The 40,648-nt window shown below is 40.2% G+C and carries 29 protein-coding genes; 22 read left to right on the top strand and 7 right to left on the bottom strand.

From position 1 onward, the window contains the following. Positions 1 to 605: 605 nt before the first annotated feature. From ACWXWT_RS07965 to ACWXWT_RS07880, 18 genes are all read left to right on the top strand, one after another. Positions 606 to 1,205: a DUF4255 domain-containing protein gene (locus ACWXWT_RS07965; RefSeq protein WP_456041077.1), complete on the top strand. Its 600-nt coding sequence runs from the start codon at positions 606 to 608 to the stop codon at positions 1,203 to 1,205. After that, positions 1,205 to 2,092: a hypothetical protein gene (locus tag ACWXWT_RS07960; RefSeq protein WP_456041076.1), complete on the top strand. Its 888-nt coding sequence runs from the start codon at positions 1,205 to 1,207 to the stop codon at positions 2,090 to 2,092. Before ACWXWT_RS07965 ends, ACWXWT_RS07960 begins: the two co-directional genes overlap by 1 nt. A 17-nt stretch (positions 2,093 to 2,109) precedes the next feature. Next, positions 2,110 to 3,663: a phage tail sheath family protein gene (locus ACWXWT_RS07955; protein WP_456041075.1), complete on the top strand. Its 1,554-nt coding sequence runs from the start codon at positions 2,110 to 2,112 to the stop codon at positions 3,661 to 3,663. Positions 3,664 to 3,715: 52 nt separating this feature from the next. Continuing rightward, positions 3,716 to 4,189, top strand: a complete 474-nt coding sequence (locus ACWXWT_RS07950; RefSeq protein ID WP_456041074.1) for a phage tail protein — start codon at positions 3,716 to 3,718, stop codon at positions 4,187 to 4,189. 107 nt (positions 4,190 to 4,296) lie between these two features. After that, complete coding sequence (locus ACWXWT_RS07945) at positions 4,297 to 4,770, top strand: phage tail protein (RefSeq protein WP_456041073.1); 474 nt, start codon at positions 4,297 to 4,299, stop codon at positions 4,768 to 4,770. Positions 4,771 to 4,773: 3 nt separating this feature from the next. Further along, on the top strand, positions 4,774 to 4,944 hold the full coding sequence (locus tag ACWXWT_RS07940; RefSeq protein WP_456041072.1) for a DUF5908 family protein: 171 nt from the start codon (positions 4,774 to 4,776) through the stop codon (positions 4,942 to 4,944). A gap of 12 nt (positions 4,945 to 4,956) precedes the next feature. Continuing rightward, positions 4,957 to 5,598: a CIS tube protein gene (locus ACWXWT_RS07935; RefSeq protein ID WP_456041071.1), complete on the top strand. Its 642-nt coding sequence runs from the start codon at positions 4,957 to 4,959 to the stop codon at positions 5,596 to 5,598. A gap of 34 nt (positions 5,599 to 5,632) precedes the next feature. Further along, positions 5,633 to 7,423, top strand: a complete 1,791-nt coding sequence (gene vgrG / locus ACWXWT_RS07930; RefSeq protein ID WP_456041070.1) for a type VI secretion system tip protein VgrG — start codon at positions 5,633 to 5,635, stop codon at positions 7,421 to 7,423. 10 nt (positions 7,424 to 7,433) lie between these two features. Continuing rightward, the gene (locus ACWXWT_RS07925; protein ID WP_456041069.1) at positions 7,434 to 7,733 is read left to right on the top strand and encodes a PAAR domain-containing protein; all 300 of its coding nucleotides are present in this window, start codon (positions 7,434 to 7,436) and stop codon (positions 7,731 to 7,733) included. A 157-nt stretch (positions 7,734 to 7,890) separates the two neighbouring features. After that, positions 7,891 to 8,307, top strand: a complete 417-nt coding sequence (locus ACWXWT_RS07920; RefSeq protein ID WP_456041068.1) for a GPW/gp25 family protein — start codon at positions 7,891 to 7,893, stop codon at positions 8,305 to 8,307. A 45-nt stretch (positions 8,308 to 8,352) separates the two neighbouring features. Further along, on the top strand, positions 8,353 to 12,555 hold the full coding sequence (locus ACWXWT_RS07915; protein WP_456041067.1) for a hypothetical protein: 4,203 nt from the start codon (positions 8,353 to 8,355) through the stop codon (positions 12,553 to 12,555). After that, on the top strand, positions 12,548 to 13,477 hold the full coding sequence (locus ACWXWT_RS07910) for a hypothetical protein (RefSeq protein WP_456041066.1): 930 nt from the start codon (positions 12,548 to 12,550) through the stop codon (positions 13,475 to 13,477). Before ACWXWT_RS07915 ends, ACWXWT_RS07910 begins: the two co-directional genes overlap by 8 nt. Then, positions 13,467 to 16,103, top strand: coding sequence for a hypothetical protein (locus tag ACWXWT_RS07905; RefSeq protein ID WP_456041065.1), 2,637 nt, complete (start codon positions 13,467 to 13,469; stop codon positions 16,101 to 16,103). Before ACWXWT_RS07910 ends, ACWXWT_RS07905 begins: the two co-directional genes overlap by 11 nt. Further along, positions 16,100 to 21,340 carry a contractile injection system tape measure protein gene (locus ACWXWT_RS07900; RefSeq protein WP_456041064.1) on the top strand — a complete coding sequence of 1,747 codons (5,241 nt, stop codon included), beginning with the start codon at positions 16,100 to 16,102 and terminating at the stop codon, positions 21,338 to 21,340. The genes ACWXWT_RS07905 and ACWXWT_RS07900 overlap by 4 nt, the downstream gene beginning before the upstream one ends. 78 nt (positions 21,341 to 21,418) lie before the next feature. Next, positions 21,419 to 22,939, top strand: a complete 1,521-nt coding sequence (locus ACWXWT_RS07895) for an ATP-binding protein (RefSeq protein WP_456041063.1) — start codon at positions 21,419 to 21,421, stop codon at positions 22,937 to 22,939. Continuing rightward, positions 22,936 to 25,623 (top strand): hypothetical protein, encoded by a 2,688-nt coding sequence (locus ACWXWT_RS07890; RefSeq protein ID WP_456041062.1) that lies wholly within the window; start codon positions 22,936 to 22,938, stop codon positions 25,621 to 25,623. Before ACWXWT_RS07895 ends, ACWXWT_RS07890 begins: the two co-directional genes overlap by 4 nt. A 74-nt stretch (positions 25,624 to 25,697) precedes the next feature. Next, complete coding sequence (locus ACWXWT_RS07885; RefSeq protein WP_456041061.1) at positions 25,698 to 26,183, top strand: hypothetical protein; 486 nt, start codon at positions 25,698 to 25,700, stop codon at positions 26,181 to 26,183. Between the two features lie 30 nt (positions 26,184 to 26,213). Continuing rightward, positions 26,214 to 26,855, top strand: coding sequence for an eCIS core domain-containing protein (locus ACWXWT_RS07880; protein ID WP_456041060.1), 642 nt, complete (start codon positions 26,214 to 26,216; stop codon positions 26,853 to 26,855). A 363-nt stretch (positions 26,856 to 27,218) separates the two neighbouring features. Here the strand turns inward: ACWXWT_RS07880 and hmpA are convergent, their stop codons facing one another. Continuing rightward, a complete protein-coding gene (gene hmpA, locus ACWXWT_RS07875) occupies positions 27,219 to 28,400 on the bottom strand; it encodes an NO-inducible flavohemoprotein (protein WP_456041059.1) in 1,182 nt (393 codons plus the stop codon). A gap of 187 nt (positions 28,401 to 28,587) precedes the next feature. Between hmpA and norR the strand changes: the two genes are divergently transcribed. Next, positions 28,588 to 30,159: a nitric oxide reductase transcriptional regulator NorR gene (gene norR, locus ACWXWT_RS07870; protein WP_456041058.1), complete on the top strand. Its 1,572-nt coding sequence runs from the start codon at positions 28,588 to 28,590 to the stop codon at positions 30,157 to 30,159. Between the two features lie 97 nt (positions 30,160 to 30,256). Next, complete coding sequence (locus ACWXWT_RS07865; RefSeq protein WP_456041057.1) at positions 30,257 to 30,991, top strand: DUF1499 domain-containing protein; 735 nt, start codon at positions 30,257 to 30,259, stop codon at positions 30,989 to 30,991. A 288-nt stretch (positions 30,992 to 31,279) separates the two neighbouring features. Here ACWXWT_RS07865 and ACWXWT_RS07860 read toward each other — a convergent pair whose 3' ends face one another. Then, on the bottom strand, positions 31,280 to 32,788 hold the full coding sequence (locus tag ACWXWT_RS07860) for an FAD-dependent oxidoreductase (protein ID WP_456041056.1): 1,509 nt from the start codon (positions 32,786 to 32,788) through the stop codon (positions 31,280 to 31,282). Positions 32,789 to 32,814: 26 nt separating this feature from the next. Continuing rightward, positions 32,815 to 33,165 (bottom strand): cytochrome c3 family protein, encoded by a 351-nt coding sequence (locus ACWXWT_RS07855; protein WP_456041055.1) that lies wholly within the window; start codon positions 33,163 to 33,165, stop codon positions 32,815 to 32,817. 274 nt (positions 33,166 to 33,439) lie between these two features. Between ACWXWT_RS07855 and ACWXWT_RS07850 the strand changes: the two genes are divergently transcribed. Beyond that, positions 33,440 to 34,165: a FadR/GntR family transcriptional regulator gene (locus tag ACWXWT_RS07850; RefSeq protein ID WP_456041054.1), complete on the top strand. Its 726-nt coding sequence runs from the start codon at positions 33,440 to 33,442 to the stop codon at positions 34,163 to 34,165. A gap of 287 nt (positions 34,166 to 34,452) precedes the next feature. After that, positions 34,453 to 36,192 carry a tannase/feruloyl esterase family alpha/beta hydrolase gene (locus ACWXWT_RS07845; protein ID WP_456041053.1) on the top strand — a complete coding sequence of 580 codons (1,740 nt, stop codon included), beginning with the start codon at positions 34,453 to 34,455 and terminating at the stop codon, positions 36,190 to 36,192. Positions 36,193 to 36,535: 343 nt separating this feature from the next. Here the strand turns inward: ACWXWT_RS07845 and ACWXWT_RS07840 are convergent, their stop codons facing one another. The 4 genes from ACWXWT_RS07840 to ACWXWT_RS07825 all read right to left on the bottom strand — a co-directional run bounded on the left by ACWXWT_RS07840 (position 36,536) and on the right by ACWXWT_RS07825 (position 40,084). Further along, positions 36,536 to 37,543: a porin gene (locus tag ACWXWT_RS07840; RefSeq protein ID WP_456041052.1), complete on the bottom strand. Its 1,008-nt coding sequence runs from the start codon at positions 37,541 to 37,543 to the stop codon at positions 36,536 to 36,538. Between the two features lie 74 nt (positions 37,544 to 37,617). Next, positions 37,618 to 37,914 carry a cytochrome c3 family protein gene (locus ACWXWT_RS07835; protein WP_456041078.1) on the bottom strand — a complete coding sequence of 99 codons (297 nt, stop codon included), beginning with the start codon at positions 37,912 to 37,914 and terminating at the stop codon, positions 37,618 to 37,620. Positions 37,915 to 37,949: 35 nt separating this feature from the next. Beyond that, positions 37,950 to 39,437, bottom strand: coding sequence for an FAD-dependent oxidoreductase (locus tag ACWXWT_RS07830; RefSeq protein ID WP_456041051.1), 1,488 nt, complete (start codon positions 39,435 to 39,437; stop codon positions 37,950 to 37,952). 2 nt (positions 39,438 to 39,439) lie between these two features. Continuing rightward, positions 39,440 to 40,084, bottom strand: coding sequence for a TetR/AcrR family transcriptional regulator (locus ACWXWT_RS07825; protein ID WP_456041050.1), 645 nt, complete (start codon positions 40,082 to 40,084; stop codon positions 39,440 to 39,442). Positions 40,085 to 40,648 lie beyond the last annotated feature (564 nt).

The raw sequence follows: 40,648 nt of genomic DNA, 5'->3' as shown, positions 1-40,648 counted from the left end.
TACGACTGCATGGTCTATTTTTTTCCATAAAAAATAAGACATTCCCACCATCCATGGCGGTCAGATACTGGAGGTAGAGTAACGCAGGAGCTTGTTACCGAGGATCACTATTCGCTTCAATCATCTGTCTTGCCTACAGCACTTTGAACTCCCGCTGAAAGATCACATATTTAATAGGATTGGTATAACTCAAATTGCCTTGATAGCACTTTAGGATTTATGTAGAGGTTGGGGAAAATGAAATTATAAAGTATCGAATTGTTCAATCCTACCCAATAACATTTTAAACTTATAATTATGTTTATTTTATATTTTTTGATTGTTAAGGCGTATTGGTTTAGTGTTTTATGCTGCCGCGTCATGTCCTATCTTTTATATTTGCCTTCTACAAATTCAGTTTGCATGTTTTTTATACAATCAGCTGGATTTTACAACAACCTTGTCATATAGTTTTTATACACCGCGTCGTTATTTTGCAGTAAGTACAGATGATTATAAGACATAGTCATGAAGTAGTATCTGAAAGACAGAATAGGGTATAAGGAAATATCGTATTAGAGCAGTTTATTAGGTTATTTTGCCTGATTAATGCTTTAGTTGCTGTTATGGATGAGGGGATTATTTTGCTACTTTCATGTATGGAACATATCGCATATAGACTGAATCAATTTTTAAAGAACAGATTTGAATTATCAGAAGATATCGTCGTGATTTCGAATCTTGTTAATCATGATGGCAGCGTTTGTGCGAATATAAATAATCGTGTTGTTTTATTTATTACCAATATTGAAAAAGAAACAGCCATGAGTCATAGCAGCGACTCTCATCGTGCCGCTGCTTTTGCGACAGTCAAACCAATTTTCCTCAATCTGTATTTAATGGTATCGGCAAATTTTAATGGGACTAACTACAATGAGTCTCTCAAGTTTATCTCGAGTGTCATTGGTTTTTTTCAGATAAATCCAGTTTTTAATCATCAAAACTCCCCTGAACTGAATAGAAAAATAGATAAAATCATTTTAGATATTGAAAATATTCAAACCCAAGACTTGAGTAATATATGGGGCATGCTTGGTGCTAAATATGTTCCTTCAATTCTCTATAAAGTACGAATGATCACAATAGATGATCAGATCGAAACATTCAGAGTAAATAGAACGTCTGATGTTGATGTGACACTAAAATCACAAAGCGATGAAATGTGATGAATTACGCGACACTTTTATCAATCAATATAGGTCATCGATATTTTGCATCTTCTTTGTGTGAAGGAGTGTCATTTCATCCATCTTCATTGACGTTAGCTCAGAGCCGAAATACGGGGGTTATTTTTAGGTCTATGAATGCCGGTATTCTGGTGTTATTTGAAAAGGAAAAAAGCTCAATAATGCAGATGTTCGCTAATGATGATGAGGGGTTAATACTTGATTTCTACGGTGTCCCCACTGATGCAAACCTGAGTGATATATCTTCATTTCCTTTATTAAAAAAGGATGAAATTATCACTTTTGAAAAACCATTAACCACTGGTTTACAGACGAGAATAAACGATGATGAGAGTTATCAGTTAGCCATTGATGAGTTTGTATCACCGTTAGATTATCAAGCTAAAGACTCATTGGGCTCATATTCCAATTCGGAAGCAAATAGATTTGGTTTAGGGTCACTTTTTTTTGTGCGAATACAGTTATCGATTCAAGATTTGGTGTTTCTTTTTGATAGTGAAAAACAGAAGCATAAAACAGTAAATTTCACGGCAGTCATCGATACCAATAGGAGTTATTGGGAGTATAGAGTGAATGGCCAAGGTGTGAATGAACATTTTTTAATTGTAGATAGGCAAGAATCAATATCGTTTTTTTTAAGAGATATTGAACAAGCGGTTAACGGTAAATTAACTGCTGTATTTAGGAGTGATTCTGAAATTGAGTTGAAAGAGTTTACCGAGAACCATTTTCAACTTATTGAGAAACGAGCCCATGGAGATAAAGTTGTGATCCGTCGTTTGCCTATGGCTCAAGCTGGGAAAGGCTATCAAGAGGTTGTTGATAATAAATTAATTAAAATTTCTGAAATTTTTATTAATTTTTAACTTTAAAGGAATAAATTATGGGCGTGATGAAAACACCTGGTGTGTATATAGTTGAAAAGAATGCATTTCCAAATTCAGTGGTCGAAGTAGCGACGGCCGTACCAGCCTTTGTTGGCTATACTCAAACAGCGATGAATGGTAATAAGTCATTGCTTAATAAGCCTTGGCGAATCACTTCAATGGCAGAGTTTCGTCGTTACTATGGCGAAGCCCCTGAACCAGAGTTTGAAATTGCAGAAAAACCAGCAGACTCCAGTGAAGATGCTGCATTTATACAAGGTGATAAAGCTTATTTGGTGTCGCAATCAAATACCAAATATTTACTCTATTACAGCATGATGCTGTTTTTTCAAAATGGCGGTGGCCCTTGTTATATTGTTTCTGTTGGGAATTATACCAATGATGTAGAGGCCGCCAAGCTACAGGCTGGTATTACCCCATTGCTAAAAGAGCAGGAGCCAACCATGGTGGTTATTCCTGAAGCGGTGCTCTTGGCTGAAGATGATTGTATTAGCGTACAACAAGCTTCACTGGCTCATTGTGGTGGTGCGATGCGTAACCGTGTGGCTATTCTGGATGTGTGGAATGGTTTTCTTGACAGGCAAGATCCCAGTGGTGATTGTGTCGACAGTTTCCGCTCTAAGCTTGGTATTAACTATTTAGATTTTTCGTCGGCTTATTATCCGTGGCTGAATACCACAATAGTGCAGGATAGTGATATTAGTTTTAAGAATATTGCCAATATTGATGTACTAGCGGATTTATTAAAAGAGGAGGTTGCAAGTAATTTTACCGATCTTGATGGGTTAACTGATGAACAATTGGCCAGTCCGAGTAATAAATTACGGGTGGCAAAGCGGGATCAGATGTTAGCTGAAATCGATACTCTGGCAACTATAGCTGGGGATGCACAAGTGTTGCTATTACATAAAACATTGAGTTCTATGAGTCCACTTTATAGCAGTATCTTGTTTGATTTAAAGGGGAAACTAAACCTTCTTCCTCCTTCAGCCTGCATGGCAGGTATTTATACCATGGTGGATAATGCTCGGGGGGTATGGAAAGCGCCTGCTAACGTGAGCCTTAATGCTGTGGTTTCTCCTGCAGTGAATATTTCCCATGATGAGCAGGAAGACCTTAACGTGACCACCCAAGGCAAATCCATTAATGCTATTCGTACTTTTATTGGTGAGGGTACTTTAGTTTGGGGGGCAAGAACGTTGGATGGCAATAGCTTGGATTGGCGTTATATAAGTGTACGCAGAACATTGATTATGCTGGAAGAGTCAATTCGATTAGCTGCTAAAGCTTATGTATTTGAGCCGAATACTGCCAATACTTGGGCAACACTCAACAGTATGATCACTAATTTTTTAACGGGTATATGGAAGCGAGGTGGGCTTGCTGGCTCCGTTCCTGCTGATGCATTCAATGTCAGCGTAGGCTTAGGCAGTACCATGACTGGCGACGATATCTTAGAAGGGATACTGCGGATCACGGTCCTCGTCGCTGTGACACGCCCTGCAGAATTTATTGAAATAACCTTCCAACAGCAGATGCAAAAGTCTTAAACATCAAAGCTAGCTTAGTGGATTTATTTTAGAAAAAGTTAAGGAGAACGATATGTCAGATGATGGTTCAAAACAGTCAGCCAATGTGTGGCCGATGGCTAAGTTTTACTTTGAAGTTAAATGGGCTGGAGGTGCTGGAGAGGGCATGGTGTCATCTTTCCAAGAAGTATCAGGATTAGATGTCGAGTCCCAAGTTATTGAATACCGAGCTGGAGATAATAAGATTTTTTCCACCATAAAAATGCCCGGTATTGTGAAAACCAGCAATGTCACATTGAAGAAAGGTATTTTTGCTAAGGATAATAAATTTTACGATTGGTATAGCAAAATTAAACTCAATACCGTTGCCCGTACCGCTGTGACTATTAGTTTACTCGATGAAACGGGGTCACCCACAATGGTATGGACTTTAGCTAACGCATGGCCAACTAAAGTGACAGGTACAGACCTCAAATCTGATGGTAATGAGGTTGCGGTAGAAACTATAGAATTGGCTCATGAAGGGTTAGCAATAGTGAACAAGTAGTTTCGGTTTAGATTGAGTCAGGAGCCCATCTTATCATTACTTAGCAAAGCTTGAGTATTGGCTAAGGTGGGATGCTCATTATTGACACTTAATTGAGGATAAAATCTATGCCAGATGGTTCAACTCAAGATGCTGGAATATGGCCAGTTCCAGCCTTTTATTTCAAAGTCGCTTTTCATGGTGCTAAGAATAAGTCTGATACTTCCTTTCAAGAAATTTCCGGTATTGGCTCACAGATTGAGACTGAGGATTATGTAGAAGGTGGTGAGAACCGTTTTATATATCAGCTTCCTAAGTCTATTAAGCACAGCAACCTAACCCTTAAGCGCGGTATTACTAAACTCGATTCATTTTTGGTGAAGTGGTGTAAAAGTTTTTTTGATGGGGATTTTAATATCACGTTGGAACCTAAAGATCTTTCCGTACACTTGTTAGGAGAGAAGGGGACTGTAATTCGTAGTTGGAATTTTTTTCAAGCTTATCCAGTGAATTGGAAGGTGGATAGCTTTAATTCGACCAAGAATGAAGTGGCCATTGAGGAAGTAGAGCTGAGTTATCAATATTCAAACAGAGTAATATAACTTATGTCTATAGAAATTAAACAGTTAGTAATTAAATCTAGTGTGGTTGATGGCGGTGAAGGTGCTAGTTTTCCCGTAGTGACGGAAGCTGAGTTGGACGAGCAAAAAGAGCAATTGTTAAAAGCTTGCTTACAGCTAATCCAGCAAAAGCGGACCGAAATACGGGAGCGTTAAGGGGGAAATGGCATGGCAAAGAAATTGACCGTGGAAACTGAAGATGGCTCGAGCAAGTTTGAATTGATGCTAAATCCAACCAGTTTTAATCATGGGTATAGTATTAAGTATGACGATAAGAAAAAAAAGTCATTAGGTAAATCGTCAAGTGAACTTAAATTTGCTGGGTATGATTCTGAAACGATAGATTTTACAACAATATTGGATGGAACAGGCGTTGTGAAGACGACTAAGCCTGTGGATGTCAATCAGCAAATCGACGCCTTTAAAAAAGTTATCTATAGCTATGTGGGGAATAAGCATGAACCTAATGTTGTGCACATTATTTGGGGGACCCTCTATTTTGTTTGTCGGCTAACCAGCTTTAAGGCTGAATATGTGTTGTTTAAGCCTAATGGTAACCCATTGAGGGCCAAGTTAAGCCTAGCCTTTGCAGGCTATATGACCAACAAAGAAGAAGCATTAACATCTAAACGTTCGTCACCAGATTTAACCCATATCATTGAGTTCAAAGCTGGTGATACCTTGCCATTGTTGTGTCAAAAGGTATATCAGGATGGGTCTTATTATTTGCAAGTCGCTAAGGCCAATAATCTTGCCAGTTTCAGAGATATTAAACCTGGAACTCAGTTAGTGTTTCCGCCTCTCGTTTAGGAAATATTATTTATTTAAAAGGACTGAAACGTATATGGCAGCTTCTCCACTAGCCAATAGCGATGGTGTGATTAATTACAGTATTACCGCCGACGGTAAAGCGCTTAATGAGAGTATTAATGTGCTCTTCATTGATGTTGGTTTTGGGGTTAATCAAGTCCCTAGGGCCAGCTTTGTGGTGAGTGACGGTGATATGCCGGACAAAGATTTTCCTGTAAGCACAGAGTCTTGTTTTAAGCCGGGGACCAAAATAGAAATTAAGGCAGGTTATGGCAGTGACGTGTCATCTATTTTTAGTGGCATTATCGTTGGTTTGGGGATCACGATAGGACGTAGTAACGATTCGAGTCTAGTTATTGAATGCAAAGATGCCTGTGTGGCGATGACCATAGCAAGAAAGAGTGCCAATTATATAAAACAGAAAGACAGCCAAATTTTAGAGACTATTATTGGTCAATATCCCTCTCTGAGTAGCCAAGTTTCGGCAACAGGATCTGAGTACGATGAGTTAGTGCAATTTAACTGTACTGATTGGGATTTCATACTTACTAGGGCCGAAATGAATGGTTATTTAGTCTGTGTTGATGCTGCGAAGGTGACCGTAGCTGAGCCAAATGTCAATGATGAGTGTGTACTGACCGTCACCTATGGCGAAGACCTTATCGATTTTCAAGCAGATATAGATGCAAGGTATCAATTCTCTTCTGTAAAAAGTGTTGGCTGGGATCTTAGCGAACAAAAAAGCCTTGAGCAGGAAGTTACAACTCAATCCCTTAATAAACAAGGGGACTTATCATCATCAGATCTTGCTGACACTTTATCCTTGTCTGAATTTAGACTGCAAACCACAAATACTATGGACAGTGCATCACTTAAGGCTTGGGCCAAAGGCCAACAGATAAAGTCAGCCTTAGCGCGGATAAGGGGCAAGATGACATTTCAAGGCAGTGCGGCTGCCAAAATAAATACTCAGATAGAAGTGCTTGGCGTGGGGAGCCGTTTCAATGGTGCGGTATTTGTTAGCCAAGTGCGCCATGAAATAGCCAACGGACAATGGTTGACAGAAATTGAATTTGGTATGTCGCCCCAATGGTCTAGTGAATATCGAGATATAACCGCACCGCCAGCTAGCGGTGTCTTACCAGGGGTGGAAGGTTTACAAATAGGTATAGTGATGCAGCTTGACGAGGACCCCATAAATCAAGATCGGATTAAGGTCAAAGTTCCTGTGATGCAAGCTTCATCACCAGGTGTTTGGGCTAGGCTTTCCAGTTTCTATGCCTCTGGTGGGATAGGCAGTTTCTTTATTCCAGAAATAGGCGATGAGGTGGTGTTGGGCTACTTTAATAATAATCCCAGTGAACCTGTGATTTTAGGAAGCCTTTATAGTAGCAAGAATACTCCTCCCTATGAGATAGCGGCAGATAACGACACCAAGGCAATCGTAACTCGAAGTAAGCTCAAACTAGAGTTTAACGAAAAAGACAAAGTTATTACGATTATTACACCAGAAAACAACAAGATAGTATTAAATGATAAAGATAAATCTATCCTCTTAGAAGATCAAAATAACAATAAGGTTAAGCTCAACAGCAGTGGTATCAGCTTGGACAGTCCCAAAGATATAAAAATCAGTGCTAAGGGAAGTTTGTCATTGGATGCCGTTGGCGAAGTGAGCATTAGTTCCAAAGCTGATGTTAAGGCGACAGGGATGAATATTGAGCAAACCGCACAAATTGGTTTTACCGCTAAGGGGAGCGCGACTGCAGAACTGTCGGCATCGGGACAGACTACAGTCAAAGGCGCCATAGTGATGATTAATTAGGGAGCACTTTATGCCACCAGCAGCAAGGATCACTGATATGCATTTATGCCCAATGGTCACACCAGGATTACCCCCAATTCCCCATGTTGGAGGCCCCGTAATGGGCCCTGGAGTGCCGACTGTGTTAATTGAAAAGCTACCTGCTAGCGTGATTGGTGATAGCTGTACCTGCGTCGGGCCACCAGACACAATAGTAAAAGGCTCAGCCAGTGTCATGATTGGAGGTATGCCGGCTGCAAGACTCGGAGACTCAACTGTTCACGGGGGAAGCATAGTGCTTGGAGCTTTTACGGTTCTAATTGGTGGATAGTGATTGTGTCGTCTCTTTTGTTTGTTTTTGGTGATTAAGACTAAATTCACAGAGCTGGTAGTGTTAAAAAACGTGGAGATTTTTGTCGGTCATATTGATGTAAATCGTATTCGATATTAAAAACTAAGAGAGGATCTTGGTTTTCATGGAGGGAATCATGGTTGAGGATAAGTCATTTTTAGGGACAGGTTGGCGTTTCCCGCCACAGTTTACCGGATCAGGCAGACAAGCCGCTATGGTGAGTGAAGAGCTGGATATTAAAGAGAGCATTAATATTTTACTTTCAACCAATCCGGGTGAAAGGGTCATGGACCCTGACTATGGGTGTGGTATTAAAGCCATGGTATTTGAGGAGATAAACCAAGCCACTATAACTAAGCTTACTCATGTTATTGAGCGGGCGGTTCTCTTTTTTGAGCCGCGTATTGATTTAGAGCTAGTTGATATTAATACGCTGCATGCTATGGAGGGGAGACTTGATATCTGTCTGCATTATCGGGTGATCACAACCAATGCGAGACGTAACATGGTTTATCCCTTTTATATCATGGAGGGGACGCTCGTTGAATTTTAATCATGATATCCGAAAAAACAGTCCATTTAGATACTCAGCTTCGTTATGACAAGTCATGATGCGCGCTTAATATCCCTTGGTAGCGCTCAGTCTGAACGGCTGCCAGATGCCTTGCTCCCAGGGCATTTTGATGTGGATGAAATGTCCTTCGAAACTTTGTTGGTGTTAGCCAAAGAGATCGCTGGTCAATTGCATTTCTATAATTTAGATAATCATATGGAAGGCAGTTGGGAACCTATGTTCCTTGCAGACGACCTTGTTATCATTGCTCAGCTACAGACGATTAATAGTCGCAGGATCACCAGAGAGTTTGAGGAGCAGTTGAAAGGTGATTCTGAGCAAACTATTTCTATCATCATACAACTTTTTAGCGATATTAATCTTGCCTATAGCAAGTTGAAAACGTCTGAAAGTAAGGCCTCGATTGAGCTGTGTTTAAAAATAGCCTCCGCGGTAAATAAAAAGCTCTTGGATCAATTACAGGCTTTTATCTCGCTATCAGCTGGATTAAATGTTCAACGAAAACAAGAGATGCAGCAATTTATTATTTCATTAGATAAAATGTGGGGTATAAATGCCGAGTCTGAGATGGAGGAATATCTTAGCCCTAAGGTAGAGATAACTGATAGAGAGCAAGCTTATGAGTTGAACTATTATCAACGAGTGTCGACACTGCAGCAGTGTTTTACCACTTTGATGAATGCGATTCGTTTTCTGCAAACGGATTTGCATCTCTACCTTCAAGAGATCAAGGCCCAAGCTGATCATGATCCCGCAATGGGACTGTTAATGGCATTTTTAAAGATTTATCGCCTGAGTCAGACGCAGTTAAATCGCTTTACGATGAAACATCTAGATTTCTATTATCGTAATTTGCTCAAGTTTAACCCTCATGTGCCCGTCCCTGAATCCTGCTACCTAGTTTTTACGCCTACTAAAGGGCTCAATAAAACCAATATTATACTTAAAGGGAGTGAGTTTACCTGTGGTAAAAATTCACAATTACAAGATATTATCTTTACTTTAGATGATGACCTACTGTTATCCAATACCAGAGTCGGTTCTGTTGTCAGCTTATTTCTTCATCGAGATCCATTGATTTCACCTGAGAGCGAATTGCACTATGTGACTAAGGTTGTGAAGAATACATTAGACGGTCAACGCAAGGTAAGTAACCAGAATGTATTTTCTACTTTTGGGGCTAACCCACTTTTAGCAGGAACAAATCAGATACAAGCTCAATTAGGCTTTGGAATTTCGGCTCCAGTGCTCAATTTGAAAGAAGGCAGCAGAAATATCTCTCTTGCCATAGCTTTGACCGAATATCAGCAGATAAGCCCGCATCTATTATATCTTCTGGTGACTAATGTTGATCATGGGATAAAACATCAACACCTCGCAGCTATTGTCAGTGAGTTGTTGGGGGCTGAATCTGAGTCAAGGTTTTCTCAGGTTAGTCCACAAAGCGCTTCTGAGTCCTCAGTCAACACCGAGATTCTTCACCCGCTGACACAGGAGGTTTTGAGTCAACTATTGCCTTGGCAAACTAATGAAATATATACAAGTTCAAGTGTTAAAGTTAGTCAGCGTATTTATAAGCATTATTTATTGGCACTTTTAGTATTAGCGGCCGACGAACTTCAATTTTATCGCATTTTAGGACGTATTTTTAGCCGTCATACCTTGAGTTGTATGGAGGCTAATGAGAAGGCGTTGAGTGCAAATGAGTACAGTGGATGGCTAAGTCATAATGATATTGAGCTGATAGATCAAAAATCCCAACAATTTACAGCAAGCTCTGGTGTTATTCGTCTTCTTAGATTATTGCGACAGGATCAACTGCGTACTTTTTATGAATTGTATGAAAGCATGTTTGATATGCATATTTCTATCGCCGATGGTTGGTTTGAAATTAATCACTACCGAATTAACCCACTTAGGGGAAAAGTTAAAGGTGATGACATAGGTGTGTATGGTTTTCATTTCGATATTCCATTAACAGCAGATATCCCACCGATCGTCCCCTGTGACCCTAAGATCCACGGCGATATGTGGATGAGCGGTGAACCTTGTATAACGTTTGCCATTAAACCTTTGGCGACGTTCTTCCCTTATTCGATATTTAGAAGTCTTATTTTAAGTTCTGTGGCGATAGATGTCACAGTCAAAGGGCTTACCGAGCTTGTGGCCTATAATAGCCATGGCCGTCTTGATCCTTCCAAAACATTTGTGCCTTTCGGTGCTTTACCCAGTTTGCATAGTGACTTTATTCTGGGTAGTGAAGAGATGTCGAAAAAAAACATTCAAACAGTGGATATTAATATTGATTGGGCTCAGCTACCGATAGGATCAGGTGGTTTTAAAGAACATTACGTGGGTTACCCCTATTATCTTGATAATCAGAGTTTTAAGGTCAACTTTCAGATATTGAGAGACGGAAATTGGGTTTATGCTTCACATGGTGATGACTTTAACCTCTTCGGTTGTCAGTCTATTAATCGAGAGCTATCTGGACATGCCAGTCTTTCCAGTATGATTGCTAATGAGTTTAAGCCTGTGGCTAGAGGCGCTAGGCAGCAAGAGTTTGATTATAACCTCAAGAGTCGAAATGGATTTATTAAACTTGTATTAGTTGCGCCAAACAAAGCCTTTGGTCATCAAGATTATTCGGGGTTGCTGACTCAAACATTATTAACCAATGCTAAGTCAAAGCGGCCTGATGCCTTGCCAAATACACCATACACCCCAACAATCAGTAAACTTTCGTTGAACTATCATGCTAAAAGTGTGATTTATTTACATCCTCAAAATCATAAAAAGACCCTACCGCATCATAGTGTGACTCATATCCACCCTTTTGGTTTTCAGCAAATCTATCCAGTTAATTCATCCCACTTACAACCAGAATTGCACACCCTTTTCCCTCGTTATTCCTATGATGGCAATCTGTTCATAGGCCTTGAGGCTCAAGAGCTAGCTGATGAAATTAGCTTGTTTTTTGAATTAGATGAGAAGGCGAATTTAAATCGTGGTGATGCCGCGAGCGATATTCACTGGTTTTATTTAGTCGACAATCATTGGTATTCATTAGATGAGCGACAGATTTTAGCCGATTCAACTGCAGGTTTTATTACCTCGGGTATTGTAACGATTAAAGTGCCTGCCAATGTGACGAGTGATAATAGCATTATGCCAGCAGGACAGTTTTGGATAAGGGCTTCGGCTAATCGTGACTTAAATTGTTATGGCTACTGCCTTTCTATTTCGACTCATGGCACTAAAGTTACCCGTAAACTTAACGTTGATGATACAGACTCACGTTTAACCGGTATTCATCAATGGCAAGCGATGCAGTCTCAAGTGGGCTTGGCAAAAGTTAGCCAATTAACCCCTTGTTTTTCCGGAAAGTCTGTTGAAAAACCAAGAGAGTTTAAGCAAAGAGTCAGCGAAAGATTAAGGCACAAGGGAAGGGCTGTTTCTCCTTGGGATTATGAAAGGCTTGTTTTAGAAGCATTTCCTGAGGTAGAGCGGGTGAAATGTTTTGCTAATCTCATCTATCAAACTCAAGGAATATTTCCAGGGCATATTTTACTTATTGTGAGGCTAAGGGTGAGTTCGTGCTCCCATACGCCTTGCGATAATTTCCATGCTAGCAGCAATATTTTAAATAATATTCAACGCTATATTTCTAGCTTGTGTAGCAAATTTGTCAGTGTTGATGTTCGAAATCCTATTTATGAAAGCCTGCAAGTTCGCTGCTCAGTGAAATTTAATGCAGGGGTGCATTCAGGGTCGGCCATGAGTCAACTTAATCAAGATATTTGTGATTTTCTGTGCCCTTGGTCAGAACGGGGCAATATTGGCTTTGGTTGGACCTTGAAGGTGAAAGATATCGAGTCTTTTATTCGACATCATCCATCAGTCAAGTTTGTCACTCAAGTGTCTGCCTTACACATTGTTACTGGCAGTCAAGGGGATCTCGCTAATTTTCAATTGCTCGATAGTGTCAATACTACGCAGGTCTCTAATGAGCTTAATCCTGAGGCTATTATCCAGGCAAGCAGTCCTTGGTGTCTACTGATGCCATTTAACCATCATGTTATAGCGCTAACCGAAGATGAATATGATCGTAAAGCTAAGGTCACTGGTCTGGATGAGCTGGAAGTCGGTGGCAACTTTATTGTTTGCGATCGAGATCCTGAAAATAATGATCAAATAAAAAGAAAAGGAAGTCAGCATAATGGCTAAACGCAACAGGAGCACGCTGAAAAATTATTTTAGAAAGGGAGCATTGCCTTCTGCAGATCATTTCTCCGATCTGATTGACTCCTGCCTTAATACATTAGAAGAGGGATTTGATAAATCGGTTAATGAAGGCTTTAGAGTCTCTTCCCTAGAAGAAAATGCTCATTTAATGAGTTTCTATCGAGAAAACGCTCCAGAACAACAGCTTTGGTCGATTCAGTTTGATAAAGAAATCGATGCCTTACTTTTTAGTTCACCCAATGCACAATATGCAAATAAAGAGGCAGGTAATAAGCCTGATAGCACTAATGATATCAGCTCTTCTCCAGGTAATAGTGCTGAAAGTTTAGGGGCTCAGAGCCTTTTAGCTTTATCACCAAATGATTGTGTAGGGATTAATTGTGATCGTCCCAGCCATACACTTGAAGTTAATGGCACTTTTAAAAGTAGTGGCAGAAAAGGAGGAGCCTTTGAAAAAGCGACACCTAAGATTCTTCCCGTTAAAGCTGACGGAAATTGGCATACCATTTCACCTAAGTTAGAAGGTTGTCAGGCATTGGAAATAATGGCAGGCGTTGGGATAAAGAGTTCGGGCCGTTACGGGTTATTACGTGCCATAGCCATGAACACCTGCGATCCTGACTCATGGTGGTTCGATGTGTTTAATTGGTTTAATGTCAAAAGCAGTATCAAGAGCCAACATGCTTATTATACTTCCTCGGCAGATAAGCTTTGTCTACGCTGGATAAAAGACAAAGAGAAGCCTCAAAAGAGCGAGGCTTATCGGCCTTATTATTTGCAAATTCGTAGCAATACAGATTATGGCGATGGTATTTATATTCGCTATCACATCACCAAGCTCTGGTTCGATGATTATATGCAAGATTGTATAATGACCAAAGAGGAGGCCGGTGATGAAAACTAGTGCCACCTTAACTCGGCATGATGTTAAAAATGATCCTTTAAGTTTCTATAGTCTAAGGAAAACTGGGATCAAATATGCCCAAGCTTTTTCCGGTGACATCTGGACTGATTATAATGCCCACGATCCAGGGGTGACTATCCTTGAGCAGCTTTGTTATGGGCTAACAGAGTTAAATTATCGCACCGAATTTAATGTTGAAGACCACCTTTCTGAGCCCGATGGCTATTTAAATCTCACCACATTGGCCTTGGCTCCGCCTGAAGAGGCGCTACCTGCTCGAGCCTGTACTGTGGAGGATTACCGTAATCTTCTACTCGATGGTATAGAAGAAATCGACAGAGTGTGGATTTCTGCTCAGGCGTCAGCACAAAAGGGCTTGTATAACATTGAATTACAGCTTACTCCATCTCAGCGAGCCCTATGCCAAGCTAGGCCGTCCTTGATGGATAAAATTATCAACAAGGTGTCACTTGTATATGGTAAGCATCGCAACCTTGGGGAAGATATTGGTGAGATAAGTATTATTGCTGACAACGGGTATCAGTTGCATGCCGATATTGAGCTTAGTGATAATGTTAGTGCCGAGTCAGTGATGGCTAAGATTTACCATGTTAGCCAGCAGTGGCTAATGGGGGAGTTGGTAATAGAAACGTATGAAGAACAAATCAAGCAAGGGAAAAGCTTAGAAGCCATACTCACAGGGCCTAGAACTCAGCATGGCTATTACAAGGTATTGGATAGTCAAACAAGAGACCGCAGCACAGACAAGGTCTGTCGTACGCTTTCGTCCTTGTACTCGGTCATTCGTACTTTAGAAGGCATTGAGACAATCAATCACTTAGCTTTGAAGGATGTGGATGAGTCGCTTAGTCGCTTGAATATGACGAAAGACCAAGAGAAAGAAACTCAAGATCCTGGTAATACAAATCCACAAGAAGTGGAGCAAAAAAACCAGCTGTCACAAGTTATTAGAGATAAGTCATGGTTACTTATTCCTGACGATCCCAAAAACATCAAGGTCTGTTTGCAGCGTCATAGACAGACACTGAATATAGATTTTGAAACATTCAAATCTCATGTGGAACATAGGCAGTTTAAACAATATTCGATGCGTCACACCCGCCAAGAAGTAAGCAGCTTGTATCAGGCGGTTCAAGGCCGCTATAGGCAGGTAAAGCATTATCACTCAGTACAGCAACATTTTCCTGTTCACTATAATTTAAGTCTTATGGGCATTCAGGCATCGGCAGACCCTTTAGATAAAGCCAAAGCTAATCAGCTTAAGGGCTATATGCTTATTTTTGATCAGCTTATGGCAAATTTCTCATCTAATATTAATAACTTAAAGAACTTGTTCTCAATAGATAAACACTACACTCAAACTTATCAATTTTACTCGTTTGATTCAATAAACCTACCTGGAATAGAACGTTTTTATCCTAAGACACCCAAACAAACATTCGATGAGTTACTCGCCAAATTTGATCACTTTTATGACAGAAAAGGAAGGGTACTGGATTATTTATTGGCCCTTTATGGTGAAACGTTAGATCAAAGGATCTTAAGACAGTTCAATGCCTATGATAGCCAACAAGGTCTTGAGGCCGTGCTGTTGGATAATAAATATCAGTATTTAACCTCGGTATTGGCCCTAGGACGAGATCGAGGAGCGGGGTTTGACTATCGCAGTTATCGTGAGTTTACTCATAATATTGGTGGTTTCCAGTTTAGGTTAAGCAGCTTACTGGGGTTGCAAGTTAATCAATGGCCTTATACTAGTTTGATTAAACGACAGCCGCTGGACATCGTCACAGACGCCGAGTTTGAGCAGCTTAACGCTAGCCACCATAACCAAGTTATCTTGAATGATGCGATGGCCAAAGATTTTATTCCCATCACGTTAATTAATTCATCGATTAAGCAAGATGAGAAAAGCGCCTCCAAAGTTTTTTTATCTTTATTGCCTCTTAAAAATAATGTTATTGGAGAGACTTTCTTTAGAAAAGGGGTCGATATCACTCATTTTAAATTAGTGAAGCGAGGCCGCTTATCTCAATATGATCTTTTTTTTACTTTACAGCAGAAACAAGAGCTTAGCGTCAAAGATGCTAGATTGCAGCACGATACTAGCTATTATTTGGGATCGAGTTCTGATACCAATAAGGCCAATCGGCTAGCAAATATTATACGTGAGCACTTGGTGTTGCTGAATCGTAAATGTGAAGGTATTTATGTGGTTGAACACTTACTTTTAAGGCCTGAGACGAGAACAGACAGTAACATTACATTGTTAAAACCTCATACCGTAGAGGAGGATTTTTACTCTTTAAGGGTGTCTATTATTTTCCCTAATTTTACCGCCAGATGTGCAGATAAAGGCTATCAAAAAATGGCGCAGGAGATCGTAACAGAGCAATGTCCTGCTCACATTTATCCTCAATGTTATTGGTTAGGTTTTGCCCAATTGTGTGAGTTTGAGCAAACTTATATGAAATGGCTGGAATTAAGGAGAAGTGGTTTCAGCCCTAGTGATGAATGTCAACAGAGCGCTCAGCAGCTGGTGGACTTACTTAAGAGCTATCAGAAAGCTCAAGGGCTAGTCGAAAGTACTACGGTGACAGCATGATTATGACACAAGGCCAACAAACATTACCTTCAGATAAGCACCTCATTGAACAAGCTGTGTTAGATATTAGTTTTCCAAATCAATGTCTTGCTGATGAATTTCAGTCGCTGGCACATAGATTTATGCTACATGATTTATTGCCACTTATAGATGAGGTATTTGAGCTGTACAGTAAAACTGACAGGGTGATTAGTATTGACAATCTTGTCATCGACCTAGGTAATTTGCCCGCTGCGGATTATCGTAATCAATTGTTACTTAGGGTTCAACAGGCCTTAAATGAACAGCTTAAACTATTATCGACAACGTCGGGTGCTAGCACGTTTATACCAAATGAGGCCCATCAACAAGGCAGTAAAGCTGTTCTACCTCAATTTTCTGGAAAGACACATCAAGATATCAGTCAATGTGATTATCGTAGTATGTCCAAAGCACAGGCAAGCTGGTTACAACTTAAGTATTTTCTCGAGTTTGGCGTCTTGTCTTGGAATACGGAAGTCAGCCGTTTTTATGCAAAGCAACAAAACTGGACTGACTGGTTTGAAACGACCGTATTGGCTCACGTAGGCCCACTGACTCATTTATTTAACATTTCTACCCAAAAGCAAGTGGTCATCACTCGCCTTCTTCGGTATCTCAAAACAGACAAGGCCATAACCTGTCTGTTGGCCATGACTCAGCATTCGCGACAAATGGCGTTGTTGCTCAAGATAATGCTCGACTATGGCGATGGACAAGGATTTAGTCAGACTGAGAAGCAGTTTTTTACTCAAGGTGGTTGGCTAGAAGGTCAGAGTAAAGCAAAAGTTCAAGATTTTTTACTCGCCTTGTTTTTGTCTTTGGTCAATAGGTCTGACGCTGTTCTGTTTGAGATTAATTCTGCTCACGCGAACGCTGATGCACAAGAGCAATTTTTTCCAAACTTAAGATTAGGTCGGATTACATCATTGGTTAATGTGTGTCAGCAATATGCTCCTAATGGGATGAAGGCCAACTTTAATACTATACTCTCTTCCGTTGCTGCCGCTGATCATCTGTATCGGGAGTCTATGGCTGCGGATGTCGATAAACCAAACTTAACCTCACGCGATGGGCGTCAACAGGCCATGACTTTATTCACTTGGGCCTTGCTACGAGGGCATCACTCGGAGTTGTTGTTTATTTGGTCCTTGGCGACCCATGAATTGGCTAAAGAATTTGTGATCTTATTGCGTCACCTTGGCCAGCAATATGAGGTCAGGCATGCCTTATCGACAGCGCTATCTGAGCCTATGTTTATTGATCTGTTGACGCTACTAGAGCCGACTGAAAGTGTTTTTATTCTAAGCTTTAAACGTTTAGGTCTGCCGCAGTTGTTTACCTTAAAAGAGAATCAAACACATAAAAAACTGAGCCCAAACGGAAGGGAAACTCGTGCAGACATAATCGGATTAGCCATTTCTCCCTCGGCTCCTATGCCTGAGATGACAAATCACCACAGGATATTTTGGGAGTTCACGTTAAGTTATCTTTTAGTTGATCGTGGCAGTGCGTTTAACCGTAAGGCTTATCTGCATAGCATGATAAAACAGGCGGCCAATCATCAAAATGTGAGTCAAGCTAGGTTGCATCAATCTTTGTGTCAGTCATTACTAAGCGTAGGCTCCGATTCTCCCCTAGCAAAAAATATGTTTCATATTTTGAGTGAGCTTTCGTTCAACGCTGAGCCCGTTTCTATGGCTAAAGGGGCACGGAATATTGATCCTCCTATAACAGATAAATTAGGACTAACGGAGGAAGAAGTCTTAATTACACAACTTGCCATAGGGTTACAGCAAGGGCGTATCGACTATATTATCAAACACTGGTCTCGTTATATCGCTGAATATAGTGAGTTGTTTCGTAAAGGGCTTTATCTCTATGGTCAGCAACCTAGTGTCATTAAGATGTTAGTAACACGTCTTAGTGCTCCGATGCTGCAAACCCTTTTGGGCGTATTGGCCCCTTCTGAGAAGGCGTTTATTAAGTCAATTGTGGCTCAATTAACGTCTAGACTTGTTGATACTGAAGTAGAAAGAGGTCCCCAATTTGAAGCGGTTGGTGTTAGGCAATATCTTTGGCAATTTAGTTTAAGCTATTTGGTTACAGAGCGAGGTTCGGTATTCAATAAGCTCAGCTACCTTAGTGCGTTGACTCAACAAATGGCTGCTCATCATAATTTAGATCATCAGCAACTCGTTAGCGGGCTTATTCAAGGGTTTTCAACACCAGAACAGCAATCTGTCATGCAAAGTGAATTGATGGAACTCCTTGTTTCATTGTTGCTACACCCACTCGATTTAGTTCAGAGCCACTTGTGTTTGGAACCCAAGGTTTCAATTGAAAGCTTGAGTGAACAGCCCGTTAATACAGAAAATACTGAGCGTTCTCAACTCTCACGGGGATTTGACGCGAACGGATCGGTAATCGCAGACCTCGCGCATGATGAGGCTCAATTATTACGACGTTTAGTGCTTGCCTTAGTGCTAGGTGACTCTGCTAATTTAGAGTTGCTTTTACCTAAAGCTAATAAGACGATCTTAACTCAATTCTCTTTTATTTTATTGCAATATGGACGTAGTGATATTCAGATACAGCGTTATTTATTAGTACTGCCTAAGTCCACTCAATATCGATTAATTGCGTTATTTTTACCTCGATTACTTGTGATTTTACCAACGCTTATGACTCAAGAATCATTACTATTTACGGGAGTTAAGATACCAAATGGTCATATAAAAACTCACTCATCAATGGAGACTCTGTTACTTAAAAAAGCAGGGCTAAATGAGACAGAGTTATTGCCGCTAGGATTTATTCAAAAAAATTCGCGTTATAAATTAACTCAAAAATTGATTTTTTCCACTTCTTTAGATTTGCAAATAAGTTTGATTTTGTGGCGTTTTATTTGCCATGTTCCTGCCCAAACTCAAGGGATAAAAACCGCCAGGAAGGTACCTGATATTGCCTCACTGGTTCAATATTTTGTTGTACAAATGGCTGCCTACCGTCACTTACCTTACCAAACCTTACTGCAAGCTATGCTTAAGGAAGCCTTATACCGTAACGAGAGAACCGCTAATCACAACGTTGATAAGAGCGCTCCTCTCTGGCTTATCGATATATTGAAAAAATGGTGTGCGGCACAGCCTGAGTTAGCGATTTATACGCCTTTATCCAACGTTAGCGTTGGCCCAATAGATGCGGCTTATCTTCCTCCTGAAGCTCATGCTTCTGTGCAGCCAAACATTGAGGAGGCTTCTCCTTTAGGTCGCTTAGTGATATTCCAGCAGTGGGAGAATAGATTACTAAAAATGGCCCAGTGCTTAGCGATAAAAGCTAAGCAAAAAGATACGCATAAAGAACTCTCTAATTTTGTGAATTTACTTATTCTGTTGGAAAAAGAAGATATTGTGCGCTATTTCGACCTTATGCAACAAGCTGTGATGCAATCTATCGATTGGCACTTTATTTGTGTCAATATTCAATGGTCGCAACGCCAAGTGCTCATTTCACTGCTTGAAGCGGTTGACGATTTATCATCAACATTTAGTCTATCTCAGCGGACTTCTTCAGCGGATTTATTGCCACCTTTAACATCATCGAATTTGCATGACTTAACCGACTACCCTCGTTTTCACCGCCTCTCAATAAGCGATGACGCCTTCTTTATGGTTAACCCCCCCCTATTAATTCCTCATATTAAGCTATTTTCCTTGATTCCTCAGTGGCGAAATAGCATGAAGGTCACAGACATAAGTACTGTTCAGAATACATCCATTACCAGCTCAGCCAGCTCGTTAAAAGTTAACGAGATGGAAGATAATGCGCTTCAACGTGCAAAAACTCAGCATATTGAAAACGAAAAAAATGCTAATCGAGACCGTGTAAGTGTAGAGCAAGACGTGTTGCAAGATGATGTTGAAATGCTTAATACGATGCAGAAACTGCTAGAAAAGTTAGCTCAAACTGACTCTGGGTCAGTGTCTTATCTGGGCTTTTCTCGAGCCAATGCGCGGCAATATCATAAGGTTGACACCTACCTCCGTTACTTGCTTAAACATGATGCAGCAGCGCTTAAAGCTCAATTATTGAATTACATTAGACATCATCAGGTGATGCAATGCCTTGTTTCGATAAGGAGTAATAATGAACTTGTCGAGCTAATGACTTTTCTTTATGGCCACTCTTTTACTCAATTGTATACAAGACTAAGAAGCTTGACGCAATGTTGTCCTACACTTATTCATTTATCGAGTGATTTACATTGGCGATTTTGGTTGTTTTTTCCAAAGGCTTTGGCTAGTCATCATGGCGAGTTAACCCTCACAATTATGGATTTTTTACAAGATATATACCAAACAGATCAACGCCTTAATCGAATGTTCTCCTCGTGGCAGCATTTCTTAATTCAATTAAGGGTAGAGCTTAAGGAGAATAGAAGATCGGGAACTCAAGTTGTGAGGCTCTTTGAACAACTGACGTTACTCGATAATGCACTAGAAAAGTCGAAAAAAATTAATGTAACACAGAGTGCTTCTGTTGATAGCACTAGTGACGATACCTCTCTTACAACAAAGGATCCTCTTGCACTAATAGAATCCATTATCTACGGCGTGAAGGGTAAAGATGCCAACAATAATAGCGCATTGCAAAATGATGCAAGATTAAGAAATTCAGCCAATGAAAGTGATGTTGAACAGGACGTTGAGACGATAGATAAAATCTATGTGGCCAATGCCGGGCTAGTGTTACTGAGTCCATATATTTCTCGCCTGTTTACTATGTTGTCGTTGACTCAGCAAGGGGAGTTTATCAATGACAATGCTCAAGAGAAGGCATTACATGTCTTACAGTATCTTGTGAATGCTCAACAGGACTCTCCGGAGTTTCAATTAAGCTTAAATAAGATCCTCTGTGGGATGAAAAGCGCTAAACCGCTTCATTACCATATCGGGTTAACGGACGAAGAAAAAGACACGGCTGAAGGGCTTTTAGTTGGCGTTATTGAGAATTGGCGCGCTTTGGGTAACACCAGTGTCGATGGTTTAAGGCAAACTTTCCTTCAGCGAGATGGCGTGATCACCCTAGAGAAAGAGGCGTGGAAGTTGCGCATTCAACCCAAAGCTTTTGATGTGCTGTTAGATAGTCTTCCTTGGAGTTTTGGGGTTATTAAACTGCCTTGGATGGAGCGTGTTCTGCATGTTGAATGGCGTTAAGTCATAGTGCCAAAGTCGTAAAATAGCGTTAATAAACGCAAAAAGGAATATTTGTTTTTTGATATAAGGTCGCCAAGGATGAGTAAATTAACGGTGGTAACTCAAGATGAAATACCCGCAGAAGTCCTTTCCAATAACTCGGAAAGTGACAGCACGTTAGCAATTGCTCAAGACGCGTCTGTGGTCAACGTATCAGATGCGAAAAGTGAGACGATGGAGGCGTTGATAGATTCAGGCCTATTGGGTGCGCCGACCACACTCTGTGAGGCCAATGCTGCCAGCTTAGAACGGGAAATCGCTTGGTTCTCTATGGTGTTAGATTTAAGGATTAAGCTTTACTTTAAGCAAGAAACAGAGTTTGAATCCATTGATCAGATCTCCGCTCCAGATTTGCATCAAGATAAATCGGCTTATGCCCTCTGGGTGAAAGAATACCTTAACCTGAGCGAAGAGAGGTTGCTGTTAGTCATGGCCTTGATCCCCCATATTAAACCTCATATTTTTGATACTTTTTTTATTCGTAACAGTAACTTTGATCGGCCTTATACTGAATTTGGGGGTAAGCCTGGTACTATCCATCAAGGTTTTTTACCGACCTGTGAGACTGCCGCGTTTGTACTCGCTGGAGAGTCTCTAGTCGATCGCTTTCGTATTGCTGCTTATTTTGAAGCCCAACACCCTTTTATTAAACATAATGTGATTAAGTTGTCGTCGCCCAACACTGGCGAACCTTTTTTTAGTAGCAGTTTCAGTTTGGAGGCAGAATTCCTCAACCAATTCACTACAGGCATTACTCAGAAACCAGATTATAGTAGCCAGTTTCCCGCAAAGTTGATCACTAGCCCGTTAGCTTGGGAGGATTTGGTTTTATCTACAGAGGTAATGGACGAGATAGATAAAATAAGAGCTTGGATAATCCATGCCGATCATTTATTACAAGATTGGGGGTTATCTAAATCTCTTAAACCCGGTTATCGTAGCCTTTTCTATGGCCCACCAGGAACTGGTAAAACTTTGACCGTGACCTTGATAGGGGCGGAATTAGGGTTAGATGTATATCGTATCGATCTCTCGGCGATGGTGTCTAAATACATAGGTGAGACGGAAAAAAACTTAGCCAACCTGTTCGATCAGGCTCAAAGTAAGCGTTGGATCCTCTTTTTCGATGAAGCCGATGCCTTGTTTGGAACTCGTTCTCAGGGCGGAGGAGCTAATGAACGTCATTCAAATCAGGAAGTGGCCTACTTGCTACAACGTATTGAAGACTTTCCCGGCATCGTTATTTTAGCGAGTAATTTAAGAGCAAATATAGATGATGCCTTTTCTCGGCGTTTCCAATCACTGATTTATTTTCCTATGCCCGATGCGCCTCAGCGTCATCAACTTTGGCTCAACATGCTTAATGGGCGCTATCAAGATGATGAGCCTGAAAAGCTGCAAATCATTGCCGAAAAATATGAGTTATCGGGTGGCGCCATTGCCAATGTGGTTCGTTATGGCGCTATTTGTGCCGTGCAAGCTGGTCATAACGTTATCGCGTTTCAAGATCTTGTTAGCGGCATAGCCAAAGAATTACGCAAAGAAGGAAAGACTATATGAATTGGCTTAGTGCTTGGGCGAGGCCTTCTTTATTAAGAAGCTTACTATTGGTTTTTGTTATGCTGTCATGCCTTGGTTATACGGCATTTACCGCCGCTAATAGTCGTGTATCTTATTGTGAAACCGAGGTGGCGAAGACAATGGCAGATCCTAGCCTCAAAAGTAAAATTTTTGGCGATCTTGTGCAGCAAAACTTGGCCACGATCTATCGGGATTTGCCTGATTACCTCGCCGATGCTGCTCGCTCTGGTAGTTATCTAACGGATGGGAAAGTGGGTCGGCTTACTGAGAAATGGCTTAGCTATTTTTGCCAAGAATTTAACCAGTTCAAACCTGTTGTGAGTAGTAATGACTTTGTGACCCAGTTATTAAGTTCCTTAGTCACCGTCGCTGAGTTGACTCAAAACTATCCTTCATGGCGTAAGACGTTAATTAGTATGCCATTTGAGCGTTGGGTTTCAGAACAAGTTTTATTAGGGCTCGTCAATCAACCGAGTTGCCTAGATATTCCATACTGCTACGGCACGCCGACGCAATTACATGATCTCTTCGATAAGTTCTACTTAAATCCTCAGTCAGGAAAATACCAACATGATTCTCCTGTAGCGCCTAATTATTATCAGCCCGTCATCAAGCCTGAACAAACAGTACAAGCTTATTACCAAATAAACACCGCTGATATAAATAGATTAACGACATGGAGTGAGAACCAAAAAAAATTCAATGATCTAGTTGGAAAGTCTTTCAAAACTGATACAGAAATAGGTACCGCGTTAACTCCTATCGTTACGGCGCTTGTGGGCCCTAGTGATAATAAAAAACTGACGGCTATTTTGGATCAATTGGTCACCGTGACCCCAGCTAAGTATCAGTTACTTACTTCACCCGTCAGTGAAGATACTAATAAAGGCGCCTCTGCTGTAGATAGCAGTATAAGTGCTACTAGCAAAGATAACGCTGCAATCAATACCACAGACAATAATAGCAATATTAAAGAGGACTCCAATAAGGTCACCGCTCCCCCTGCAGTGACACAGGTGCTTGCTCAACCTCAAGGTTATTCCGTCAGCCGGAGCCATGCAGATGCCTTTTTGGCATCGTTATCTCTTATTGTTTTAGATAAAACACAGCTTGCTGAGTTATCTCGTTTACGCGCAGTTCAGTTTGCGGATGCTTACTTATTTGGTGTGGCACTTAACAATCTCGGTGCGACGTTATTTCAACCCAGCGTGCTAGAGAGTCTTTACAAATTGGCCCATAAAACGGGTGAGCCAAGCACACATATTTCAGAGCCTTTGTTATGGGAGGCGAGTCCGGGTTGTGGTTGTACAGAAAACAGTGTTGTTGGAGGAGATGAGTCGCGGATTTACTATGGTGTTTATCCTTATTGGCAACAAAAAAACGATAGCCGAGTCGACTACAACCACTTAACTCGAATGGGGTATTTTTCTGCTAGCCTAGAGGGGCAAAAAGTTATCATGCCTAATAATTGGCGTGCAGATAAACCATTCTCACAATTTGTTCTCAATGCTCATGATCATAAAGTAAAAGTGGATTTGGTGATTTCATCTCATGAGGTTATAAACCATCCATCCTCCACGGCTCCAGTGTTCAATCAGGCCTTAATAGAACAAATACTAGCAGTGATTAAGACGCCAATAAAAGGAGATTTTATTAATCAGATTAAGCCTGTGATAAGTCTTGGCGCCAGCCCTAGCCGAACCATGGCAGATGGTGTGACGCTAAATTTTGATCTTAAAGGGATAAATAGCCAGGTTAAAATAGATGAGTTTATCGACTTTATAAAAAAACTCAAGCAAGGCTTAAATACGGAGGATGCTATGTCTGTACAAGCACATCCTGATGATGAGTATTACCTTAATATTATGTTACCCGCCTATGAGCTAACCGAAAAAGCTTCTTTGTTTTACACAGTAGAAAATTTGGCAAGAATAGAAAACTACGTAAATGTGTTTATCGTGATTTTTTCACCTTTATCGGCAGTGGATAAAGCAACAGACAATAATAATGCTAATTCACTAATGCATAATCAAAATACTGAAGGTTCAGAGCCTGTATCTTCTTCTATTAACGAAAGTGTTGCTGCAATGAAGGCGTTTAGAACGCTACTCGGTGATGAACAATACTCAAATATAGCAGGGAAAATTTTCGCCAAGTCCTTGCCACTTATCCGTACCAATGACACAGATGACACCACCCAATTGCAACAAGTGTTGGATTACACAAGATGGAGTTATCTAGGCGCTGCTTTCTGGTCTTTTCCGTTGTCAGAACACACCATGAGCCTTATCGATAAGCGCTATTTCACCCCTCCAATGAGTGATTTTCCCTTATTGAAGCCCGCAGTAGAGTTTGCTGATGAGGTGTGTAATGTTCTTTGCCCTTTGAGGTGGCCGCTGCGATTGGCATTTTTCCTGATAATACTTGTTGTTTCTGCTTATGTCATCGCGTCCATTTGGTTCTTTTCTTTAAGGAACTTGTTCAGTCGCTGGTATTTTTTAGTATTTTTACTGCTGAGCTGTATTTTTATTATGTTGGTATTTAGTTGTGATCCTTATTGGCAAGAGCAACAACAACTTTTCTTGTTTATTTTTATTCTAGGGGTCTTTGGCTATAACTTTTTTCGTCAATTAGCCATAAAAAGGCGCGGCAGCTTGCCTTAAATAGAACTAAAGTTAGCGATAGATGTTTTATTGGTGATCAAAGCGCAGCAAAAACAAACTAAAAGGATTTAGCTATGTATGCACAAAAAGAAAAGCCAACTGAGCGTAACAGTAGAGCCATTATCAATTCCGTTACTCAGAAACAAAGTGATGTAAAACAAACTCTAGCATTAGTTGATAATCGAGCCGGATCGGTAGCACAAAGAAACTTACAAGACATGGTGAAACCGAGTAAAAAAATAGTACAACTGGTTACATCCGGTAATACCAGTCATTTTGATAAGGACTCTCATAAGCTGGCCAAAGAAGAAGCGTATAGAAGAAAAATTTGTACACCGACTAAGCTTGCTACTCGGTTTAGGGATGCAGGTATATCGAGTGGGCATAAAATGGTGTTAAGCATGATTTCTACTACGCAAGGGAAAACAAAATTTATTCTAGTGGTTTCTGTTACTTTGGGGGCATTACCTAAGGATGATCATGTATCTTACATCACGGCTTATCATTCTATAAGCAATGCAGCAAGAGGGGAGCCTAACAGCACCTACATAAATATTTAAGCTGATTACAAATCAAAAAGGGAAGATATTATGGCGACTTTCAGGATGAAGGAAAAAGTGTCGAAACCCACCAAAGAGCATTTTTCGCAAGTGCCACAGAGACAAGCTAAAACCCCTAGCGCTTTGCAGGCTAAAGGCAAAGCTAACGCCGTGATTCAAGATAATCGTCAACAATCACTACAGCTTATGAAACTTAAAGCGAATTTGGGTGAAGAAGACAAATTAACCCAACATAAGTCTTACGTGGCAACCCACTCAAAGGCCTATTTTACTGTTAATCCTATCGCTAGCACTCAAACTCACCCCCTACAACGAATGCCTGATACAGCAAAGGCATTCTCAGGTGGCGGATTACCGAACCAACTTAAATCTGGTATGGAGGCGTTATCGGGAATGAGCCTAGACCATGTTAATGTGCATTACAACTCGAGCAAACCTGCCGCTGTTCAAGCTCATGCTTATGCTCAAGGTAGTGATATACATCTTGCTTCGGGTCAGGAGAAGCATTTACCTCATGAGTTAGGCCATGTTGTACAACAGGCTCAGGGAAAGGTAAAACCCACTGTTTCAATTGGTGGCATGGCTGTTAATGATAATCCTTCTTTAGAAAATGAAGCAGATCGTTTAGGGGTAAAGGCATTACAGATGAAAACAGAAACTAAAATTGATTAATTTTATTAAAGCGTTCAGCAAGCGTGATTAATATTGAATTATTTTGGTCAGTGACTTTTTGTCATTTTGTTTTGCGAGCCAATGTAACATCTAGCTAGACAAAGAATTGTTTGATAACCATTTATTATCCCGAGTTGAGGGTATGTATTATCATCTCAATCCGCTATCGATTGGCATCGTCTCATTTCTTTATATTAGCAAAAGCCAATCGAGTTGTTGCTCTCGATCAAGGCGCGATACCTAAGATCCAGTCTGAATAGTTGATACATTAAGCCTCAGGCCTTACCAAGCTGAGATAATAGCCCCTGTATTAATTGATAAAAGCCCTGGAATCATGGCCAGGGCGTTTGGGGTTGATGCTTATTAAGCCATTAATGCTTCGGATGGACCGAAAAACTCATAATGAATTTGGTTTTCTGGTACGCCTAAATCTGTGGCAATAGCTAATGCTGCTTGCATAAAACCGATTGGACCAAGGAGATAAAACTCGACGTCGCGGTCAGCAGGCAGCTGTTCAGCAATCAATGATGCGTCAATAAACCCAGTTGCATGGGGTTGGCAATGCGGTTTTGGTTGGCTATAAATATACAGGGGCTTGATGTGATCGTGGGTCATTGACAATTGATCAACATGTTGTTTGAAAGCATGTGCGTCACTGTTATTCACAGCATGAATAAAGCGAATATCTCGGCCAGAACCTGCTTCTGTATTGAGCATGCTAATGGCGGGGGAGATCCCTACTCCGCCAGTCACTAAAATTAATGGTTTGGCGTTTTTGCGCAAAACAAAATCGCCGCAAGGGCTGCGGAGCATCACTTTATCACCGAGTTGAATATTGTCGTGTAAGTGATTAGATACCACGCCATTAGGTTCACGCTTAACGCTAATTCTTAGGTAATCTTTGCCTGCTGCGTCGGATAAGCTGTAGCTACGACGCATCGACACTCCGTTAATGTTGTCAAATACTAACGTTACAAATTGTCCGGCTTCGAAATGTGGTAAACCTAGATTATCAAATGGTTGAAAATAAAATGAAGTGATTACTGCACTTTCATCTATGCGTTTAACCAAAATAAACTCACGCTCGCCTCGCCAGCCGCCCGCTTTCTGCTCGTTTTCTGTATAAACAGACTCTTCAGCAGCAATCAAAATGTCGGCTAATTGTGCATATGCTTTTGCCCATGCATCAATCACTTTATCAGTTGCTGCATCAGCTAAGACGGCTTTAATTGCCTGTAATAAGCAGCTGCCAACAGCATCATATTGGTTTGGTAAAATGCCTAATGCTGTATGTTTTTGTACTATTTTACTGACTGTAGCGCTTAAATTGCCTAGTTCATCAATATTCGCGCCGTAAGCAATTATTGCATTAGCGAGCGCTTTGGGCTGAGTGCCTTTACCTTGGTTAGTTTGATTGAAAAAAGGTAACACTTCTGGGTGCTGTGCAAATAATAAAGGGTAAAAATGACGGGTAATGTCATTAGCGTGAATTTGCAGTACCGGAACAGTAGCCTTAATAATTTTAACAGTTGCAGTGTCTAGCATTAATGATTCCTCTTAGGGAGTAAATAACGATAAGCTTCAAGTCATTACCTTGTGATTTTGTGAATAATACACACAACATGCCAAGTGTTATCTTGTTGATTAATATGACTTAAATTACAAAAGGGTTAATTTGACCTAGATCAATATATATGTCAAATTAACCTAAATTAGGTTTATTTGACTTGTTATGAACATTGTTCCCTTTATTGATATTGTAGAAGATTTAAATCGTGACTTGGCAAAGTCGGATCGTTACTTACGACTTATTTTAGCGATTAAGCGTGCAATCCCTTGTGATGTAGTGGCCTTATTAAAGCTTAAGCATGATTATTTAATGCCTGTGGCGGTAGTGGGATTAACGCAAGAAGCGTTAGCAAGACAATTTGCTGTCAGTCACCATCCCCGTTTACAACAAATATTAGCCAGCTCACACATTACTCGTTTTGATGCCGATTCGGCTTTGGCTGATCCATACGATGGATTAGTGGATGATGACAGTGGACAATTGCACGTACACGATTGTATGGGCTGTACCATCTATGTAGATGGAAAAGTATGGGGTGTGTTAACACTCGATGCGATGAAAGCGGGCAGTTTTGATGCCCTTAATCCAACCGAAACCCGAGCCTATATTGCTGGTGTGGCCGCAGCGATTAAAACCAGTGAACATATTGAAGCGCTTGAAGCTAAGATTGAACAACATCACCAAGTGGCACAAGCAATCCTTGGACCATCAACTATTATAGGTAATAGTCGTGCGATTAATGGATTACAAGCGGAAATTAGCACTGTTGCAACGAGTGATTTATCCGTCTTGATTACCGGTGAAACGGGTGTAGGTAAAGAGTTAGTCGCTAAAAGCATTCATCAACAGTCACGGCGTAATTTGCAATCTTTAGTGCAAATTAATTGTGCTGCATTACCCGAAAGTATTGTTGAAAGTGAACTGTTTGGCCATGTAAAAGGTGCATACTCTGGTGCAGTAAGTGACCGTAAAGGTCGTTTTGAACTGGCTGATGGTGGCACGTTATTTTTAGATGAAGTTGGCGAGTTACCGTTAGCCGTACAAGCCAAATTATTGCGAGCTTTACAAAATGGTGAAATACAGCGAGTCGGAAGTGACAATATCATTGTGGTTGATGTCAGAATTATTGCCGCAACCAATCGGAATTTACAGTTAGAGGTCAAAGAAGGTCGCTTTAGGGCCGATTTGTATCATCGTTTAAGTGTTTATCCTTTACCTGTACCGCCATTACGGGACCGTGGTAAAGACGTTATTTTACTTGCGGGCTATTTTTTAGAAAAAAGCCAGCATCAATTGGGTGTTGCTAAACTGAGATTACAACAAACAGCGATTGAGCAATTAATGCGATACGATTGGCCCGGCAATGTTCGCGAATTAGAACACCTACTCAGTCGTGCAACATTAAGGGCAATAAGCGAACAAGGGTGCCATGCGAGTATTATTAGTATTAACTGTGCTCATCTAGGGCTTGAGTTTGCATCGAGTGAGCCGTTGTCTTCTGCGATGCCAGACACAAATAATGTAGATAACGCTGCGCAATCGATTGAATTATCACAGGCATTAATACTTGGATTACGAGATTCAACTGATGAATATCAACGCCAAGTAATACAAGCGGTATTCGTTTTGGAGCGTGGTAATTTAGCAGCAGTTGCTCGGAAGTTAAAGCTTGATCGGAGTAATTTAATTCGCACAATGCGGCGTTTAGATATCGACCCCAATATCATTTTTTAACAGTAAACGGTTTTCTTTCGTTGAATATTTTGTGTTGTTAGAAATTTATATTGATAAATTCAGGTCAAGATAGGTTAGTTCTCTTTATTGGATGGATATGATGCAAAAAAATTATTTAGGCAATGTTGCGTTAGTGGTTGCATTGGTCGCAGTGACCCTTGCTGTCTTAATGGTATTTGGTTCATCATTGGGATTGTGGGACCCCATTGTCGGCTTTATTGCTAGTCGTAATTACAATAATCTACTGGGTTATGTGGTCGTGGTGATTGCGTTGGGAGTGTTATTCACCAGTTATAAGACTCAAAGTAAAAGTGGTAAAATAAAATCAACCCTAGCGTTATTGCTTGGCTTGGTTATATTGTTACCGAGCATTGTTGCTTTGCTCATCAAGCCAGTAAAATATCTACCCATACACGATATAACGACTAACATTCAGTCACCTCCACAATTTGAGTTTTTAACTGACAGTCGAGCCGGTGCTAAAAATACTCTGATTTATGGCGGAACTGACATTGCAGCTCAACAATTACAAGCTTTCCCAAATATTCAACCTATCGTATCTAATTTAACTGTTGATAATGCGTATAAAAAGACACTTAATATTGCTACATCAATGGGCTGGAGTATTGTCGATCAAGATCCAAAGAGCCGACGTTTTGAAGCAACCGCAAGAACTCCGTTTTTTAACTTTGCAGATGATGTTGTGGTAGTGGTTTCAGCGCACAAACAGGGAAGTCGTATTGACTTACGCAGTGTGTCGCGGATTGGCATTGGCGATGCTGGGGTTAACGCAAAACGTATTCAAGAGTTTAGTCTGCGGTTTGCTGAATAATCTCATCAATAGGGTAAACAGTAGTGCGTGAAAATAAAGCGGACCCCAATCTCTTAAAGGAATAGAGGGAGTAAAGTGACTGAGGTCCGTGTTTGTTGGTTAACTCTGCGTGTAACGATACAAAGTTAACTAAATATAACGCGTCTTATACATATATCTGACTAAACGGATTATTGATTGTCGTATCAACCATAGCCGTTAGAGATACTGCAGCCATGACTAATAGCAGTCGATTTTTTCATGTCCATTCAGTCTAAAAAGCCCCGTGAAACGGGGCTAAAGTAAAGATTACTTTTTAATTGTTTTAACTGCGTTTTCTGCAGCAATACGACCAGAGTTAACAGCGAAACCTAATGTGCTACCGCCCATAATTAAGTCATAGCTATCACCATATAAGCCACCTGCATCATTACCAGTAACGAATAAACCAGGAATAGGCGCTTTAGTTGTTGCGCTCATTGCTTGAGTTTTTTCGTTAACTTTAACGCCACCTAAAGTACCTAAGAAGCGAGGGTGAAGTTTAGTCGCATAGAATGGACCTTTGCTTACATCACGTAAGAACTTTGGCTTTTTGAAGAACTGGTCATCATTACGCGTTGCCGCAGCTTTATTGTTCCTAGCAATGGTTTCTTTCAAGATTGCTGGGTCGATCTTCATTTGTTTAGCGAGATCTTCAATGGTGTTTGCTTTGTAAACATTACCTTTGTTTCTTTTAAGCTCTTTATTGAACTCTTTATCTAGCTCTACTAATGGCGTGTTAGCATGAACCCAGTTACCTAAATGCATGTCATTACCCGACTTAACAAACTTGTCATGGGTTGCTTGGTCGTAAATTGAATATGCTGTACCGCCTAAGCGTTCTAGCGCGTTACCCGCAAATGGCCAAAGTTCAACTGATGACTCATCGGTATAGCGATGGCCTTCTTCGTCAATCCATAGGTATGGTTGAACTGCTGCAGCGATCATTTGGTTAGCAGGGTGGAAACCTTTTAAACCAGGACGGTAAGATTGCATCACGTGTACGCCTTCTTCGGCCGCGCCTGCTTTCCATGCCATCTTGATGCCGTCACCATCTTTACCCATTTGACCCACTGGGATTAATTCTGGATAAGGAGAATATTGCTTCATCATTTCTTTGTTGTTTGCGAAACCACCAGTAGAAATAATGACTGACTTAGCGTGAATGATGACATCATCACCGTCTTTATTTTTTGCTTTAACGCCAGCAATTTTACCGTCTTCAATGATCAAGTCTTGGCCAGGAGTGTTTAATAACAACTTACCGCCATTTTTTTCAAACTGTTCAGTGAACGTTTTGATCATTTGCTTTGAGTAACCATCAATTACGTGCCAAGTCATTGGTCCGCCAGCCGCACCAGCACCGATGTACTTAAATTTCACACCCATATCTTGTAGCCAGTCAATTGTTGAAGCTGACTTGTTAACGAATGCAGAAACTAAAGCTGCGTTTGCTTTCCAGTGGCTGTAATCCATGATGGTTTTAAAAGCATATTCTGGAGTAACAACAATACCTTGGTGCTGTTGTAAGCTACTTTCTGCAGCAAACAAACCTTCAGCATAGTTACCTGTACCACCATTTTTTGCCTGTTTTTCAAGGATAATAACTTTTGCACCTAACTGAGAAGCTTGTGTGCCTGCAGCCATGCCTGATGCCCCACCACCCACGATGACAATATCAGTACTCATTTCAATAGTTGCAGCCCAAGTTGAGCCGCAATTTAATAGCGTCAACGCAGATACAGCTAATACTGATTTAAAAAATGTTCGTTTTTTCATATCGACCTCTTTGAGGGTTGTAGGTATTAAGGAGTTACAAAATCAAAATTATGGCATTCTGCACAAATGGCTTCGCCAGAAGGTTTGTGTATTAGATGGCAGTCACTGCAATCAAGATTACCAAGATGTGAATCATGTGGATTTGCTTCTAATCCTTTGTCTGCGGTTAGCGCTTTTAAAGCGTCGTAACTTTCATGGCAGTTTAAGCAGCCTTCCATTTTGCCTGGTTTTTTCAAACCATCGATATGACATGACTTACATGCCACTTTGTTTTCTTTATGGCTGCCACGGAGTTCAACGGCTTGGGTGAAGAAAGTCATTGTCAATAGGGCGATAAACACAACACCGATTGATAATTTGCTAGCTAAAATATTCATTAAATTAAATCTCAATTTCCATACCTCTAAATGTATACGTTAAATGTATGACATATGGACCAATGAGTAAATCTGGATAGTAAGAACTGTCTGAAGGGTCACGAAAACTATTTTTGTGGGAATATGATCACTTTTATAGCGAATTCTTAGACCATAGGGGCTTTTAAAAAAAGTATATTTAAGATAGGAAAAATATTAGAGTTGGTTTTAGATGCTATTCTGATTGTGAAATGCTGTGGTATAATTTTTTAGTCATCAAATTTTAGGATTACTTTTGAATAATTTTAAACCCATCAAGCAAGTAAAGGCTTCTGATGAAGTCTATCAACAACTCAAATGTGCCATATTTGAGAGTCGATTTGTTGCTGGTGCTAAATTACCGTCTGAACGAGAGCTTATTGAAAACTTTAAAGTAAGCAGAACCGTTGTGCGTGAGGCTATTAAAGGCCTAGAAGCAAGTGGGCTTGTTGAAATTAAGCAAGGTGCAATGGGCGGTGCCTTCGTAAAACAAATGACATTTGAACGACTCAGTAACGTCTGCCAAGAACTCTTCTTCATGGGTAAAATGTCATTTGCTGAAGTGTGTCAGGCTAGGCTTATTATTGAGCCGATGGTGGCTCGATTAGCGGCGAAACATTGTACCCCTGAATACGCAAAACAGTTACGAGCAGCCAGTCAATCTGAAAATGATACTCTCGAATACCCTGAAACGATCGATTTGCGTCAACAAGTGCACTATATTTTGGCTGATATGTCGGACAATCGATTTTTAGCAGCCATCGTCAAGTCATTGCTAGGTGTTATACGAAATACCACGAATTCATTTGATCATGATACTGATGTTGTCCACCCAGCCGGGTTACACGATTGTGTTATTGAGGCAGTGATAGCCGGCGACGGTGCAAAAGCAGAATCAGAAATGTACCAACATTTAATGGCATTTTCCCAACGACTTGAACTCGTCGAAGAAGACTATCGCGCTAAACACAGTATTGATTAGTTCTAATATAACCATTTGATTTATTAGCTTTTTAAATATCTAATGCACTATTCCGCTGCAGATTATTTCTCTTCAACATGTACAGAGTAGGCTAAGGTAAGGTTATTGCTTTACCTACTCTGTAAATATTAATAATACAATCTTAATCGATCATATTTGTTATCAAGCTGTCGCCAATATGAAAATCTGTGACAACTCATGAACATTTGGTTGTTCAATATTTACATATAAGTATATATGTCATACGTTTAACGTATGTTTTGAACGTGTAAATATTGAGGAATAAAATGAAAATAAGAAAACTCTGGCTACCCCTATTGGCTGGTCCATTGTGTGTATCCCTTTCTGCTTGTAACAGTAGCTCATCAGATGATGAGGTTACATTACCTGTGCTTGGTACCGCATCTCCTGCTACTTTAAGTAAATGTGAAGATATTGCTGCACAATTTAATTTCAGTTCCACAGAAATTACCTTGGCTGAATTAGTGCCGGCAGGTGCTGTGGCCTATAGTGCAACTGAATCTTATAATGAACCAGAACATTGCCACATTACCGGGTTGATGAATCAACGCACGGGTGTGGGTTTGGGCGGCGAAGCCGATTATGCAATTGGTTTTGAAATGCGCTTACCAACTGATTGGAATGGGCGTTTTTATTACCAAGCCAATGGTGGGTTAGATGGCACAGTGGCTAAAGCTGTTGGTCGTTTATTAGCGTCAGAAGAGCAAGACGATGGCGCGTTACATAAAGGCTTTGCTGTACTGAGCTCAGATGCAGGGCACCAAGGCCCAGTGCCAATGTTTGGGGTCGATCCTCAAGCACGGTTAGATTACGGCTACAATGCGGTTGCAGAACTAACGCCAATGGCTAAGTCGTTAATTGAGTACGCTTATGGCAAGCAGCCAGACCGTGCTTATTTTGGCGGTTGTTCAAATGGTGGTCGTCATACTATGGTTGCGGCAACGCGTTATGCTGATATGTATGATGGCTTTTTAGTGGGTAACCCTGGCTTTAACTTACCGAAAGCGGCCTCTGCACAACTTTACGGTATTCAGCAATATGCAACGCTAGTTGATGTTGATGAAAGTAATGTTTTAGCATCATTGCAGCAAGCTATTACCCAGCCTGAATTCGCCCTAGTATCACAAACAGTACTAGCGCAATGCGACGGTCTTGATGGTGCTAGCGATGGCATGGTAAATAACCTTGCTGCTTGCCAAGAAGCGTTTAATCTAGATCGAGATGTTCCTACTTGTAGTGCAGACCGTGACGGTACTTGCTTAACGGCAGCCCAAAAACAAGTGATGAACAACATTATGTCTGGCCCGCATCACAGCCAAACCGATGAAGCGATATACAGCGATTTCCCTTACGATGCAGGTATGGGTACCGAGGATTATTTTGGTTGGGAATACTTTATGGCAATGATGCGTGATCCAGGCGCAGTTGCATTTATTTTTAGTTCTCCGCCAACACCTTATGACGGTACAACTGAGCTTGGAAGTTTTGAGTACGTGCAGTCATTTTCAATGGATGAGGCAACAGCCAAAATCAATGCTACCGACGCCAACTATACTGAATCAGGTATGGAATTCATGACACCGCCTAACCCAGAAGATCTGTCTGTGTTACGCGACCGTGGTGCAAAAATAATGGTTTTACATGGTACTTCAGACGCAGTATTTTCTGTGAATGACACCATCAATTGGTACGAAAGTGTTCAAGATGCTAACGAAAGAAAAGCTGACATCTTTGCTCGTTTGTTCCTTGTTCCTGGTATGAACCATTGCGGTAATGGCCCTGCGACTGACCACATCGATATGTTAGATGAATTAGTTCAATGGGTAGAGGAAGGTGTAGCGCCAGAAAGTATCGATGCAGCTGTACGTGCAGATAACGCTGAGTTACCTGATTCTTGGTCTAAAACCCGTACAAGACCATTATGTCCATTCCCTAAAGTTGCCACTTACAATGGTACTGGCAGTATTGAAGAAGCAGCAAACTTCTCTTGTGTTGCACCAGAATAAACATTATTTAAACGCCATAATCACTAACGCGACATGACCATAATTATTGGGTTATGAAGCGAATATGGATAGATAAAGGAGCATGAAAATGCTCCTTTTTTTTGTGCCACAGATGTTATAATACAGACATCTAAATTGTTCTTGGCACTGTGATACTACCCAAAATAGATCATACTTCGATAAGGGGTGATATCAATATTGGGGGCATTTCGTTTTGACTCTGATTTATTTGCTAATGTTATTGACGCTGAAATGGCTATTCAGTTCATTAACTCGTGTGATGACTAAAAAGAGGCTAAATGATTTTACCCATTCGCCTCTTTAGGTTTATTGTGTAGATAAGCTAAAATTTATATATGGCACCAACAGTAAAAGTCTCATCTTCTGCAAAAGATTCAAACTCATTACCACCAGTATAGTATGCGGTCTCGATAGCCAGAGCGAGCTTCTCATCTAGTTGATACTGCGCGCTAGCGATGGCTAATCCAATGTCATCTTTTTTCTCTAAATCAGAATTTCTAAGCTGATAAGAGACTCCAAATGAAATTTTATCAATGTTTTTAGACACCGCAAATCCATAAACATTTTCATCGTATCCATTGACGGAAGTTGGATGAAATGCATTTTTACTCACTTCAACGGTTGTCGCAAACTTCCATCCGTCTATCGAATAGTCTGCTCCAGCGGCGTACCTATTGTAATGGTGGTTTCCTTCATTGCCACTCAAGTTTTCATCAATACGATTATAGTTAAAAGATGCTGAGAAATTATCTTTTGAATACAATATTCTAGCAACGAGGACGTCATCATTGGCATCGTTTTGAGCATCATGGGAAACATATGCAAACTTAAAACCTATATTGCCAGCTCGGGTTTTAATTTGTGGGGTGATGTAAGCTGCAATATTGTCAGAATATTTTCCTTGCGCCCATAATTGTTTATTGGCGCTATATTTTTCACCATTTGTGAAAGGATGAATATCTGTTCTATTATATTGGTCCATATAAGCGCCGGAGTAGCCTTTTCCTAGCAATAATCCACCAAAATCACTTCTAACCAGTACGTATGCTTTGTTAATTTGGAAGTTATCGCCATCACTGACTCCGACAAAGCGATTACCACTTTCGGCATAAAATGATTCTAAATTATATGTTACAGAGTAGTTTTCGGTTTTAATGCTATCAATAAACCCTATATGACCAGTGGCGATGCCTGATTGATTATCTAATCCTGTTTTCCACATTGAGGCGACAGAAGCGGATCCATAGATCCCATCGGTTGCGTGTACTGAGCCGCAGAACAAGATCACAGTAGAGACTATAAATGCTTTTTTTAATCTAAAATTGGACATAAAAATTCCCTATCCGGCTCAGTTGAGCCGGATTCAATTATTTAAATTTATGTATTTGTATTATTTAGATGGTTCTATTTAATATTGATATTAAATTGGTGGCACTGGTTACAATATAAATTTGAATCACTATGGTTGTGATGGCACAATGTGCACCTTAACTCTCCCTGATGAGAGTCATGTATATTGAAATTACGTTCAGTTGAACCATCTATATATGTTTTCGATTCTGTAGGTTTAGAATCATGGCATTCAATACAAGTGCGTTTATTTACTTTTTTATTTGGCTTTCCTTCTTTGTGACAGTCTTTGCATTCTAATATTCTCTCGTGTTTATTAAACTCTATGGCATGCAAGCTTGAATGTAACATTCCAATTGATAATAAAAATATTAAAATGGCTTTGTTCATTTTTCACCTTTGATATATAAAGCTGCCGCTTCGGCTGATAAACGTCCACTGTTAATAGCAAAACCAACTGTGCTGCCTGCCATTAATAAATCATAAGAGTCACCATACATGCCGCCCGCGTCATTGCCTGCAGCATATAAACCTTTTATTACTTGCATGTTATTATCGACAACTTGCATTTTAGGAGTAACCCTTGCACCGCCAAGCGTGCCTAATGCGGTTGGATGTGAAATAACAGCATAATAAGGAGGCTTACTTACTTCTCTTATATATTTAGCATCTTTAACATATTCATCATCATGCTTTTGTTTTGAAAATGAATTATATTGTTTGATTGTATTTTCTAAGTTTTTACTGGGTATCCCCATTTTATTTGCTAGATCTTCTATTGAAGCCCCTTTAAATACAATGCCTTTCTTTATACCTCTATCAAGATCTTTTTCTAATCCAATTAATTTAGTTTTTACTGGCACCATTACACCTACACCCACATCAATGCCATGATTAATCATGTAGTCGCGAGTAGCGGCATCATATACTGTATACATGGTGCCTCCAATTCGTTCTAAGGCATTGCCGGCATATGGCCATTGGAATATGGCCATTTCGTTGGTGAACCTTTCACCTTGAGGGTTTACCCATAAATACGGCTGTCTGGATGTCGCTAAGATCAAAGAGGTTGTCGGTTCGCCTTTTACTCCAGGCCGGTATGATTGTACAACTTCCATACCTTCCAAAGCCGCACCAGCGCCTAACATCATGTTAATACCATCCCCCGTTTTACCAATATTTCCTACCGGTATAGCATCGGGATATCGGGTATATTTTTTCATCATCTCGTGGTTATTTAAAAAACCACCCGTTGCAATAATTACCGCTTTTGCATTGATCCGATACGTTTCACCATCAGCCTCATTTTCTGCAATGACGCCTTTGACTATACCGTCCTCATATATCAATTCTTTACCTGGTGTTTCTGTCATTAATTTGATGTTCATTTTTTCAAATTTACTTGAGAAATTGTTTATGACCGCCTTGCCTCTGCCATCAAAAATATGCCATGACTGAAGGCCTCCAGGGTAGTTAGATGTGACCTCTTTAAAGCCGATACCTTGCTCGGATAGCCAATCAATCGTTTCACTCGATTTGTCTACAAAAGCCCTAACAAGCTTAGGATTAGCGCGCCAATGACTATAGTCCATGATCATTTTAAATGATTCATCTGCAGATAAAGCAATATTTCGCTCTAGCTGCATGTGGCTATCAGCAGCAAAAAGCCCTTCAGAATAGTTTGCTGTTCCGCCAATGCTTGGTTGCTTCTCAAGAATGACGACATTTTTTACCCCTTCTAATGATGCGGCGTATGCGGCGGTAACACCTGAACCTCCTGCGCCGACCACCACTAGGTCTGTGTTAATAACCGTTTCTGCGAGAGACGGAAACGCAAAAAAGAGTGATGCTATTAGCGATAGTTTGTATTTCATAGTTATTTCCTATTTAGTAAATATTCTTCTATAAAAACAGACATCTCAACGTGATTAATAAAATCATTAAAGCAATTGTTGGCTATTAATATTGAATCAAAGCCTTTGTATACTTCCAATAATTCTGCTTTTATGCATTCGTTAAAATATGTACTGTTATTTGTTGTGGATACTAAACCTCGAGCGTATATTCTAAGTTCATTAGAGAGTTTTTTATTTCCTCCTATATCTCTTGTTATATTTTCAAAGTTTTCGTTTAATTTTATAAGGGCTGATTTTAATTTGTCTTGAGAACATCTTGAAGAAAAATCAAAAATATAACTTAACGCTGCAATCATTAATATTTTGTCTGCAGGCTGGTTTCCTTTATAACTTCTAATAACATCGTACAAACAGAATAAGACCAACTGCTCGATAGGTGTGTGTTGCTTTATTTCTATGGTGTGCTCTTGAAATTTTATTATATCTTGTATGTTGCGTTCATATATTCCAGATATTAAATCTTCTTTACTTTTAAACTCACTGTAAAGTGTTGACTTCGAACAGTTGCACGCTTTAGATAACTTTGTAAATGAAAATGATATCAACCCTTCTTTAGAAATAATTTCAGAGGCACAGTCTAATATTTTTGTGTTTATGTTATTCATAGTTACCTCTTCTGTTTTTCTATTATTGAATTTGTATCATGGGTTTTCTGTGATGGTGGTCATAACAAAAGAGTACATGTTGTACCCATGTTAATATTATGTTTTGCGTTTATAATAATGGCATTGAATTGCTTTTATATTATCTATCGATGTATTAAATATATATTTATTATGAATGTTGAATTAACGACGTTTACCCAGATAATTATTTTTAGCTACCTTATATAAATTAAAAGATATGTTGTGAACGTCTTAGGAGGATAATAATTGATGGAGAGGTTATTAGGGCCTGTTGATCTTTCAAGGTTGTTTTTGCAGCGAATTGTTGGTCATTTGTACAAAGAAGAGACTTTGTGGTGTAGTTATTCTACATAAAAAGTTGATAATGCAGTAAAAATGACCAACAAACGTTGCCCGAAGGGGTCGGCTAAAAACGTCTTATACCAATCCCATTAAATATCTGGTCAGTTCAGAGTCTCTCAGGTTTTTCAATTCAAGGCACATTGATGTAGAAATGGTTGTTGCCTTTTAAATCGATGTAACACAGAAGTGGAATACCTGAGA

The organism is Shewanella sp. A22 (assembly GCF_053850585.1).
This window is presented reverse-complemented; position numbering and strand designations above follow the sequence as displayed.

Coding starts and splice junctions, on each gene's coding strand:
- ACWXWT_RS07965 (WP_456041077.1), top strand. CDS start 606: ATGGATGAGGGGATTATTTTGCTACTTTCATGTATGGAACATATCGCA.
- ACWXWT_RS07960 (WP_456041076.1), top strand. CDS start 1,205: ATGAATTACGCGACACTTTTATCAATCAATATAGGTCATCGATATTTT.
- ACWXWT_RS07955 (WP_456041075.1), top strand. CDS start 2,110: ATGGGCGTGATGAAAACACCTGGTGTGTATATAGTTGAAAAGAATGCA.
- ACWXWT_RS07950 (WP_456041074.1), top strand. CDS start 3,716: ATGTCAGATGATGGTTCAAAACAGTCAGCCAATGTGTGGCCGATGGCT.
- ACWXWT_RS07945 (WP_456041073.1), top strand. CDS start 4,297: ATGCCAGATGGTTCAACTCAAGATGCTGGAATATGGCCAGTTCCAGCC.
- ACWXWT_RS07940 (WP_456041072.1), top strand. CDS start 4,774: ATGTCTATAGAAATTAAACAGTTAGTAATTAAATCTAGTGTGGTTGAT.
- ACWXWT_RS07935 (WP_456041071.1), top strand. CDS start 4,957: ATGGCAAAGAAATTGACCGTGGAAACTGAAGATGGCTCGAGCAAGTTT.
- vgrG (WP_456041070.1), top strand. CDS start 5,633: ATGGCAGCTTCTCCACTAGCCAATAGCGATGGTGTGATTAATTACAGT.
- ACWXWT_RS07925 (WP_456041069.1), top strand. CDS start 7,434: ATGCCACCAGCAGCAAGGATCACTGATATGCATTTATGCCCAATGGTC.
- ACWXWT_RS07920 (WP_456041068.1), top strand. CDS start 7,891: ATGGTTGAGGATAAGTCATTTTTAGGGACAGGTTGGCGTTTCCCGCCA.
- ACWXWT_RS07915 (WP_456041067.1), top strand. CDS start 8,353: ATGACAAGTCATGATGCGCGCTTAATATCCCTTGGTAGCGCTCAGTCT.
- ACWXWT_RS07910 (WP_456041066.1), top strand. CDS start 12,548: ATGGCTAAACGCAACAGGAGCACGCTGAAAAATTATTTTAGAAAGGGA.
- ACWXWT_RS07905 (WP_456041065.1), top strand. CDS start 13,467: ATGAAAACTAGTGCCACCTTAACTCGGCATGATGTTAAAAATGATCCT.
- ACWXWT_RS07900 (WP_456041064.1), top strand. CDS start 16,100: ATGATTATGACACAAGGCCAACAAACATTACCTTCAGATAAGCACCTC.
- ACWXWT_RS07895 (WP_456041063.1), top strand. CDS start 21,419: ATGAGTAAATTAACGGTGGTAACTCAAGATGAAATACCCGCAGAAGTC.
- ACWXWT_RS07890 (WP_456041062.1), top strand. CDS start 22,936: ATGAATTGGCTTAGTGCTTGGGCGAGGCCTTCTTTATTAAGAAGCTTA.
- ACWXWT_RS07885 (WP_456041061.1), top strand. CDS start 25,698: ATGTATGCACAAAAAGAAAAGCCAACTGAGCGTAACAGTAGAGCCATT.
- ACWXWT_RS07880 (WP_456041060.1), top strand. CDS start 26,214: ATGGCGACTTTCAGGATGAAGGAAAAAGTGTCGAAACCCACCAAAGAG.
- hmpA (WP_456041059.1), bottom strand. CDS start 28,400: ATGCTAGACACTGCAACTGTTAAAATTATTAAGGCTACTGTTCCGGTA.
- norR (WP_456041058.1), top strand. CDS start 28,588: ATGAACATTGTTCCCTTTATTGATATTGTAGAAGATTTAAATCGTGAC.
- ACWXWT_RS07865 (WP_456041057.1), top strand. CDS start 30,257: ATGATGCAAAAAAATTATTTAGGCAATGTTGCGTTAGTGGTTGCATTG.
- ACWXWT_RS07860 (WP_456041056.1), bottom strand. CDS start 32,788: ATGAAAAAACGAACATTTTTTAAATCAGTATTAGCTGTATCTGCGTTG.
- ACWXWT_RS07855 (WP_456041055.1), bottom strand. CDS start 33,165: ATGAATATTTTAGCTAGCAAATTATCAATCGGTGTTGTGTTTATCGCC.
- ACWXWT_RS07845 (WP_456041053.1), top strand. CDS start 34,453: ATGAAAATAAGAAAACTCTGGCTACCCCTATTGGCTGGTCCATTGTGT.
- ACWXWT_RS07840 (WP_456041052.1), bottom strand. CDS start 37,543: ATGTCCAATTTTAGATTAAAAAAAGCATTTATAGTCTCTACTGTGATC.
- ACWXWT_RS07835 (WP_456041078.1), bottom strand. CDS start 37,914: ATGTTACATTCAAGCTTGCATGCCATAGAGTTTAATAAACACGAGAGA.
- ACWXWT_RS07830 (WP_456041051.1), bottom strand. CDS start 39,437: ATGAAATACAAACTATCGCTAATAGCATCACTCTTTTTTGCGTTTCCG.
- ACWXWT_RS07825 (WP_456041050.1), bottom strand. CDS start 40,084: ATGAATAACATAAACACAAAAATATTAGACTGTGCCTCTGAAATTATT.